The sequence below is a fragment of the Clostridium sp. D5 genome (assembly GCF_000190355.1).
In the GTDB taxonomy this organism is placed as follows: Bacteria; Bacillota; Clostridia; order Lachnospirales; family Lachnospiraceae; genus Faecalicatena; species Faecalicatena fissicatena_A.
Window position 1 is genome coordinate 39,024 of sequence record NZ_GL870810.1, and the last position, 50,965, is coordinate 89,988.

General features: G+C 46.7%; 37 protein-coding genes. 34 read left to right on the plus strand and 3 right to left on the minus strand.

Going from position 1 to position 50,965, the window contains the following annotated elements; translation table 11 throughout:
- The first annotated feature begins 442 nt into the window (after positions 1-442).
- Positions 443-886, plus strand: coding sequence for a MarR family transcriptional regulator (locus HMPREF0240_RS06650; RefSeq protein WP_009002673.1), 444 nt, complete (start codon positions 443-445; stop codon positions 884-886).
- Positions 886-1,659, plus strand: a complete 774-nt coding sequence (locus tag HMPREF0240_RS06655; RefSeq protein WP_035312608.1) for a sulfite exporter TauE/SafE family protein — start codon at positions 886-888, stop codon at positions 1,657-1,659. The genes HMPREF0240_RS06650 and HMPREF0240_RS06655 overlap by 1 nt, the downstream gene beginning before the upstream one ends.
- 34 nt (positions 1,660-1,693) lie before the next feature.
- On the opposite strand, the gene HMPREF0240_RS06660 is transcribed toward HMPREF0240_RS06655, so the two are convergent.
- The 3 genes from HMPREF0240_RS06660 to HMPREF0240_RS06670 form a co-directional block, all read right to left on the minus strand.
- A complete protein-coding gene (locus tag HMPREF0240_RS06660; RefSeq protein ID WP_009002675.1) occupies positions 1,694-2,866 on the minus strand; it encodes a glycerate kinase in 1,173 nt (390 codons plus the stop codon).
- Positions 2,867-3,072: 206 nt separating this feature from the next.
- Positions 3,073-4,131, minus strand: a complete 1,059-nt coding sequence (locus tag HMPREF0240_RS06665) for a sugar diacid recognition domain-containing protein (RefSeq protein ID WP_009002676.1) — start codon at positions 4,129-4,131, stop codon at positions 3,073-3,075.
- A gap of 164 nt (positions 4,132-4,295) precedes the next feature.
- On the minus strand, positions 4,296-5,129 hold the full coding sequence (locus HMPREF0240_RS06670; protein ID WP_035312609.1) for a prepilin-type N-terminal cleavage/methylation domain-containing protein: 834 nt from the start codon (positions 5,127-5,129) through the stop codon (positions 4,296-4,298).
- A 265-nt stretch (positions 5,130-5,394) separates the two neighbouring features.
- On the opposite strand from HMPREF0240_RS06670, the gene HMPREF0240_RS06675 reads away from it, so the two are divergent.
- The 32 genes from HMPREF0240_RS06675 (at position 5,395) to HMPREF0240_RS06840 (ending at position 50,621) form a co-directional block, all read left to right on the plus strand.
- Positions 5,395-6,255 (plus strand): NAD(P)-dependent oxidoreductase, encoded by an 861-nt coding sequence (locus HMPREF0240_RS06675; protein WP_009002678.1) that lies wholly within the window; start codon positions 5,395-5,397, stop codon positions 6,253-6,255.
- A gap of 79 nt (positions 6,256-6,334) precedes the next feature.
- The gene (locus HMPREF0240_RS06680) at positions 6,335-7,135 is read left to right on the plus strand and encodes an MBL fold metallo-hydrolase (protein WP_009002679.1); all 801 of its coding nucleotides are present in this window, start codon (positions 6,335-6,337) and stop codon (positions 7,133-7,135) included.
- Positions 7,136-7,450: 315 nt separating this feature from the next.
- On the plus strand, positions 7,451-7,921 hold the full coding sequence (locus tag HMPREF0240_RS06685) for a prepilin-type N-terminal cleavage/methylation domain-containing protein (protein WP_035312610.1): 471 nt from the start codon (positions 7,451-7,453) through the stop codon (positions 7,919-7,921).
- Between the two features lie 38 nt (positions 7,922-7,959).
- Positions 7,960-8,409: a hypothetical protein gene (locus tag HMPREF0240_RS06690; protein ID WP_009002682.1), complete on the plus strand. Its 450-nt coding sequence runs from the start codon at positions 7,960-7,962 to the stop codon at positions 8,407-8,409.
- A gap of 133 nt (positions 8,410-8,542) precedes the next feature.
- Positions 8,543-9,325: an A24 family peptidase gene (locus HMPREF0240_RS06695; protein ID WP_035312611.1), complete on the plus strand. Its 783-nt coding sequence runs from the start codon at positions 8,543-8,545 to the stop codon at positions 9,323-9,325.
- 42 nt (positions 9,326-9,367) lie between these two features.
- The gene (locus HMPREF0240_RS06700; protein WP_009002684.1) at positions 9,368-10,567 is read left to right on the plus strand and encodes a type II secretion system F family protein; all 1,200 of its coding nucleotides are present in this window, start codon (positions 9,368-9,370) and stop codon (positions 10,565-10,567) included.
- A 14-nt stretch (positions 10,568-10,581) separates the two neighbouring features.
- Complete coding sequence (locus HMPREF0240_RS06705) at positions 10,582-12,084, plus strand: hypothetical protein (RefSeq protein ID WP_009002685.1); 1,503 nt, start codon at positions 10,582-10,584, stop codon at positions 12,082-12,084.
- The gene (locus HMPREF0240_RS06710; RefSeq protein WP_009002686.1) at positions 12,056-12,769 is read left to right on the plus strand and encodes a hypothetical protein; all 714 of its coding nucleotides are present in this window, start codon (positions 12,056-12,058) and stop codon (positions 12,767-12,769) included. Before HMPREF0240_RS06705 ends, HMPREF0240_RS06710 begins: the two co-directional genes overlap by 29 nt.
- A 10-nt stretch (positions 12,770-12,779) precedes the next feature.
- On the plus strand, positions 12,780-14,471 hold the full coding sequence (locus HMPREF0240_RS06715) for a GspE/PulE family protein (RefSeq protein WP_009002687.1): 1,692 nt from the start codon (positions 12,780-12,782) through the stop codon (positions 14,469-14,471).
- A gap of 70 nt (positions 14,472-14,541) precedes the next feature.
- Complete coding sequence (locus HMPREF0240_RS06720; RefSeq protein WP_009002688.1) at positions 14,542-15,591, plus strand: type IV pilus twitching motility protein PilT; 1,050 nt, start codon at positions 14,542-14,544, stop codon at positions 15,589-15,591.
- A 140-nt stretch (positions 15,592-15,731) separates the two neighbouring features.
- Positions 15,732-28,235 (plus strand): prepilin-type N- cleavage/methylation domain protein, encoded by a 12,504-nt coding sequence (locus HMPREF0240_RS06725; protein WP_009002689.1) that lies wholly within the window; start codon positions 15,732-15,734, stop codon positions 28,233-28,235.
- 33 nt (positions 28,236-28,268) lie between these two features.
- The gene (locus tag HMPREF0240_RS06730; protein WP_009002690.1) at positions 28,269-28,973 is read left to right on the plus strand and encodes a hypothetical protein; all 705 of its coding nucleotides are present in this window, start codon (positions 28,269-28,271) and stop codon (positions 28,971-28,973) included.
- Position 28,974: 1 nt separating this feature from the next.
- Complete coding sequence (locus tag HMPREF0240_RS06735; protein WP_009002691.1) at positions 28,975-29,367, plus strand: hypothetical protein; 393 nt, start codon at positions 28,975-28,977, stop codon at positions 29,365-29,367.
- Between the two features lie 217 nt (positions 29,368-29,584).
- Positions 29,585-30,586: a hypothetical protein gene (locus HMPREF0240_RS06740; protein ID WP_242833304.1), complete on the plus strand. Its 1,002-nt coding sequence runs from the start codon at positions 29,585-29,587 to the stop codon at positions 30,584-30,586.
- 429 nt (positions 30,587-31,015) lie between these two features.
- Positions 31,016-31,717 (plus strand): ATP-binding cassette domain-containing protein, encoded by a 702-nt coding sequence (locus HMPREF0240_RS06745; protein ID WP_009002693.1) that lies wholly within the window; start codon positions 31,016-31,018, stop codon positions 31,715-31,717.
- 12 nt (positions 31,718-31,729) lie between these two features.
- Positions 31,730-32,386 carry an ABC-2 transporter permease gene (locus HMPREF0240_RS06750; protein WP_009002694.1) on the plus strand — a complete coding sequence of 219 codons (657 nt, stop codon included), beginning with the start codon at positions 31,730-31,732 and terminating at the stop codon, positions 32,384-32,386.
- Between the two features lie 105 nt (positions 32,387-32,491).
- Positions 32,492-33,202, plus strand: coding sequence for an ABC transporter ATP-binding protein (locus HMPREF0240_RS06755; RefSeq protein WP_009002695.1), 711 nt, complete (start codon positions 32,492-32,494; stop codon positions 33,200-33,202).
- Positions 33,203-34,780 carry a putative ABC exporter domain-containing protein gene (locus tag HMPREF0240_RS06760; protein WP_009002696.1) on the plus strand — a complete coding sequence of 526 codons (1,578 nt, stop codon included), beginning with the start codon at positions 33,203-33,205 and terminating at the stop codon, positions 34,778-34,780. It begins immediately after the preceding gene.
- A 209-nt stretch (positions 34,781-34,989) separates the two neighbouring features.
- Positions 34,990-35,466, plus strand: coding sequence for a methylglyoxal synthase (locus tag HMPREF0240_RS06765; protein ID WP_009002697.1), 477 nt, complete (start codon positions 34,990-34,992; stop codon positions 35,464-35,466).
- Between the two features lie 102 nt (positions 35,467-35,568).
- A complete protein-coding gene (locus HMPREF0240_RS06770) occupies positions 35,569-35,820 on the plus strand; it encodes a ferredoxin (protein WP_009002698.1) in 252 nt (83 codons plus the stop codon).
- A gap of 162 nt (positions 35,821-35,982) precedes the next feature.
- Positions 35,983-37,515, plus strand: coding sequence for a sodium/solute symporter (locus tag HMPREF0240_RS06775; protein ID WP_009002699.1), 1,533 nt, complete (start codon positions 35,983-35,985; stop codon positions 37,513-37,515).
- Positions 37,516-38,016: 501 nt separating this feature from the next.
- Positions 38,017-38,871: an AraC family transcriptional regulator gene (locus tag HMPREF0240_RS06785; protein WP_009002700.1), complete on the plus strand. Its 855-nt coding sequence runs from the start codon at positions 38,017-38,019 to the stop codon at positions 38,869-38,871.
- Positions 38,861-40,948: a 3'-5' exonuclease gene (locus tag HMPREF0240_RS06790; RefSeq protein WP_347462567.1), complete on the plus strand. Its 2,088-nt coding sequence runs from the start codon at positions 38,861-38,863 to the stop codon at positions 40,946-40,948. The genes HMPREF0240_RS06785 and HMPREF0240_RS06790 overlap by 11 nt, the downstream gene beginning before the upstream one ends.
- 488 nt (positions 40,949-41,436) lie before the next feature.
- Positions 41,437-41,766: a dCTP deaminase gene (gene dcd, locus HMPREF0240_RS06800; RefSeq protein ID WP_347462568.1), complete on the plus strand. Its 330-nt coding sequence runs from the start codon at positions 41,437-41,439 to the stop codon at positions 41,764-41,766.
- 34 nt (positions 41,767-41,800) lie between these two features.
- A complete protein-coding gene (locus HMPREF0240_RS06805) occupies positions 41,801-42,220 on the plus strand; it encodes an NUDIX domain-containing protein (RefSeq protein ID WP_009002704.1) in 420 nt (139 codons plus the stop codon).
- Between the two features lie 303 nt (positions 42,221-42,523).
- Entirely contained in the window at positions 42,524-43,501 is a 978-nt protein-coding gene (locus HMPREF0240_RS06810) for a LacI family DNA-binding transcriptional regulator (protein WP_035312615.1), read from the plus strand.
- A 304-nt stretch (positions 43,502-43,805) separates the two neighbouring features.
- On the plus strand, positions 43,806-44,825 hold the full coding sequence (locus HMPREF0240_RS06815) for a Gfo/Idh/MocA family oxidoreductase (protein WP_035312616.1): 1,020 nt from the start codon (positions 43,806-43,808) through the stop codon (positions 44,823-44,825).
- 3 nt (positions 44,826-44,828) lie between these two features.
- Positions 44,829-45,824, plus strand: coding sequence for a VOC family protein (locus HMPREF0240_RS24930; RefSeq protein WP_050794497.1), 996 nt, complete (start codon positions 44,829-44,831; stop codon positions 45,822-45,824).
- Positions 45,825-45,946: 122 nt separating this feature from the next.
- Positions 45,947-47,011, plus strand: a complete 1,065-nt coding sequence (locus HMPREF0240_RS06825; protein ID WP_035312617.1) for an autoinducer 2 ABC transporter substrate-binding protein — start codon at positions 45,947-45,949, stop codon at positions 47,009-47,011.
- A 131-nt stretch (positions 47,012-47,142) separates the two neighbouring features.
- The gene (locus tag HMPREF0240_RS06830; protein WP_009002710.1) at positions 47,143-48,639 is read left to right on the plus strand and encodes a sugar ABC transporter ATP-binding protein; all 1,497 of its coding nucleotides are present in this window, start codon (positions 47,143-47,145) and stop codon (positions 48,637-48,639) included.
- The gene (locus tag HMPREF0240_RS06835; RefSeq protein ID WP_009002711.1) at positions 48,636-49,634 is read left to right on the plus strand and encodes an ABC transporter permease; all 999 of its coding nucleotides are present in this window, start codon (positions 48,636-48,638) and stop codon (positions 49,632-49,634) included. The genes HMPREF0240_RS06830 and HMPREF0240_RS06835 overlap by 4 nt, the downstream gene beginning before the upstream one ends.
- 12 nt (positions 49,635-49,646) lie before the next feature.
- On the plus strand, positions 49,647-50,621 hold the full coding sequence (locus HMPREF0240_RS06840; RefSeq protein ID WP_009002712.1) for an ABC transporter permease: 975 nt from the start codon (positions 49,647-49,649) through the stop codon (positions 50,619-50,621).
- Positions 50,622-50,965: the final 344 nt, after the last annotated feature.

A 50,965-nucleotide genomic window follows, 5' to 3' on the forward strand; every position in this document is an offset into this window, starting at 1 on the left:
TTTGGCACCGCCATCCCCGGCTTTCCAACAAAACAAACATTAAGGCTAAGCTTTACACGGCAAACAGCCTTAATTATCCCCCAGACCCGGCCTTACATAATATAGCGCCTATATAGGGGTGGCATTTACTCTGGCAAAAAAACAGGTAAATCTCACTTCCGGCATAGTGCACCTATTTTTAAGGCTTTTCATGGTGGATTACTATTATTTTACACGAAATTCACATAAAAAACAGTCCTATTTCACATTTTTCACGAAATAGGACTGACCAGACTGCATTTACTTTGATAAAGTTGCATTAACCCTGAAACTCAACCTATTTTAAAATGAATTGACAAACTTCATTTTTATGCTAGAATAGTTCATTAGAGAACAGTTCTATAATGAACTTAATTTGATTCTGCAGGATACAATCTAACCGATCAAACAGGAGGATGGAAATATGCTTTCAACAGGTGAATTTTTATCGATTACGAACCTATTCAACAAGCTCTACAGCGGCAGCATCAATGTAGTTGCTGTTGAATTTGGGATGAGCAAAGTGGAAGTAGATGTACTTCTATTTCTTCATAACAATCCCCAGTATGATACTGCCAGAGATATAGTAGAATACCGCCATATTGCCAAGTCTTATGTATCAAAGGCCGTTGAGCTGCTGGTAAAAAGAGGGGCGCTTTCAATCAGGGAGGATGAGAAAGACAGGCGGATCAGCCATCTGGAAGTTACGAAGGAGGCGGCAGTGCCGCTTAAAAAGGCGCTGGAGGCACAGGCCGGGGTCATGGAGAAGATTTTCAGGGGGATCACGGAAGAAGAAAAGCAGATGTTTGAAAAGATTCTGTGCAGAATGTCAAGTAATTTAGAGACAATAAGACGGGGGGATGAATGATGATAGCGAAGATACTTGTCTGCCTGGCGGCAGGAATGGGAGCAGGGATCGGAACGGGACTGGCGGGACTTTCCGCGGCAGCGGTGATTTCGCCAATGCTGATCACATTTCTCGGATTTGATGCATATGAAGCGGTGGGAATATCACTTGCATCTGACGTGCTGGCATCGGCAGTCTCTGCATATACATATGGAAAGCACAAAAACCTGGATATAAAAAATGGGGTGGTAATGCTCTGCACGGTTCTGGTATTCACCCTGTTTGGCAGCTATATCGCTTCATTGGTCCCCAATACAACGATGGGAAGCTTTTCTGTCTTTATGACTCTGCTTCTGGGAATCAAATTTATCGTAAAACCGGTTATGACCACAAAGGAAAAGCAGGAGGAAAAAAGCACCAGAACAAAGGTGATCCAGTCGATACTGTGTGGTATCGTGATCGGATTTATCTGTGGATTTATTGGGGCAGGCGGCGGTATGATGATGCTTCTGATGCTGACGAGTATATTGGGATATGAGCTGAAGACCGCAGTGGGGACAAGCGTATTTATTATGGCATTTACTGCTTTTACAGGGGCCGTATCCCATTTTTCCATCAGTGGCGGACTGCCGGATATACAGGCCCTTGTATTATGCATCTTGTTTACGCTGATTGGGGCAAGAGTAGCAGCCAAATTTGCGAATAAGGCTCCGGCTAAGACTCTGAACCGGGCGACTGGAATAGTACTGTCTGTGCTGGGAATTGCTATGGTCGCAGTAAAATTTTTCCGATGACTATACTTATCGTTTGAAAGAACAGTCTGGAACGTCAATTTAATCCCTCTGTTTGTTTATATTTGTGATCTGACAGAACTTTTATGAGGCGGAAAACCTGTTCCGTACTATCAGTCAGGTTCCGGGCTGCATTTTCCGGGGTGAGGGCTTCTTCCAGAGTGGTGATTCCGCGGACTATGGGGAAGTAGGCGTCGATTCCGGCACCGTTGCAGGCACGGGCATCCGGGGTGACGCTTCCGGCGAATGCGAGTACTTTGGTGTTGTATTTTTGTGCAAGAGCGGCGACTCCGACAGGCGCTTTGCCCATAGCGGTCTGATGGTCGAGGCGGCCTTCACCGGTGATTACGATGTCTGCGGTTTTTAAATCTTCTTCCAGACGGACTGCGTCCAGAATCAGGTCTATCCCGGGTGTGAGGCGGGCGTTCAGGTAACTGAGAAGAGCGAAACCAAGACCTCCGGCAGCACCTGCACCGGGAGCCTGGACATGATCGGAGCCGAAGGTATCAGCGGTGATTCGGGCGAAGTGGGCCAGAGCGGCGTCCAGCCGGGGTTTCATTTCTTCGGTGACTCCTTTTTGCGGGCCGTATATGTATGTGGCGCCGTTTTCTCCGCAGAGTGGATTGGTTACGTCACAGGCAGCCTGGAATGTACATTCGGACAACCAGGGGTAAACATTGTCGGTACAGATCCTGCTGATTCCTGAGAGAGCCTGGGCACCCCGGCCTGTTTCATGGCCGTCTTCATCCAAAAAGACATATCCAAGGGCCTGGAGCATGCCGATACCGCCATCGTTGGTGGCGCTTCCGCCGATTCCTATAATAAAATTGCGGCATCCTTTTTCAGCTGCATCCGTTATCATTTCGCCCACACCATAGGTAGTGGCGGCAAGCGGGTTGCGCATATCTCCCGGAATCAGGGTGATGCCTGCGGCGGATGCCATTTCAATAATGGCGGTACCGGTTTCTTTCAGGTATCCATAACAGGCGGAAACAGGTTCGCCGAGAGGGCCGGTTACGGTGATTTCCATGCGCTCACCGCCCAGTCCCTCTATGAGGGCATCGGTTGTACCTTCTCCTCCGTCAGCCAATGGCCTGACAATTACGCTGGCATCGGGACATGCTTTCAGGATACCTTCGCGGACCGCATTCCCGGCCTCCATGGAACTTAAACTGCCTTTAAAAGAATCAACAGCAACGACTGCTTTCATAAACAATACCTCCGGATTTATAATTGTTATTTAAAAAGGGGTGCAGAATCAATGGTAATCTGTATGTATTAAGTATAGCAAATTGTTGATAAATAACTACGTTACAGATACTATAAAAAAGTGAAAATATAAGATATATTTGTTATAGGTACTAATGCACGGAATATAGGGATTGTCCAGAGGTACTGACCGATGAATGCATCCCTTTAAACATCCTGCCGGCAGAGCAGTGCGAACTGGAGAAGGAACGCATCCTGGAATACCCGGGGATTTAGTCCGGTTTTTTCGCCGATCTTATCCAACTGGTATTGCAGGGTGTTTTTGTGGATAAAAAGTGCCTCCGATGCGTCTTTTAAAGAAAGGCTGCAGGTGAAATAAGTTTTCAGTATGTGCAGCTCCTTCGGATTCAGTGAATTCAGGATATGATCTGCGTAAAGCTTCTGAATATTGCCGGGAAGGCTTTCCAGGATGAATTCTATGGAAATGTCTTCAATATTGCAGAAGACGGCGTTCAGCTGCAGTGCATGTTCCCTGGCAATCTGGGCGCTGTGGTAGGACTGATCCAGCTGATAGAGCGTACAAAACGGCCCCATTCCTGAATACACACGTCCCTTAAATTTGCTGGCAAATTCATCGGAAGAAAAACGGGCAAAGGTTTCCCTGTCAAATATTACGATCCATTCATTAGGGTACAGATAGAGGGAAAGACGGCAGCCCAGAGCGGCAAAATAAAAACGCAGCGAAGGCTCAAGGGAGGTGTCCGGCATTTTGATAGACATGGCGGCATACTCACTTGAAGGATCGATCTGATATTTCTCCAGGAGCAATTCCAGCTGCTTCTGGTTCTGGATGTTGTCATAAATAAGTGAAGTGATCAGATAATGCAGGGAGCGGTTTTCGGAGAGAAGCTCTTTGTTCAGCTGCTGCTCCTTGAGAAACACTTCCGTAATCTTAGTGATCAGGAAACCAAATTGTTTAAGCTCATTCGGATTTCCGGTGATGCCGATGGCGGCAACGGGATGCCCGTCCAGAAAAATCGGGTAATTAATCCCGTTCTGTGCGCCTTTGAATGTATGGCCGTTGTCTACAAAGATGGGAGTGCCTGTTTTGACAGCTTCACAGCCAGCTTCATGGAAAGTGCCGATGCGCCGGGGATTCGTGCTGCCAATGATGATGCCTGACGTGTTGATTAGATTGATGTCGTTTTCCACTACCTCGTAAACTGCATTGACTATTTGCGCCGCAAGCTGTTTCGAAAGTTCCATAGAGAGTCCTCCTGTCCGTATGATATGTATATTGTAATATATTTATGGTATGAATACTATAAAAATTATGCATATGTTAGAAGTATGTAGTTTGGAAAAAAATAAAACCACCTGCTATTCGGCTGAATCAGCCAGGTAACAGATGGTTTTTGCTATTGATAAAACTATTTTACTTCGGTGTATTTATTGTCTTCCAACCAGGTTTGCAAAGAATTATAGTCGTATACAGGTGAGTTTCCGGTTCCCCAGCCGGCAATGTTTATGTTGCTCTTATCGGGAGCCTGATAAACTTTTCCATCTACATAGATTAACTTAGCAGACCAGCCGCCATGTGTTTCAGCAGCGGTATTGGCAAACAGAACCATGGGGGGATTTTCCTGCCCAACGCTGCCTATATAATAAGGATGCCAGTATAAGTCATTTTTTTCGTAGGGAGTTCCCTTTTTCTGTCTCTCAGTTACTGACAAAAGACCACCATTTTTTGCAGCGTTTTCAATCAGTTTGAGACGGTCCAGAGAATTTAAGTTTGGATTATCTTTTTTTAGATCTGTAATATAATCAGATGCCTGTTTGATGAAGGTGTTCATCCGTGTAAGTGTAGCGCTTCCTTCTTCATCTACGTATATGCGTGGATCGTGGTTGATGTCATAAACTACATGAAGGTTGTTCCCGGACAAATATTCAAATGCCAATATTGTCGCGTCATCTTCCTCAAATTCGATCTCGGTATTAAATGAACCGCTTACATTCGCCTGTTGCAGAATAATGGGCCTGCTGTCATTCAATATCTGCGAGGTGAGTGTTCCTTCGGAGGCCAGATCAGCAGCAGTCCGGGCGGAAGCCTGAAGCACCTCGCTGCACTCGGAGATTGCAGATGCGTTTTTAGCCTTGGACACATATCTTAAAAGTGAAGGTACAAGGACGGCAGCAAGAACTAATATGATAACAATAACAACGATCAATTCTACCAGGGTGAATCCACCTTTCTTTCGCTTCATAAATACCTCCCCAGATATTCTCTTTAGTAAACTGTGGCTACAGTATAGCACTTTCATTTGGAGTTTTCAACGTAATTTATCAGTGTGCCGGATAGAAAGATAATTTTATCTATTGTAGCAGGTTTCCTGATATATTATAATAAAATAATGTTTCAGCATTATGGGTAAATCATATATGAATTTACGGAGCAGATACTGAAAGATATTAATTACGATCCGGAAAGAATGTAAGTGATTTCCGAAAAAAGAAGACGAGGGTGATAAAATGAAGAAGATAGGATTTATAGGAGTTGGTATCATGGGGAAATCCATGGTGCGTAATCTGATGAAAGCGGGATTTGAACTGCATATCTATGCAAGAGATAAAGCGAAAACAGAGGATTTGACTGCAGAAGGAGCGGTTTTCCACGATACCATAAAGAGCTGTGTGGCGGGCTGTGAGGCTGTCATTACGATTGTAGGATTCCCGAAGGATGTAGAAGAAGTATATTTTGATGCGGAAAATATACTGGATAGTGCAGATGAGGGCGCGTATCTGATTGATATGACAACTACCAGTCCGCAGATAGCAGAGAAAATATATACGGAGGGTAAAAAGAAAGGTTACCATGTAATAGATGCCCCTGTAACCGGTGGTGACAGGGGTGCGAAAGAGGGCACTCTCTCCATACTTGCAGGCGGGGACCGGGAGGACTACGAGGTATGTCTTCCTCTGTTTGAAGCTATGGGTACAAATATCAATTATCAGGGGAAGGCAGGCTGCGGCCAGCACTGTAAACTTGCAAACCAGATCATGATTGCCGGGGCACTGTCAGGTGTCTGTGAGGCGCTTGCTTATGCAAAGGCAAAGGAACTGAACCTGGAAACTGTACTGAAGTCCGTATCCACAGGGGCTGCGGGCAGCAGGCAGCTGGAGGCATTCGGTCCAAAGATACTGGCAGATGACTATGCACCGGGCTTTTTCATGAAGCATTTTATCAAAGACATGAAGCTGGCTTTGATTGAAGCAAATATGAGCGAACTGGATCTGGGGATGCTCAGCCAGGTGCTTGCAAACTGTGAAGAACTCGAGGCAGAGGGATACGGGGAACTGGGGACACAGGCACTTATGAAATACTATGAATAGACCGGTGACAGGCAGACGATGATGCGATACTGAGGGGATTACTTCAGGACCAGACAGGAAAAAAGTACAGGAGATAGTTATGAAATTGACAATATTGGGTACCGGGAACGCAACGGTGACAGAATGTTACAATACCTGCTTTGCTCTTTCGGAAGATCACAGGCATTTTCTGGTAGACGCAGGGGGTGGCAATCAGATACTGCGTATTCTGAAAGACACACAAATACCACTCGAAGAGATTCACGATATTTTTATAACACATGAGCACATAGATCATCTGCTGGGTCTGTTCTGGCTTATAAGAATGATCGGACAGAAGATGAATCAGGGGAAATATGAAGGTGATGTTCGGATTTACTGCCATAGCGGGCTGATTTCGACGATTACAACGATTGCGGAGCTGACTATAATGAAAAAGGTGACGCAGCATATCGGAGGGCGAATTCAGCTGATACCACTTGAAAGCGGCGATAAGAAACAAATACTGGACTGTGAGGTTACCTTTTTTGATATTGGTTCTACAAAGGCGAAACAGTTTGGCTTTTCGTTGAATACCAGGGATGGGAAAAAGCTGTCCTGCTGCGGGGATGAACCATATAATCCATGTGAAGCAGAGTATGTCAGGGACAGTGACTGGCTGATGCATGAGGCTTTCTGTCTCTATAGTGAAGCTGATAAATTCAAACCATATGAAAAGCACCACAGTACGGTGAGGGAAGCCTGTGAGCTGGCTGAAGAGCTGAAGGCTTCGAATCTGATTCTTTATCACACAGAAGACACTCGTTTGGGGGAGAGGAAGAAACTATATTCTGAAGAAGGAAAAAAATACTACAGTGGAAATCTATTTGTACCCGATGATCAGGAAGTGTTTTTGATTTAAAAAACGGTTCTGATAGAGGCTGAAAAAGCAGGCCTGCCTGCTCATATTATATGTTTTTTGAATGGCACGAGCAAAGAGAGCGTGAATGAAGCGCAAAGAAAGCGCAAATAATGGCATGAAATCTCATGAAAATTAAAAAGTAATAGGGCAAATAAGTCGCCACATATTGACAAAAACTGACAAACAGGGGTAAAATCAAAGCAGTATCAGTTTCATATGTCGTGATGCATGACATATGGTTCTTCCGTGGGTCACATATGTGATTCTAAACGGTGCAAGGGGAGGACGAAGATAATTATTCAGGAGGAAAATTATATGTTGAAAAATTTAAGGCAGAAAGCCAAAAATAAGAAAGGCTTTACGCTTGTAGAACTGATTGTTGTAATTGTAATCATTTTGATTCTTGCAGCAGTTCTCGTGCCAAGTTTATTAAGATATGTAGACAAAGCAAATAAGGCAAACTGTAAAGCAGATGCGGCTACAATCCTTTCACAGCTGCAGGCAGATTATGCTGCTGGGCAGGCTACAGATCAGACTGGGGTGGCTGGATTAACTGATACTTATACAGTTAATGGTATTGCAGTTAAGCCAGGAACTGCAGCACCCTCAGGGGAAGCAGCATACACGGTGGCAGCAATTACAGATAGTACGGCTGGAGCCCAAACTTATAAAGAGATTACTCAGTTTATCTATAATAATGGAAAATATACAGCAACTTGGGATATGGAAAAAACTGGAACTGGAGATACTGAAGTTGCAGCTGGTTGGAAAGTTACAAAGAACTAGCAGGTAATATTTACTAGGGGGGAGGTTCATAATTACATATGCCAAACAATAATTATGAATCCCTCACCTACAAAAACAAGTTCCTTAGAGCATGCAAAACAGCTCTGATCGTCCTGATAATCTCCCTAGTGGTTCTTGCACCGACCCTATGGATTTGGGACCAGTCAGTTCAGGAGCGGCAGGCTCTGCGCGAAGCAAAGAATGTTGTTCTGAACATGAATCTCCTCAGTTTAGAGTATTACGGCTCAGCCACCTCTATTATGGACAGCACCCGTTCAAGCGGGATGCTCAAATCTGCAGAAGAAGATATTGTCAGTTTCTCAGGAGCAGAGGGGGAGATACATTTAGTTTCATGGAATACCAGAAAGAACTGCGTAGATACCATGAGTTATCAGAAGGGAAGATTTTTGGTGCAGTATCAGTATGATTCAGCTGATGATACTGATACATGGGAAGTCTACCGGAAGATTCATCAATATGCTGATTAGATGAGAAGTGGGAATTTATTCGGTCAAAACCGGGTGAATTCCCCTTTTTATGAAAGGGAAAAAGTGGAAGCATGCACTTTTTTGTTTTCATAAGAGGAATTTTACTTCTGAAATTAAAATACGGAGAAATGATATGGGCTTAATGATATGTGAAGCGCTTCTGTGTATACTTGTATTTTTCGCAGGCGCCTGTGTGTTTTCGTTTTTAAATGTGATCGTCTATCGTGTCCCTAAGAAAATGTCTTTTATTAAGGGCCGTTCGGTCTGTCCGGCATGTTCCCATGACCTGGGGGCTGCGGATTTGATTCCCATATCCAGCTATATATTCCTGAAAGGGAAGTGCCGTTACTGCGGCGGAAAGATCGGGGTACGGGATACGCTTACGGAGGCGGCAGGCGGTGCGGCAGCCCTGTTCTGCGCCCTGTATTATGGATATTACGGTGGGGATTATGTGAAAGCGGTGCTGATATTTGCTTTCGCGGGGGTTCTGACAGTCGTTGCACTGATGGATATTGACACCATGGAGATCGCGGATGGCTGTTCAGTTGCCATCGTGGTTCTGGCTGTGGCGGGCATGTTTTTGATGAGGGAGATCACGATTGGGCAGAGGCTGATTGGCATGATATGCATCAGTGTGCCAATGCTGCTCCTGGCAATTGTTATTCCAGGGGCTTTTGGTGGTGGAGATATCAAGCTGATGGCAGCGGGCGGGCTGTTCCTTGGAGGGAGGATGGTTCTGGCATCCGCGGTTTTCGGCATCCTGCTGGGAGGTGGGTACGGGATCTATCTGCTGGCATCGAAAAAGAAAGGGCGCAAGGAACAGTTTGCGTTCGGGCCGTTTCTGTGTGCGGGCATGATATTGGGCCTGCTCTGGGGGAACCAGATGATTGACTGGTATTTGGGTATTCTGATATAATAAAATATTACCGAAACAGGGAAAATAAGGGAGGTACGTCTGATGGCACAATACAAGTATAAGGCTCAGACGATAGATGGAAAAAAGATATCGGGCACCATGAATGCGGGGGGCGAAGCGGAGCTGCAGCTCCGGCTTCACGACCAGGATGCTTTTCTGCTTTCGGCAAAGGAGGTACGCTCCGGGAAGAACCGGAAGCAGTTTAAGCCCAAGGTGCTGGCTGACTTTTCCCGGCAGCTGTCCACGTTGGTTGGGGCAGGAGTGACTCTGGTGAGGGCGCTTAATATCATTGCAAATGGAGAGGCGATCAAGCCGAATGAGCGTCAGGTTTATGAGGACATGGTCCGTCAGATCCGGCAGGGGATCTCACTCTCCGAAGCGATGGAGGCACAGAACGGTGCATTTCCTCCCCTGATGATTTATATGTACCGCTCTGCGGAGAGCAGCGGCAACCTGGAGCTGGTATCCATGCAGATGGCGCTGATGTTCGAAAAGGAGCACCGGCTGAACGGAAAGATATCCAGTTCCCTTGTGTACCCGAAGATACTGGGTGTGATGATTATTGGGGTTGTCATGGTTCTGACGAAGTTTGTTATGCCTCAGCTCCAGGAGCTTTTTGATACCATGGAGACTCTGCCGCTGCCTACCCGTATCCTCAATGGAATCAGTGATTTTATGCAGAGCTACTGGTTTCTTGCCATAGCGGCACTGCTGGGGATTTGGGTCGGATGGAAGGCACTGCTGAGGATCCCGGGGTTCCGGCGGAAGTGGCACAGGGTGCTTCTGCATATGCCAGTGTTCGGCAAGCTGCAGAAGATTATCTGTACCGCCCGGTTTGCAAGGACTCTAAGTTCCCTTTATTCGGCAGGAATTCCGATCGTGCCTGCACTGCAGATTGCAAGAAATACGGTGGGCAACGATTACATAGATATGCAGTTTGATGAAGTAATTCCCTATGTCCGGGCCGGAAACAACCTGAGCGATGGACTGGATATGGTGGATGGGTTTGTGAAAAAACTCTCCGATACAATCCGGGTAGGGGAAGAAACGGGAAGTCTTGACTCCATGCTGCTGGCAACGGCGGATGCCATGGAATTTGATGCAGATATTGCAATCAATAAGATGGTGTCATATGTGGAACCAATCATGCTGATAATCATGGGAATCGTAGTGGCATTTGTTATGGTGGCTGTGTTCAGCGCACTGTATGGTTCTTATGATGGTATCGCAGGTATGGAATAAGGAGGCAGCAGGATATGGTAGTTGTATATTTGTCCAACCGGTACATCCGCGTTGTGGACGGGGACGTTTCCGGCGGAAACATTCATGCAAAATCGCTTTATTACTCGATGGATAACAGGGGATGTATCCTGAACGGAACCATCACAGATGAGGAGGGGTTCAGGGATATCATCCGGAATCTGTGGGAGACCAACAATATCCCGAAGAAGAATGTATACCTGGTTATCGACAGTAATCAGTTCACCACGAAAGTGGTGGATGCACCGGCGATGAAGCCAAAACAAATGATGGAATATATCAGCCGTGAATTTACGGATGTGGAGAGGATATCCAATCCGGTTTACGGCTATTTTCCGTTATCTGAGGGGGATAAAAAGAAAAGTAAATTAAAACAGTTTTTTGCAGCTGTGGCACCGCGGGAACTTGTGCGCGGATATATGGAGAGCTTCGCAGGACTGGATATTACAATCAGCGGTGTGGAAAGTGCAGTGGGCGTGACCATGAGGCTGGCCAAAAGGCTTCCGCAGCTGAAAGGCTCAACCTGCATTATTCAGTTTGCAGATGATATGTCACTGATCAACCTGCTTCTGGTAGACGGAGAATATAAATATTCCAGCAGGAACCGAATGTTTTCCGAGTCCGGTACTCCGGAATTCGCTGCGGAGACAGCACGTACTGTCAGCACACTTCTGCAGTTTGCCAAGGCACAGGATCTGGCACAGAAGATTCCACAGGTATACATAGCAGGTTTGTCAGAGGATGAACTGCAGATATATAAAGACAGTATCGGGCAGATTGATGCAGAGATGGAAGCGGATGCACTGCAGCTGGAGCCGGTGGTGAAGCCCGGAAAAGCCGCCGGAGGCAGACAGGAGCTGACACACTTTGCGTTGACTGTGGGAGGGCTGATAAAGACAGATCCCAAGACTTCGATTCTGTCCCGGGTTGTGAAAGAACCGGAGAAGGAAGCGGGGAGGAAAAAACGGAGAAAAATGATGATTCCGCTGTTTGCGCTGGCTGCGGTTATGTTTTTACTTGTCGGTATTATGGGCGGTCGTGCGATGTATTATAACGTGCAGCTGAAGGAGCTGGAGGAGTATAACCAGAGGACGGATATTGTGGCATCATGTGACGAGTACGATCTGCTGAATGAAGAACTGCAGGCTGCATCTTCTCTGGGAAACAGTATGGTGAGCCTCAAAAGCAGCGTACTGGCCTATCCAAGAGTAGACAGTGAGACAGAGCGGGTAGTGGCTTCCTGTGCCTCGGGGCTGGTTACGGCAGAGATCAGCAGTTATGATGCCAAGAGCGGCCTGCTGAGCTTTGATGCAAAGGCCGGAAATGTAGACCAGATTAACCGGTTTATCGAACTTTTGAATAAGCAGGAGATATTTGCCACGGTAGATTATACAGGATATTCCCAGGGGTCAGATGACCAGTGGAGCGTAAAAGTGAACTGTATTATGGCGGCAAGACAGGAGGAAAGCGATGACACTGAAGCTGACAGAGAGGGATAAAAAGTTATTGGTTATACTGGCTGTATTCATCCTGATCGTCGGTATAGGCGCCGGTGTCCTGATGCCTCTGATGGATAAAGGCCAGGAGCTTCAGGAGAAAGCGGCAGATGCAAGAATTGAACAGCAGGAACGGGAACAGAAGGTCGTATCCCTCCCGGTGCTGAGAGACAGGGAATCTACAGTACTGAATAATATAGAAGAGATGAAGAAAGAGTTTTATCCGGTTATGAAAAGCATGGAGATCGATAAGATGCTGACGGAACTGGCTCTTTCTAAGGGACTGACCGTGAAGGATCTGGACATTAAGATGCCCTCCCAAGGGGAGTACAGTACGATAAAAAATTATACGGCTTTCACCGATGAGAGTGAGACGGAAACAGCAAATGACGGGGTAACATATAATGGCATTTATACGGCGGTGGTATCTATGACGCTGCAGGGAAGCAGAGGAGAGATCCAGTCGATGATGGATGACTGTGCTGCAAACGAGCCGGGGATGCGGATCACCGATTTTACATGGCAGAAGGCAAAAGAGTCTGAGGCCAGAACGCTTGGGATGACCCTGGAAATCTATATGTGCAGAGACACTGAGCAGTATATCATGGAACAGCAGGCGGCACAGGCAGCTGCCAAAGCGGCAGAACAGGCGGCACAGACAAATGCCGCAGAAGAAACAGAAGAATAGAGGCGGTTTTATGGAAACAGCAAGTATTAAGAACCTCAGAATCGGGGATATTTTAAAAGAATACAAGTATGTGACGGACGAGCAGATCAAGATGGCCATAGATTACCAGAAGGAACACAAAGGAGTCCGTATCGGCGGCGCCTTAATTGAGCTTGGCTGCATTACCGAAGCGCAGATGCTGGAGGCCCTGGGACAGCGGCTGGAAACACAGGTGGTAGAGATTTCCAATCTGGATGTGGATCCGGAAGTGGTTGAGAAGATCCCCAGACAGCTTGCGGAAAAGTACGAGATGCTGGCGGTAAATGAAAAGGACGGTCTGCTGAATCTTGTTCTGAATGACCCCATGAATTTCTATGGGATAGAGGATATCCGCCAGATCACCGGTATGCAGCTGAATATCAGTCTGAGCCCACGCGCGGAACTGCTTCGGGCGATTCATTACTATTACTCGGAAGTCGGTGCGAAGAAGGCGGCGCGTGTTGCAAATGAGAGCATCCGGGAAGAAGAAAGACTGGAAGAGATGGAGATCAGCGAAGATGATGACGATGATACGCCAATTATCAACCTTCTGAACCGTCTGATTAACCGGGCATACAGCACCAATGCTTCGGATATCCATATAGAGCCTTTTGAGGACAAGACCATGGTGCGGATGAGGATTGACGGTGCAATCGTAGAATATGTCTCTCTGCAGAAAAGTCTGCACGCATCTCTGATTGCGCGTATCAAGATTCTGGGCGGTATGGACATTGCGGAACGGAGAATCCCGCAGGACGGGCATTTCCGGATCAAAGTGGAGGGACTGCACATCAATATCCGTGTATCTGTCCTGCCGACGGTGTTTGGAGAAAAGGCTGTTTTGCGTCTGCTGGCAAGCAACTCTCCGATCGATTATCCGGATACTTTCGGAATGGAACAGAGTGATTATCAGAAAATCCAGAAAATGTTGTGTTCACCGAACGGTATCATCTATTTTACAGGGCCAACGGGATCGGGAAAGACAACAACACTGTATATGATACTGCAGGATATTGCCAAAAAGGCAGTCAATATCTCAACGATTGAAGATCCGGTGGAAAAGAACCTGCCGAAAGTGACTCAGACGCAGGTGAACAATCAGGCGGGACTTACGTTTGAGTCCGGACTTCGGGCGCTGCTCCGTCAGGACCCGGATGTTATCATGGTCGGTGAGACCCGTGACGTGGAGACAGCGACGATTTCAGTGCGGGCGGCAATTACCGGGCATCTGGTATTTTCCACGCTGCATACGAATGATGCGTCCTCCTCTATTATCCGTTTGGAGGACATGGGGCTGCAGCCGTACATGATTGCAAACTCACTGGTGGGAATCATTGCCCAGCGTCTGATGAGAAAAGTATGCCCCGATTGTGCGGAGGAATACGAGGCTCCGGAAGAGGAAAAGGATATGCTGGGGGTCAGCGGCCCTGTGCGTATCAGGCGTGCCAAAGGCTGCCCTCTCTGTAATTATACAGGATACCGCGGGCGGACAGCCATACATGAGATCCTGCTGATTGATAAGAATATACGCAGATTGATTACCACAGGAGTGACTTCGGAAGAAATCGAAGAGTATGCGGCAGAGCATCAGAACATGAGAACGCTGAAGCTGTGCGGGACGAAGATGGTCCTGGAAGGGGTCAGCACTATAGAAGAGCTTCAGAAGGTAGCATATTATGCATAGATCGTGTTTTAAAATAATAGAACAGTCCTCGGGCGGATACATGCGGGGTGGCTGACAGGAGGCAGAAGTTATGCAGGATATAAACAGTATTATATTAATGGCAAGAGAACTGGAGGTTTCGGATGTACATATGTCATCCGGTATGCCTCTGTTATTCCGGATTCACGGGCGCCTGACCCAGGCACCGCTGCAGCCGTCCAAAGAAGAGACGAATGCGATGCTGTATGGGATGCTGAATGAGAAGCAGAAGGAACAACTGAGTGAAGGATATGATATCGACTTTGCGCTTCAGACCTCCGATGGTAACCGGCAGAGGGTTAATGTATTCAGACAGCAGGGAGAGGCGGCAGCCACAATCCGTCTGCTGAACAGCCATATCCCCACCCTGGAAGAACTTCATATGCCAAAAAAACTGTACGAACTTGCAGAGGAGCCGAGAGGCCTGATCCTGGTGACAGGCCCGACCGGAAGCGGTAAGTCTACTACACTTGCGGCCATGATTGAACATATCAACCAGATGAAGCCGGTCCATATCATTACAATCGAGGATCCGGTGGAATATAAGTACGACAGCAAACAGGCACTGATCCATCAGAGAGAAACCGGAAAGGATGTCATCAGCTTTGCATCGGCTCTGAGAAGTGCCCTGCGTGAAGACCCTGATATTATTCTGGTGGGAGAGATGCGTGATTATGAGACCATATCGGCGGCAATGACGGCTGCTGAGACAGGGCATCTGGTCCTGTCAACACTGCATACGACCGGAGCAGCGCAGACCATCGACCGTGTGATTGATGCCTGCCCAAGCGGCAGTCAGAATCAGATTCGGACACAGCTGGCGGGGGTTTTAAAAAGTGTTGTCACCCAGTGTCTGATGCCGACGGCGGACGGACAGGGACGGATAGCGGCCACAGAGATGCTGTTGGGGACAGACGCGGTGTGCAACCTGATCAGGGAAAATAAAACCCATCAGATGGGCAGTGTTATGCAGGCGGGAAATGCAAGCGGCATGCATACGCTGAATATGGACCTGGTGCGTCTGGTATCACAGGGAAGGATTACCAGGGAAACGGCTTCGCAGTATACGAATGACAAGAGGGACCTGGAGCAGTACTGGTAAAGTAAAGATAAGATCAGCAGAGCAGTTTACAGATTCAGGAGCGGAAGCATATTGGGTTCTGGAACGGTTAAGTATCAGATAAACAATGACGGGAGTTGTATGGGAGCGGCGGAATAATTAATAGTAATGGAAGTGGGTATATGCAGGAACGAAGGAAGGCCGGGAATTGTAAAAAGGGATATACGACAGTGGAACTGGTTGTAGTAACGGTGATTATGCTGATACTTGCCGGTACCCTTGTCGTGAGCCTGGTGACATGGTATCGTAATGCGCAGTTCAGAAAACAAAATGAATATGCGCAGACGATTTTTTCTGCTGCCCAGAACCGGCTTTCCGAGTACAGCTATTCCGGCTATCTGAGCAAACTGGAGAGCCTGATGGAAGACAACGGGGCGAAGAGTATTGATGAAGAACTGGAAAATGGCGAGCTGATTGGAAACGATGGGAAAAAGTACAGGCTGGATGAAGTTTGGTACGAGTCGCAGGGAAAAGGAACAAAGGCAAAAAAATATCAGAGCACAATCTACTCACTGATTGGAACGCCGGATGACTACAAGGCATATAAGAGCGGCAGCTGGGCGGGAAGCTTAACAAAGGAACAGAAACTGACCAATGCGCTCTATCAGATGCTGGAAACATACATATATGATACATCGATATTCAGCGGCGGCACGGTCTGCGTAGAATTTTCTGCATCGGACGGACAGGTGTTTGCGGCTATGTACAGTGATAAGCAGAAAGATTTTGTGTACAAAACCCCGGATCCAAAGGCAGAGAAAACGATTGATATACGTGACCGTGAGTATTCCAGGAGAAAGGGCGTTATGCTGGGGTATTACGGCGTTGACACGATGGCGAAAGCAACCAGCCCCAATGCAGAGAAACCTGTTATAAGTGAAGTGCGCCTGAACAATGCAGATACGCTGAACCTGTCCTTCCGGCTGACAAAGGCGGAAGAGGCATGGAACCAGCTGACTTATCAGCTGGATATCTATAATGCTGCCTCCAACAATCTGGACCTTACGATTATGCTGAATGCGCAGGAGGGAGCGGAAAACGGAAAGTATATGTGGCCTGATGCCTATAATCAGAAAAAGCAGGTTCTGGGCACGGTCACAAGGTACTGGTATGATAAAAAGGGAAAAAGCACCGCTAAGACACTGGGTGAATATAAATTTTATCTATATGTAGAGGAAAATGGAACGGTACATCTTGTTCTGGATGCTGCTGACCTGGATGCAACAACACAGACCTATATTGAAAGCTATGACGGAAACGGGATTGGTACAGAATCTTACAGCAGGCCATCTTATCCCGGTATGGGCGGGGCAGCAGAAGAAATGAGTGACGGCTGCAGCTTCCACCGGTTTGGGCTGAGTGCGGAAAAGATCTACTGTAAGATAAAAGGAAGCGGCACAGGCTACAAACCTACTGCACTAAAGAAAAGCAATACGGCAGACGTCTATTATGGAGATGAAAGCACGTCGGTGACCAGGGAGGACGAGACAACCTGGCGCTATGAGATTGCCAATGCCCGCCATCTCTTTAACATGCGCTACATAGAGGATATCGACACCAAATATGCAGGATTGTTCAAAGGGAATGAACAGGAGCTGAAGGAATATGCTTATAATGTACCGGAGAAAATCACCTGGCTTCTGACTAAGGATATAGACTGGAAGACGCTGGCAAAGAGTAAGCTCCTGTTCCGCGGAGGTACGGTGGAGGAAACGAACACAGACTTCCCGTCCATCTGCAGTCTTCGGGAGGACTCCGTTTTTGAGACAAAGGGGTATACCTCTAAAAACTGGAGGCTGGAAAAGGATAACCATACAATCAAGGGGCTGACGGTTACCTCGCAGACAAATGACTCCTTAAAGTTAAAAGGTTCGGGAAAGGAAATTACTTCGACAGGATTGTTTCTTGAAAACCGGGGAGTTATCCGGGGGATCAGCCTGGATTCCATTGTTGTATCAGGAATCAGCAATGTAGGTGCATTCTGCGGAATTAACAGCGGCAGCCTGGAGAATCTTGCAGTGAAAAGTTCGTCGGACTCCAGTGGTATTTCAGGAAAGCAGAAGTTAGACAGCAGCAATTCCTATATTGGCGGGGAAAATGTGGGTGGAATCTTTGGAGCGCAGGACGGGAAAACTGCGGCGAAAAAGCAGGACTTCCAGAAACTGCTGAACCGTGCCAGCGTGACAGGTACCAGATTTGTCGGCGGAATTATGGGGCGTCTGACCGGAGATAAAAAATCAGAAATAACAGTGAGTGGCTGCCAGAATTATGGTGCTGTTTCAGGAAAAAGTGAGAGCGGGAACGTACAGCCCATGTTCATCGGAGGAATCGTTGGATATGCGGAGAACAAAACCGAAAATACGGATAATTTTGTGATCGAGGACTGCACAAGTTCTCCGCAGTATGAATCAGAAACTGTGGACGAGATTATTGCCGGCATCGAGAGTGAAGAGGGCAGATTAAAGGGAATCTATGTAGGCGGAATCGCAGGCTACAATCAGTGGTGTGACATCAAAAACTGTTCCACTGAGAATGAAAGCAGCCGCCGGCAGGGATATATTTTCGGTGATCAGTATGTGGGAGGAATTGTCGGATTTAACTCCGGCCCGGCCAGCGGGATTGAAGGCAGCAGCCGGGTCAATGAGGCCCATGTTGTCGGCAATACATATGTAGGCGGGATAGTAGGCTGCAATGCAGGGACGGTCAGAGACAGAGCCGGCAATTATGTAGATGCCGAAGGCATTGTGTTTGCGGATGTAGCCGATGGAATCCATGTGGTGGAACCCCGGAAAGAACGTTCTCTGGAGGTGAAAATCAGCGGCTGGATCAACAAAGGTATCATTGTGGCTACAGGAAACTATGCAGGCGGAATCACGGGATTTAATGCGGGCTGGATCTTCGGGTGCAACAGCGATGTGGCAAATCGTGCAGAGGAGGATTCCCTCAGTGAGGTAACCAACCTGAGCGGGGATTACGCAGGGGGAATTGCGGGGTACAATAACGGGATTATTGGAAACACAGAAAGAGGGTTGGACGGCAAAGCAACAGGTGCCAGTGGAGACGCTTTATCGGCGATTTGTTATATTTCCGGGCATAATTATGTAGGCGGAATTGTCGGGTATAATGATGTGAATGCGCTGGTGGAGGATTACGAGCTTGCCGGCGGTTATATCAATGCGTCCGGAAATTTTGCGGGCGGCTATGCCGGACTGAACGCTTCTGTCAGTCTGCTGCAATATACATATGATACGGCGACCGATACCCATGGGGCAGGCAGTGCAGGAAAGCTGGTATCAAAACCCAATGCGGTGGAAGGTACATACTTTGTGGGCGGGATCATCGGAGGCAATCTGGTGTGTGCGGATTCCACGATTCAGACCGTATTCCAGACCGATAATTTTCTGGGAAACATAGATGCAAAGGCTTATGCGGGAGGCTTTATCGGATACAATGCACTTCTTACTGCGGGCGGTGACCAGAAGGAGAAGGTGAGGGCATATCAGGAGGGCCTGAATACTAAGGCGGGCGAGAATGCTGATATAACATACAATTTTGCGGAAGCGGTATCTGGCGATTTTGCATACTATCCAGGTACAGGGCTGGTAATCTCCGGTTATGAAGAAGGCGTGACCAGCAGCAAATTCGGCGGAGTGAGCGCAGAAGTTTTTGTCGGCGGCGTGCTTGGTTACAGCAAAGAAATTAATATTCTGACGATTCAAAATGTAGAGAACCTGACACCTGTGACAGCAAGCGGAATCATTATGGAAAGTGTGGCACGGGAGCAGAACGGCCGGGAAGCGGCAGCAGATTTTGGGTATGCGTATGCCGGGGGAATTATCGGAAAAGTAGGAAGCAGAACAGAACTGATTAACTGCAGAAACCGTGATGTGGGTGATGTTACGGCAACGGGCGGGGCAACCTATACAGGTGCACTCTGTGAAATCAATATTGGTATTATCCAAAACTGTCAGGCAGCCAGTATCGGTGACAACAGCAAGGACATGGTCGGTGGAATCTGCGGGGTCAATCTGGGAGTTATAATCGATTGCGAGATTAACAACAGTACAGTTACCGGGCGTGATAATGTTGGAGGAATTGCAGCTGAAAACTTCGGCCTTATCCATAATACAAAACTGGGACCCGTCAGAATATTGTCCACAGGAAGGAATGCCGGGGCTATAGCAGGATATAACGGGCGGTTTTCCGGGCATGAGGGAAGAGTAGCAGTTGAGAAGACAGAATCACTTGATGGCGGTGCAGTAAACGTTTCCGGAAATATAAATGTGGGTGGACTGATTGGAAAAAATGAAGGCATGTTAACTGCGCCATCCTTCGGAAAAGCTGTGTTCAGGGGATTCGTAAACGGTACGGAAAACGTAGGCGGTATTGTGGGTGAAAACAGTGCTGATTTGTCTTCCTTTGACAACCGTTCTGTAATAGCCGCAGGTAATGGAAATGCCGGCGGAATTATCGGCAAAAATACAGGAAGTTATTCCGTATCTAATTGTGATAACTATGGAACAGTTACGGCTGTTTCAGGATATGCCGGTGGTATTGTGGCGGAGAACAGTGGTACGATTAAATTCTGTACAAACAGGGGAAACATTTCATCGTCAGCAGGAAGCGCAGGAGGTGTCACCGGAAATAATACAGGTAATATCGATACCTGTACAGTTACAGGCGGCCTTCGCGTCAGCATTACGGCGCTGAATAACGTGGGCGGAATCAGCGGATCAAACAGCGGGACAATTCAGGAGTGTACCATAGACCAGACATCTGTCACAAACACTTCCAAAAGCACGAAAGAGAGTCTTGCAGGAGGAATTGCGGGTAAAAACAGCGGTATCATTCTGCTTGCAGGAGGTAAGCTCCAAAACTCAGAAGTGATCACCTGTGCGAACGGCAGCAGTGCAGGCGGAGTCGTGGGAGAAAACTCCGGCGGTGGAAAAATATCAGGCCAGACAGGTCCGGAAACTTCGGTACAGATAAAAAATGTTGATCTGAAGACAGCGTCTGCTGTATCCTACTGCAGTCTCGGCGGCGTTGCGGGAAGGCAGTCGGGAACAGACAGTTTAATCGAACACTGTGAAGTCGTGGATGCAGAGATTGGCACCATAGCATTACTTGGCAGTACAGATATGGGTTATGGAGGAATTGCGGGAACGAATGAGGGAACTCTATCCGGCTGTTCCTTTGACGGAACCGTACAGGTTGGCGGAAATGGAAGCAATATTGCAAATGCAGGAGGTATTACCGGAAAGAATATGGCCGGCGGTTTGATTGAACATTGCTATATTGGTGTGGATAAAAATAAGAGTAATACCATTATCCGGTCAGGAGTAAGCAACAAAGAAAACCAGGTGTATACCGCATATCTCGGAGGGATTGCGGGCTGGAATTACGGGACGATCCGGGAGTGCGACAACGATGGTGAAACAGGAGCAAAGGAATCTACTGATTCAGTACTCATCAGCGGAAACGGCGGCATCGCAGGCGGTATTGCGGGCAGGAATGAAGCCGGAGCCGTAGTGACAGGCACCGGGGCAGAAAAGCTGTCCACTGGAAAAAACTGGTCTGTTCAGCACTATTATTATATTAATGACTCCGGTACCGGCGGCATCTGCGGATGGTCCGGCTCAGGAAGCAGCATGAGCTATGTGGAGAATCACGCAAGCGTAGCTAATCTGAGCGGAATAAAAGACAGTACTGCCGTAGGAGGAATGATTGGCCGTTTAGAAAATCAGGAAAACAACACTTTCACAATGGAGAATTGTCTGAATACAGGAAAGATTGATGGACCTTCTAATACCGGTGGATTTGTTGGAAGATGGAAATATAACGGCGGAACAATCAAAAACTCTTCTAATACAGGAAAGATTGGCACGGAATCCAGTTCTCTTGTTACGGGAGGAATCATAGGGTCTATTTATGACCTGACGGATTATGCTGGAATCACAGTCACAGGCTGTACCAATCAGGGAGAGATAAAAGGGCAGTATGCAGCAGGTCTTGTAGGAAGACCAGCAGTATGTAATACTTCAAATCAGGTTATATTCAGCGATTGTATCAATACGGGGAAGGTGACCGCGACCACAGCAGGAGCAGGAATTATGACCGGCAGCAGCAGTGAATTCACAAGGACCTCATTCTATCAGTGCAGAAATTACGGGTCAGGGACAAAGTTTTATGGAATAGTCAATTATAATAACGGACTGGTCAGAATGCAGGATTGCTTTGATGTTTCAGGGGCGGGACTGCTTCAGAAGACATCAGATTCCGATAAAGCCAGGATTGTGAATTCCTACTATTACACAAAAGAGATTGAGGCAGGCATGACTAAGGAAGAGGCTGAGGCGGCGGTTGAAGCGGCCAGGGCCAGGGTTGATGATGCGGAAAAATTGCAAAAGCCTGCTAAAGAAGCTGTTAATAGTATCAACAACGCAGGATATGGGGACGCAGTTTATTATAATTCTGATGCAGAAAAGAACTTTAGTAGTTTGGTGATAAAGGACAGCGGAGCTTTTACGGACATGTTTGACGGAAAGACAGGGAACGGAAATGGATGCCAGGTACGTCCTGAAAATGGCGGTGATATTAAAGTGGGCAATCCGCTGATCATGAAGTTTACTCTGGCAAAGACGGCACTTTCCTATGATGAAAATGAGGAAATAAAGGAACTGGAATATCCTTCCCTTAAGTCCTTTGGCGTCTGCTGGGGGGCGAACTCCAGCGGTTCATGGACCAGATACTATATTTATACAGTTTCCTATACGGCAGCGGATGGTACGACAAAATATCTGAAGGCAAAAGAATCAAATCAGGATAAGAACATTATAACAGCAGCATTTAACAATGGTACAACGGTTAAAGCCTATAAAAACTGGGGAGACAGTGTGTGCCAGGCAGAGACTACAGAAGATCCCGATAAGGCAACCAGATTTATTACATTTGGATTAAACTATAATAACTCCGGTGCGGCAGATAAATCATGTGGAAGATTTGAACTGGATACCAGAGATGTGATCAGTGATATTACATTCCAGGCAGACTATGTTGCTACATATCAGGGTGATGTATCTTCATTATATAAAGAAAATACAAACAGTATAAGCGGAACCGGATACAGTACAGCAGGCACAGTCTGCGAATTTGTGGCAAGCACTGTCCTGCCAGGGGAGGAGCTGACAGCATCAGACGGAAAAGTGCTGGATGTTTCCAAACCGGTTGATGCAGAGGCAAATGCGAAGTGGGAAGAGGCAACTTCCGCTTATGAAGCAGCAAAGAAAAACCTGGAATCTGCTGTTGAGGCTTGGGAACAGGCAAAGGCAGATCTTAAAACCATCAGTAATGGCGGCAGCATCGGGGATGAGGAACAGGCACCGGAGGATGACCCGGGCAAATCAGGATCTTCCATGTATGCATCAAAAACAGAGGAGACAGAGTACCAGCCGTCATACTATAATCTGAGGTCCGGGAGTACGGTTACTCCAAATTTCCTGGAAGCTGCAAAGATTCCTTCTTTAACGGCAAGAAATGCAGGGAGAAAGCTTGAAGCGGTCAATTATTCTGCACTGGATAAAAAGAAGGACGGCAGTGCCTACACTCTGGTGGAGCAGTATTATCTGGATGCATATAATCTGAAGATGGATGCAAAGGAACCGGAGTTTGCGGTAATCAATGCCGGCGGCAAGACAACGCTGAAGATAAAGGAGGTATCCGGAGCATATGGATACCAGGTCTGCTATCAGTCGAAAGGAAAAGACAATCTCAGTGCCCCTCTCTTTGTTCTGAATACAGTTACTTCACTGGAAAACGGACAGGGCTATGTAGAGTACGAGATACCACAGGATTCCGAGTGGTTTGGCCGCGAATATACATTCTACGTCAGGGCAGTCAACGGGACTGCGTATATGAAATACTATGATGCAGAAGAAAAATTTCAGGATACGGAAGGGCAGTACAGAGCGCCGAACGATTCCAATCCGGAGTTTGACGGTCAGTTCCAAGCTTCCAATGTTTCAAAATGGAACGGCAAAACGATGCTGCTGTCCAAACCGCAGAGTTCGCCGAAAGTGCATCTGGAACTGGTTTACCAGGAGGGCAGCAAGTCATTCGGCTGGAAAGCAGTATTAGAGAACCCGGAAGATTTTGAGCAGGGAACAGTGATTCCTGTTTACATGTCTGCCGTTCCAAAAGATCAGGTGGCATCGGATAGAAATAAGCAGGCAACTATCACGGTACAGGAGAACGGGATATACACGGTGGATACTATAATCACCAATTTTGAAAACACCAGAAGAGATAACATCAATTTTGCTGTAAAGGCGCTTGCAATAGAAGGCAGTGTATCTGAATCCGTTTTAGTCATGTATCAGTCAGCATTCTACGGAATCAATACGTTGATGGGCAGCAGTCTGTATACGGTGGCCTGGAATGGATTTTATGGAAATACACCCGACGGCCTGAACTATCAGATTGGAAAGAAGCCGGATGGATCAAGTGTGGATTTATACATAGAGTCGGATATGGTGGTGCAGGATTATCTGGAATATGGGGACGGCACTAAAATTGATGTTTCCGTTTCAAATGGACAGTCCCATATCACAACCACAGGAGGCGCAGCGAAGATCACTGCACTGGCGGATCTGCCTTCAGATCTTCTGGAGGAATACGGCCAGTATACGGTACAGACTTATCCATGGCAGAACCAATGGTACATCTGCCAGTATGGGCATATTGTGAAGCTTAACGGGAAACAGAACATCACAAAAGAAGAACTGCTCACGCTGAAAGATGCAGACAGAAACAATGAAGCGGTCATCAACAGCATGACAAAGAAGCTGAATCCCGGCTATATGGTGCGTCTGGAGAAAGATGGCACTTACACAGTCATTTACAGTGTGCTGCTGGCTCACAGTGATACTTATACGAATCAGGTGAAGCAAAACGTGCTAAAAGTTCATGAAAATGTGGACAATACACAGCGTGATTATATCAGTCAGTCCGCGAATACAGATAAGATTCCGATCCAGCCTAATCCGGTTATTTCCGTGGGTGATTATGGTGTGCAGCCGCTTGGTAATGGAGCTGCTTATACATTTAAATGGGATCAGGGAGCACTGCAGTCTGGTGCAGAGTATATTCTGCAGCTGTACGGACACACAGAGTCAGGGAACCGGACATTGCTGGCATCACAAAATATTGTGCAGGCAAATGAGTTCACCTTTAAAGACAGTGACGGAAGCTGGAATTATTCCAGGATGACGCTGCGGGTAACGCGGAAAGGCACGCCAACGGTGGATGCGGCCGCACGGTCGCAGAAACTTCCGTTCTACACGGAGCACACATTCGAAGTGAAGCTGGCACTGGAACAGATCGCCATGCCGACCGTACAGCTTTGTAAAACTGAAGCCGGTACGGCGGATAAGGACAACATGTATTATGATGTCAAGTGGACAGGAATTGCCGATGAGGGTGCAGTGAGTATCATGGAACATCTGTCAGGTTATGCCGTTACAATAGAACGCAGCCGGGACGATCAGGTCTGCAGTAAGTACAGCAGTGACGATGTGGAAGCTATAAAAAAGGATTTAACAGAAGACGGCTATGCAGAGTCTGTCGATGAGGCAGCGGGTACGGTCATATACAGCAGGAAAATAGAGAATTCAGACGAGGATATCTATCGCGATGCCTCCAGCGTGGAAAAGACGGTAGTCGTGTCAGAGATTGGGGATGGTTCCTATGATGTAACACGCAGAGAGATCTGGACATTTTTATCTCTGAGCGAGGCGGAAAAAGTTTCCTCTGCCGCATTGGAGCGCAGTGTGGACCTGAGTGAATTTACAGGCGGCATGACAATCAATGTCTCTGTAAAAGCGCTGGCGGAAAAAGATTCTGTCATGTACAAAGACGGTCCGGCCGGTGTCGTGCGTGAGATGAAACTGCCGGTAAGACTGGCTGTGCCGGGGGTTAAGGATCTTACTATGACAGAAGCATACAGCACCGAAGAGTATATGACCATAGATGACATGAATGAAGACGGGCTGCGTCTCAAGATGGATGGAAGCGGCTATGGCGCGGTAAACGGCAGGTATGAACTGAGACTGTTATTCTACGAGGCCGGCGCAGTTGGCACAGACGGGGTACTGATACAGGGTGCAGAACCGAAATATGAGATGAAAGATACGATCACTATGGGCGGCAGCCTGGCGGAAGGAACATATAACCTGCATGGTACAGAGATAGATGTTACGGATGCCAGTGGAGAGAACGTTAAAATCAAGCTTTCCGACTGTGCCGGAATGTATATGGCGGCAGCAGTCCGCGCAGTTTCCGACAGCCAGATCAGTTCCTGGTGGTCTTACGAAGACAGACACAGTAAGAGCTATATCCAGTTCAGGATACCCCGTGTACAGAATGATGTTCCTGAACTTACAATGTCCAAAACAAGTGTCATATATTCGGAAGAAGACCATGCGGAGGGCATTACTGCTGGACCGGATGACAACAGAGCAGAACAGACAACACTGACCTGCACTGTGGAGGAATATGCAGAGCATTATCTGCTGCAGATCATACATAATTCCCAGAACAGCAGACTGGCAGCAGGATATGATACACTGCTGGAGATGGACTGGATCTATGCAGTCAGGGATGGAGAAAAGTTCCATATTTATGTGTTGTCCTCAGACGCAGGTGAGATGGAGGGACTTGGAGAGAAGCCGGCGGATTCTTATCTGCCGGATGCAAACCTGGCCAATGCAAGATATTTGGGCGACCTGCCGGTTGACGGCGGCAGCCTGGATCTGCCGTATACGCTGCAGGTCAAAACAACAGAGGGAACTGTATTTACCGCAGTGTCCTACCTGAAATGCCGGACATCCGCAGAAGGAAAACAGGAATTCATTCTTGTGCTGGCAGACCCTGTAACAGTAAACGGTGCGGCAGCCGCCGAAGAAACCAGGACATCACAGGTGATGGCAAAGGGAGTTTCAGGAAATACAGAGCGGCATGAAGACTCCAACTTTAGAAGCTGGTACCGCAGGACAGATGAAGTTACAGAGATTGCAGACACAACGGGTCCGGTTGAGGGCCAGGATGCGGCAGCCTCTTTGTCGGCAAGAGATAAGGCGGGCCTGGAAGTAAATAGCAGTGATGCCCGGATGAGGCATTTTATTTACAAGCTGACAGACGAAGCCGGTGAAATACGGTATATCAGTGCATATGCCAAGTCAGAAGGAAATACAACAAATTCACTGCTGCTGCCTGAAAACGGGCAGTACCAGATTGCAGACGGAAAGCTGACCAATACAGAGGTCATGGCGATTGAGCCGGATGGTAAGGGGATCAGTGACTGGACTGCGGTTGATGTTTCAGTAAATGAAGTATCAAAACTCAAACATAATGTCATTGCACAGGATGGTAAAAATATCAGCGTGGAAGCGGAGCATCCGCAAATCAGGATGAATACCTGGCCAGATGCGGCTGATTACACGGCGGAGATCGCAGGAACATCCCGGGCGGCGCAGATCTATATGCTGCAGTTTACAAAAGGAAAAGAAGTTTATTATCATGTATTTTATAAGGATACGTCGGGCGCGGATCTTTCGGCCGGCTATCCGCTCCAGGGTTCCGAAAAGGGAGATGACAAATATGCAGAGGTGGATCATACTATGATCATCCCGGCAGCCGCAGGAGAATACTACCCGTCATGCGGCGCTTACGATGAAAATGTCTACTATCTGGGAGATATTGGAGAAGGAAAGACTATCGGACTGCCCTGGAAGCTGGAAACGGTGGATAACGGCAGTACACTGGATACTTATGGTCAGCTGACACAAAGCGGAACCACATTGATCCTGACGCTTCCGGATATGGACAGAATCATATCTGACAATTTTGCACAAAACGGGGATACCAGGCAGATTACATTCCTGGCCTGCGATGCAGAAACCGGTGAGGGCGGAGCAAGTATGTCCAGCTGGTACCGCGGCGATTCAGGAAATATGCTGAAGCAGAGTTACAGGAATCAGAAGTCATGCAGTGCATCATGGCAGGAATCTGATTCCGGCATTCATATTCAATACAGAAATACCGATGACGGTTTTGAATATACTGCAGATTTCGCGGCGGTGTGGAATGCAGAAGAAAAGAAGTACACGGTGAATGAGACGGGGGCCATCGAAAATTATGGAATCCTGTTCCGGTTTGAATATGAAGATGGCAGTGTGCAGCTGAAATATGCTTCTGATGAGGCGAAGAGCTTTACACTGGCGGATCCTGAAAATGTGAAATCCGTCAAAATCAAAGTGGCGGACTGGTCTGGAAATGGATGGACAGACTGGGCAGATCCTGTAAACCTCAGTCTGACATCCGACGAAGTACAGCATGCGGAGGAAGCATCAGAAGATGACACCAATGCTGCCAAAAATGAGAACAGAACCGGCCATCAGGACCAGAACATTCCGGAGGAAAACGGGAATGAAGATGCCGGACAGAAGACAGGGCAGGATGCGGAAAATGCAGGAAATACCGGAACTACAGGAAACTCAGAGAGTCAGGGGAAACCGGACAACAGCCAGACAGAAACAGATAAAGAAGCAGCAGAAAGCGTGCAGATCCCATGATAGGCAGCATGAAAAGAAAGGAGGCGCAAAAAGATGAAGAAGAAAAAATATAACCAGGGCTCGGCAATGGTATATGTGCTGGCGGTTATGGCGGTCATCGTCGTTTTGTGCCTCTCTCTGCTGCTGTTATCCTACTCCCTTTTTGCCTCATCTCTGAACTACGAAGACCAGGAACAATGCCAGATTCTGGCGACTTCGCTGAGCAATGAACTGCAGGATGAGCTGGAGAACGGCGGCAGGTCATGGCGCATTCCCTATGATGGAGAATGGGTGGATAAGGGACAGAAAATATACTCTTTTGATGAAAAGAATAACAAGGTTGAAGATACAGAAGCTACAGGCCTGGTAACGTTCATAACACAGAATATATGGACAGAAGGCTGGCCATATTACAGTGAAGATGAGGATGACAAAAAACATAATAAAAAGAATGCCACGCGGCAGCTTCAATTTGACAGCGGCAAAATAGAAAATGAAAAATTCCGGCAAATGGCAGCAGGTCTTACGATCGAAATGTACTGGTATAATGATGCCGGTGATTATGACAGCGGGGAAGCGAAAAAGAAAAATTACACGGCTCTGATAATTACAGTAAATTGTGATAATGGGAAGAATTCCAGTACAATTACCAGGGCATACGAACTAAACTATAACGAAAGTCTGAGCAAACCGGATCAGGGGTATGAGATATGGAGCTGGTCCTTAACAGATACCGGAGAAGAGGTGGGAGGACAATAAGATGCAGAATCAGATAAAGAAAAGCAAAACAGGTCACCCCTTTGATCCGCAAAATAAGCAGAAGGGTTCTACAATGGTAGAGCTTGTAGTGGGATTTGTAATCCTGGTGCTGCTTGTCGGTACATTTACAAAAGTAATATCACAGTCTTACAAACTGCTTGCCCGTTCCCAGAGTATGCGGGAGAATACAGAAGCTGTCTTATCGTCATATTACAAACAGAAACATGGCGCAAAGGAGAGCGGGCCGGCAGCTTTGAATAAAACAGAGGAGAAGGCGGCTCTGCAGCTGGTATTTGATGGTGAGAAGTTGGATCTCAAAAATCAGAAGATAGGGATCACAAAGGGAAACGGCATTACAATTTACGAATTTGTAACGGATGATGCACAGGATTAAAACAGTGGCGATGGTGGAGAAGCAGATGGAAAAATGGATTGCAGGGATTCGTAAAAATTTAAAATCCAATAAAGGGTTTACCATGGTTGAAATGGTAGTGACGATTATCTTGACTGGTATACTCTTTACTATGGCCTGCAGTATGCTGATCTCCTGGGTAAAGGTTTATGATGAGCTGAAAACGGTAGAGCAGGCCGAGCAGCTGGCAGATACGCTAATGAATAAAATATCAGGAGAAGTGGCCGGGGCACAGACCGGAAATATCTTAGATGCAGATGGGACAAGCACAGGAGTAAATGCTGAGAAATCAATCATTATAAGCTCTGATAATCAGTCCATTGAATTATACGACAGAACCGGAAGCCATATAATAATCAGCACAGTAGAGCGAAAAGCGGAAGATGGCGGTGGACGTGAGCTTAACATCCATTATGAGGCAGTAAAAAATCCTGATCCTAAAATCCTAGAAAACATATATGATGAAATAGACTGGAAGTATTCCAAAAATATGTATATGAAATACAGCATAGAATCACTGAAATTCGAGACGGTCCAGAGTGCATCAAACGAGATACTTCCCCTTGTCGATATAACGTTGAAAATCAAAAACGGCAAGTATGGTAATGCATGTACAATAACAAAAACAGTGGAATGCTACAATTCACCAAAGATTACAGGCCCTTCCTCAGGAGAAACCACAGACCCGGACAAGCCTCCGGTAGACCCGGAAGATCCAACACCACCGGAGAACAACGGTGGAGGATATATTGAGGTAAACGGCAATACCCTGACATATCATAAGGGCGAGACAACCTTTGAAGATTTAAAAGAGCAGGCCGATGCGATGAAACCGCCGAATGACACAGGATTAATAAAAGTACCGCAAGGCATTTACTATGACGAAAGTACTAAAAAATATTATTTTGTCACAGAGGACACGGTCACTCAGAAATATAATTGTGGAAATATGTCACAGATTAAAAACTACACGGGTAACTGGACGAAAGTATTGGCATTAAACGAACAGCTGATCACAGAATCAGATATAATAGGCGGAGACCACTTTAACAACAAACTTCAGGAAGGCAGCATATATAGTTATGGAGATAAATATTATATATGTGTCAGTCCCAGCGGGGGATGGCCTGGAGTAAATCCTGAAAATAATAACAATTGGAAGGAGATTGATAAATCGTACTTTAAGAGGGGCGCTAAGTAAGAGGCAATCCTGGACGGAGACAGCGGATTTTTATTGGATACGCGTATGTTCACGGCCCTTTATAGTTGATAGAAGGATCTTTCGTATAATTATTTTGCTGATAACAATTCAATATGTGTCCAATGGAGGGATAAACAAAGTTTATAAGCAGTAATACTTACAATACTTTTAATTCCCGCATACCCAGCCCAATCCGCAGCCCCCGTCAGATGCCCCCAAAAAGTTTTATTTTATTTCCGCCGGATGAACGCAGCCTGCCGAAAGAGGGAGTTGTGCCCCTCCCCCAAATAAACTCCCCCAAGCATCCCCTCTTGACAAGTGATGACATTCCTTGTATGATTGTACTAAACGAGTAATACAAAGTTTGATTACATACCAGCTGCAAATAAATATAGGATCAATCAGCTTTTCTGCGAGGGGGTATGACTGATGCTGGAAGTTTCTAATTTGAGTAAGAACTACAAATCCTTTTCTCTGGAACGCGTTTCCTTTACCGTCAGAGAGGGGCACATTACAGGTTTTATCGGCAACAACGGAGCCGGCAAAACAACAACGCTGAAATGTATTTTAGGCCTGGTTCCCTATGATTCCGGGCATATACTTCTTGGCGGAAAGACGATGTATCATGATGAACGGGCTTATAAAGAGACGATAGGCGTGGTTTTTGATGACGGATACTTTTATGATAAATTTACGATGTCTGCTATGAAAAATATTGTGGCAGGAGCTTACTCTGCCTGGGATAATTCGGAATATCACAAGTATATGGATAAGTTCGGACTTCAGGAGACACAGAAGATTGATACACTTTCTAAGGGCATGAAGATGAAATTTGCGCTTGCCCTGGCGCTTTCCCATCATGCGGAGATCCTGATACTGGATGAGCCGTCCAGTGGGCTGGATCCTAAGACCCGCCAGTTATTCTGCGAGGAATTGTCGGAACAGAAAAAGAAAGGGAAGACCATCTTTTTTTCCACCCATATTACCTCCGATTTAGATAAGATCGGTGATGATATCATACTGATCAATGAGGGACGCATTTTAATTGAGGCGCCAAAAGAAGATTTTCTGAAAAAATCAGGGCTGCAGAGTCCGACGATTGAAGAGGCAATGTTAAAGATGATTGGGTGAGGGGGCGTTTTGATGAAGGTTTTAAATCTTATAAAAAAAGATATTTTACTGGCAGGAATGTATTCTGTTTTCTCGATCATGGTACTGATTGCAATTCCGGTTTTTTTAAGCAATCAGGGGTCCCTTAATATGAGCAGCGTGTATATACTGTTTATGTCCGTCAGTTTTTCGTGTTATTTCCTTTTCAGCAATATCTTTTTAATGGAAGATAAGTATAAGGGAAACTTATATCTGATGGCGGTTCCATATAAGAAGAGCATGATCGTTGCGGTAAAATATGTCCTGGGTCTGCTTATGGTGGCATTGGAAGTGGTTTTCTATTCCATCTTATCCCGGATTCCGTTCCATAACAGTTTTTTGGTGAAACCGGCCTTAACATTTGCAGCGGTTTCGGTTACTTTTTTGGCAATTGCTGTAGTTTTGAGTATATTTTTACCCCTCTATTTTCGATTTTCATATACGAAAATAAAATTTGCGCTGATCGTGGTAATGGTCTTGGTGCCTACGTGGGGGATGGTTGCACTGTTTTCACTGATAGGCAAAAATCTTATTTCCGAGGCAATTGTATTGAATATGGGTATATCCGTGCTGCTGATACTGGCGGGGATAGCCATTATGGTATTATCGGCAGGGATTTCTGTTAGATTTCTGGAAAAAAGAAATTTTTGACAGTGATACACCCAAAGGGCATCCCGTAATACATGCCCTTCGGGCGAGTCTGCGGCTAAGCCGCAGATTAAAGTATAAATTTTATAAACATGAGGAGGAAAAGTTATGCTGGAGATACAGGAGTTGAGTAAATCATATGGGAAACACCTTGCCGTGGATAATGTAAGTTTTTTTATCCCGGACGGGCAGGTGGGGATTCTTCTTGGCCCGAACGGTGCGGGAAAATCTACGATTATTAAGAGTATTGCAGGGCTGCTGCGGTACAAGGGGAGGATCGGTATACAGGGCATGCCGGCCAAGCAGATGGAGGCAAAAAAGCAGTTTGCCTATGTGCCGGAGATTCCTTCCATGTTCGAGGCGCTGACCGTAAGAGAGCATATTGAATATGTGCGTATGGCCTATGGCTGCAGCATTACGGATGAGGAGGTTACGGCGCTGCTGAAGCGGTTTGAGCTGGATGATAAGCAGGATAAGCTGGGAAATGAGCTGTCAAAAGGTATGATGCAGAAGGTCAGTATCTGTTGTGCCCTTGCCATCAAGCCGAAGGTGATTCTTCTGGATGAGCCGATGGTAGGGCTGGATCCCAGGGCAATCAAAGAGCTGAAAGAAGTGGTCCTTGAGCTGAGGGATCAGGGGGCTACTGTGCTGATCAGTACACATATGCTTGAGATGGTAGAGGAACTGTGGGATGTGATGTTTGTGATGGAGAAGAGCCACATAATCGGTTCTTATCAGAAGTCAGAGGTCGGGGAAAAGGATCTGGACGCATTGTTCTTCGAGATGACCGGCAACTGGGAGACAGGTGGTGAAGCGTAAATGAAAGCACTGTTATATCTTACAAGACGAAGCTTTATCAATAATCTGAAAAAGGCAGTGAAAAAGCCGGCATCTCTGCTGGTTATCATCATTTGTATCGTTTATGCCATATTCGTGGCTGTTATGCTGGGGCAGCTGGTAACTAAGGTACACTTCAGCTCTGCGAAGGGTTTAACCATAATTATTACACTGTGGACTCTGTATATTTTTCTGAGTAATTTTGCAAGCTACGCGTCCAAAAAAGGCGTTCTTTTTAAACCCTCGCATGCTCACTTTGTATTTACGGCACCGATCAGTCCGAAGAAGATCCTGCTGCACAGCGCCTGGATGAATTATCTGCTTACCATTGTAGTGAGCATTTTATTCCTGATTGCCGGTCTGACTGTATTTGGTATTCCCCCCTGGAAGATGATTCTGTTTTTCCTGGTGGAATGCGTGGTGGAAACTGTATTCGAGGTCAGTGTCATGATCTTTTTGTACACCAACGATAAAATTCCTGCAAAAGTAATGAAAGGGGTAAGCACAGGGATCAAGGTGTTTCTTGTAGCGGTTGCTGTTGTTATTGTAGTATATTTTAAAAAGCAGGGGATTAGTCTGGAGACCGCGGCTGCATTCTTTGACTGGCCGGGACTGCAGATGATACCGGTTGTGGGTTGGAATATCGCTGCCTACCGTCTGATCCTTCTCGGGCCGGATATGCTGAACGTAATCTGTACCGTATTATATCTGCTTACCGTAGCCGGTATGATCCTGGCAGCCATCCGAATGAAATGTGATGGTGACTACTACGAGGATGCAGCAAAATTTGCCGATGATTATGCGGAAATGAGAAAGCGTAAAGTAAACGGCGAGATGGTCATGGGCATCGGGGAGAAGAAAAAGCGTTTCCGCCGGGTGAATGATACGTTCAAGGGAACCGGTGCAAAAGCGATTTTCTACAGACAGCTGCTGGAATATAAAAAGGAAAAGTATTTTATTTTTTCAAAAATGACTCTGCTGTGTCTGGCTATCGCTGTCCTGCTTTCCCGAGTGATGAAAGATAGTGCAATGAAATCCGGAATGCCTGAGATGTATATGCTGGGCATTATTATGTACATGACACTCATTTTGACTGGATACCTTGGAAAATGGGAAAATGAACTGAAAACCCCTTATTTGTTTCTTATTCCTGACAGTCCCGTCAGAAAATTGTGGTATGCAACATTAATGGAGCATATCAAGGCGCTTGTGGACGGGTGTATTTTCTGTATTCCGCTTAGCGTGGCATGGGGGATCGGCCCGGTTCAGACTATTCTGGCAATCCTGACGTATGCGGTGCTTCAGGCCAACCGACTGTATACCAAAGTCATAGCGCAGTGCCTGCTGGGAGATACGATGGGCAAAACGGGCCAGGATTTCGTGAGGGCGATTATTCAGATGACGGTTCTGGGAATCGGGATTGCGATTGCCGTGGCAGCTGGATTCATGGTGAATATAGATTTAGTCTTTCCAATTATTTTCATTTATAGTATGATAATAACAGTAGTCATCGGTTTACTGGCCTCTATCCGTTTTTACTCCATGGAGCAGCTGGCATAACACAGACGATATTACAGTTCACAGGCAAGCCTGTAAACAGTAATGCCGCCTGCCCATTTAAAGTCGCCTTCAGCGAGGGCAGGCTATTGGCTGTTTTACGTTGTGGTTCCGGTGCTGTGCAGTGAATGCACAGCACGGTCTGTACAGTAACGATATGATTACAAATGCTTCAAAAAGAGATCCGACACAATAATTGGGAGGTATTACTTATGTTAGAAGACAGTTATGTAACTCTGGAAATTGGAAAAGCAAAACACATAGCACTGGTAGCCCATGACGGAAAGAAAAAAGAGCTGGTGGACTGGTGTGACAGAAATAAAGACATCTTAAAGGGCCATTTCTTATGCGGAACAGGAACCACAGCTAAATTGATTTCAGAAAAGACAGGGCTTCCTGTGAGAGGCTACTGCAGCGGCCCGCTGGGCGGTGATCAGCAGATCGGAGCCAAGATCGTTGAGGGACAGATTGATTTTATGATCTTTCTCTGGGATCCACTGGAGGCACAGCCGCATGATCCGGATGTGAAGGCATTGCTTAGAATCGCAGTGGTTTATGATATCCCGATTGCAAATAACCTGGCAACTGCAGACTTTATGCTGAATTCCAAGTTTATGAATGAACTTTACTGCAGACAGGTCGAGAACTTTAATAAGACAATCCAGGATAGAGTTGAGAAGATGAAATAGGGGCGGAGGGGGCGCTGAGAAAGCGGCGGGTATGGCTTCCTGGAAAGCTGTACATGCCGTTTCAGAACCCGCGCCACTTGCTAAGAAGCAGTAACAGAGAAAATGTGGGGAATAGAGGTACTTGCCGCAGTTGGTCCAAATGCCGATGCATTTGGGCCGCCGGCGGCAACAGGATTTGATTTTGTGAATCAATTCCTGCCCTCTATTCCCCACATTTTCTCTGTAACTGCTTCTAAGCGCGTTTTGAGGGCTCTGAAACGGCATGTACAGCTTTCCAGGAAGCCATACCCGCCGCTTTCTCAGCTTGGTGCATCCGGGCGGGAGGAATGTGTGGGATGGGGATTGATGGAATAGAACGTGTTTTTAAACATGTTTTCTGGTGGGTTTTATGTTGACAGATGGGAGGAGGGTGTGATAATATAGGCCCATGATGCTTTAATGCTTTAAAGCGTAACGCAGCGAAGCGTTGCGCGATAAAGTAGATGAGCAATGTAAGATGAGAGATGAGGTTGAGACATGGGTGTTAAGTTGATTTTGCTTGTAGTGTTTTTTGTAGTTATGGTTGGGGTTGGTATTTATTCGAGGAGACATACGCGCAGTGTGGATGGGTTTGTGCTGGGGGGACGGTCTGTGGGGCCCTGGCTGACGGCTTTTGCTTATGGGACTTCTTATTTTTCGGCAGTTGTTTTTGTCGGGTATGCGGGGCAGTTCGGGTGGAAATATGGGATTGCTTCTACCTGGATTGGGATTGGCAATGCGGTGATCGGAAGTCTGCTGGCCTGGGTTGTGCTTGGGCGGAGGACTAAGGTTATGTCGCAGCATCTGCGTTCTAAGACGATGCCGGATTTTTTTGGAGAACGCTATGGCAGCAGGGCTTTGAAGATTACGGCTTCTGTGATTGTGTTTGTTTTTCTGATTCCTTATACGGCTTCCGTGTATAACGGACTGTCCAGGTTGTTTGGGATGGCGTTTGATATTCCTTATTCATATTGTGTGATTACAATGGCGGTGTTTACTGCGATCTATGTGATTCTTGGGGGATACATGGCAACCGCTATCAATGATTTTATACAGGGTATTATTATGCTGATTGGTATTGTGGTGGTAATCGGAGCAGTGCTGAGCGGTAAGGGCGGATTCATGGCGGCGATTCAGACGATGGCGCAGATTCCAAGTGATGTGGCTGTGACGCAGGGACAGCCTGGGGCATTTACCTCTTTCTTCGGACCGGATCCGCTGAACCTTCTCGGAGTTGTGATTCTGACCTCTCTGGGAACCTGGGGACTTCCTCAGATGATTAATAAATTTTATGCAATTAAAGATGAAAAGTCAATCAATACAGGAACGGTTATCTCTACGCTGTTTGCCGTAGTAGTGGCAGGGGGGTCCTATTTCCTGGGCGGATTCGGCAGGCTGTTTGATGATCCTTCTATCTATGACGGGACAACGGGAGCGGTGATTTATGACAGCATTATACCCTTTATGCTTTCCACACTGCCGGATATCCTGATCGGAGTCGTGGTGGTACTGGTATTGTCCGCTTCCATGTCCACGCTGTCATCACTGGTTCTGACATCCAGTTCCACGATGACACTGGATTTATTAAAAGACAATATTCTGAAGAATATGAGTGAGAAAAAACAGGTGATCACCATGCAGCTGCTGATCGTATTTTTTATTGTGATATCCGTAGTGATTGCACTGAATCCGCCCACATTTATTGCCCAGCTCATGGGAATCTCCTGGGGCGCGCTGGCTGGGGCATTTCTGGCTCCGTTCTTATACGGTCTGTACTGGAAAGGCGTTACACGGGCGGCAGTCTGGGCAAGCTTTATTGCGGGCGTGGGAATCACCGTGTCAAATATGTTCATTGGTTACATAGAATCATCCATTAACGCCGGGGCGATTGCACTGATAGCGGGGCTGCTCATTGTTCCTGTCGTGAGCTGGGTGACACCTAAAATATCGAAGGAAAAAGTAAACCAAATCTTCACATGTTATGATGAGAAAGTCACAATCACAAAGAAGCGCTCTCTAAATGCGGAGTGATTGGGGGAGGGGACGCTTTGCGGACTAGAAGACGGGATGTGCCGGTGAGGCCTGTACTGTTTTGATTGACGACCCGCAGGCTTACCAGCAGTAGGAGGAAACGCAAAGGAATGCAGAGGATCGCAGACATTCACCGCCTAAGCCTGATGCTTAGGCGGCTCAGGTCTGCTTGGAAATTGCTTTGGAGAGCAATTTCCACCTCTGCATTCCTTTGCGTTTCCTCCAACTGCTGGTAGGCCTGCTCTACGTCTATCAAAACAGTACAGGCCTCACCGGCACATCCCGTCTTCTAGTCCGCAAAGCTGGGCTTCATCAGTTGGGGAATGAAGCGGGGGAAGCGGATGGGACTGGGAGGGTGGGGAAATATATAAATGTAACGGCTGAGAAAATTAAATATTGTACTTTAATATAGTGGAGCGGGAATTTAAAAAGAGCAAGAATGGGCAAAACAAAGGTGCTATAATTTGATAGAATAGGGAACTGTGAAAGGGGAGAGGGCTTATGGGCGAGAAGAGGATTGCTACAGTTTCGGCGGCGGTTGAGTTTATTGAAGGGCATTTGACGGAGAAGCTGGATCTGGATTGTGTGGCGGATGCGGTCCATTATTCGAAATATTATTTGCACAGGGTTTTTAACAGTACTGTGGGGATGACGATTCATGATTATGTGCAGCGCAGGCAGCTGACCGAGGCGGCAAAGTTATTGGTTTTTTCGGCGAAGCCTATTATTGAGGTTGCGGCGGCTGCGGGGTATGAGAGCCAGCAGGCGTTTTCAAATATCTTTAAAGCGATGTATAAGCAGACACCGAATCAGTACCGAAAGAATGAAAAGTTTTATCCGCTGCAGTTAAAGTTTAGAATGGAAGGGGATTATGAGATGCTTTATGGTAACGAGGTACAGGAATGGAGCATTGAGTTTGCGGGGGAGGAGGATATTTCCTGCTGGATGGAGCTGGTGAGGCTTGTTATTGATGGGTTTCCGCATTTGTATGAAGAAGAATATACGGAAGAACTGGTGCGGAGGATAAAACGGAAACAGGCGCTGATTTTGAAGGACGGTTCTATTGCGGTGGGGATTATGCTTTTTTCACATGAGACGGGGAGCATTGATTTTATGGGGACCCACCCGCTCTACCGCAGCAAAGGGATACCGAAAGCATTTCTTGATAAGGTAATGAACGAACTGGTGCATGGGAACGAAATCAGTGTTACTACATTCAGAGAGGGGGATAAGGCGGATACCGGACAGCGCAGGGAGATACAGGGGCTGGGATTTTCGGAAGCGGAACTGCTTGTTGAATTTGGGTATCCGACACAGCGATTTATTTTGTCAAAGGAGGATGTACATGATGAATGAACAGGGCGGCCGCTATGAGGAAAAAGAATCTGCAGTGATTGATTCCGGACACTTTCCCGATGAGGCGAACCACCTTAAAATGATTAATAACAAGCTGGATGCTGCCGTGCATGAGGCGCAATCCAATGTGGAACGGATGGATAAGGAGTACATGGATGCGAAGCGGTACATGGCAGACTACCGCGGAGAACTCGATCCTCATGAAATGTTCCAGAATGAACTGGCACTGAAACAAATAGATCACACAGGAGCTTTTGCAGCAGGTGTATGGGAGAGGCTTGTCAAACTGAAAGAGTCCCCTTATTTTGCCCGAATTGACTTTCAGGCAGAGGATAAAAAAGCAGCCGAAATGCACTACATTGGCCGCTTTACATTCAATTATGAGAATGAACTTCTGATCTTTGACTGGCGCTCACCGATCGCAGGCATGTTTTATGACTGCGAGGTTGGTCCCGCAGGATATGATGCTCCCATAGGCAGAATTGAAGGGAATCTGACACGCAAACGCCAGTTTAAGATAAAAAACGGAGTACTGGAATACACGCTGGAAAGCGCGGTAAATATACAGGACGATGTATTGCAGCGGGAGCTTTCCCACACTTCGGATGAAAAGATGAAATCCATTATCTCCACGATTCAGAAGGAGCAGAACCAGATTATCCGAAACGAAAAATCCGGTACGCTCATTATTCAGGGAGCTGCCGGTTCCGGGAAAACATCGATTGCACTGCACCGGATCGCCTTTTTGTTATATCGCTTTAAGGATAGGCTGACAGCAAAAAACGTTACGATTATCTCACCCAATAAAGTATTCGGTGATTACATATCCACTGTTCTGCCGGAATTGGGAGAAGAACCTATCTACGGCTTGAGTTTTGAGGATATTGCAGCAGTACAGCTGGAAGAGATCGTTTCTTTTGAATCAGACAAAGACCCCTTAGAAACCGATGATGCGAAATGGGCAGAGCGGGTGCGTTTCAAATCCACCTTAGATTTTGTGAAACAGATGGATGACTTCTTACAGCAGCTTCCTGATATCATCTTTCTTCCAGAAGACTACACCTTCGGACATTTTAACGTTTCGGCGGACTTCATACAAGACCGTTTCCATGCCTATGCGGCCTATCCGTTCAAAAAAAGACTGCAGCTGATTGCCGAAGATATCCATGACCGTTTTGATTCAGACAACTTCCTGGGAGATGACATACCACGTCCGGGAAACATTTTAAAGAGCCTGAAGAAAATGCTGAAAATAAAAAACAGCCTGGCCCTGTACAAAGAATTTTACAAACACCTGGGCCGCCCGGATATGCTCGTCTTCCCCGCAAGACAGACTCTGGAGTGGGCGGATGTATACCCCTTTCTATATCTCCAGGCAGCCTTCCAGGGCCTCCAGGAAAGCAGGCTGATCAAACATGTGGTAATCGACGAAATGCAGGACTATACCCCCATACAATATGCCGTCATCAACCGTCTGTTCCCCTGCCCCAAAACCATACTGGGAGACTTCGGCCAGTTTATCAACCCCAACCATCAAAACACCCTGGAGGACATGAAGCGGCAATATAGCGGATCAAGTCTGGTAAAGCTGACAAAAAGCTACCGTTCCACTTACGAAATTATCACATATGCAAAGAAAATCCTCCAGACAGACCAATTAGACCCCATAGAACGCCACGGCCCGCCCCCAATGCTAATCCCCTGTCAGGACACCCGGGAAGAAATAAACGAAATCAAAAAAATCCTAAAAGCCTTTCCAAAAAGCAGATACACCACCCTCGGAATCATCCTGAAAACAAACCAATCCGCAGCCACATTATACAACCAGCTTTCCAAAGATTACGAAATCCATCTCATCACCCCTGAAAGCACCTCATTCACCGTCGGAATATCCCTAACGTCCATCCAAATGTCAAAAGGCCTAGAATTCGACCAGGTAATCATTATAGACGCAGACAACAATAACTACAAAACCCGGCACGAAAAAGGCCTCCTCTACATAGCCGCCACAAGAGCCATGCACCAGCTGACAATCCTGTACACAGGACTCCCGTCCCCACACCTCCCGAACCCATAACATATAACCACAGTTTTATGAAGCTAGAGTACAATTAATTCTGCTGGAGCTTTTGCTCGATTTGATGCAAAACCATGGCAAGGTATCGGAACCTTCTAAAAGAACTTCAGAATCTTCAGGAGAGCGTATGGTGAATCAGGTAATTGAATACATGCAGAAAAATTATGTACATCCCATCTCCACGGAAGATGTTTGTCAATATTTAAGATTTGACAAGTCTTATATCTGTAACAAATTTAAGCAGATTACCGGCACAACGATGATAAGTTTTCTTAATATGATACGCTGCGAACACGCCCGGGAACTTCTGCTGCTTGGAAAATTAAGTGTTTCTGAGTACGCTAAACAAAAGAACAAAAAATTATGCTCACGGTGCTAAAATTATGTTCCCCCAATCATGAAAATTGATTTTATAATAAAATCAGAATAAAGAAGAGTAGGAAAGAATCTATGAAAAGTTTCTATTCGAAACGAGCTAAACTGGTATTTTGCTTCCCAATCTATTTATTCTTGCCACAACGATGGAGTATTTTGAACTTCCAAATAATTTAACCGCATTTGTAGAAGGCAGAAGTTCGCTAGGGAGTATGGGGCTGTTTATTCAAAATGCAGGTTGGGTTGACCCCGGCTTTAAAGGAGAAATAACGCTTGAATTATATAATGCCAATCGTTGCGCCATAGAGTTAAAAACTGGTCGAAGAGTCGGGCAGCTTGTTTTTGCTCAACTAGATGATGTCGCATTAAATTCTTATAGCGGTAAGTATCAGTATCAAAAAGGAGCAACAGGGTCAAAGGTGTTTTTGGATAATGAAAGATAATAGAATATATTTTTAGAGAAAGTAGGTAGCTTTTATGGTAACAGTAAATTTCTATAAGGATGTTGAGGATAGGCTGTTGAAGTTTGCGGTCATTATTTCCAAATATAACGGCAAATGGGTGTTTTGCAAACATAAAAAACGGACTACATATGAATGTCCAGGAGGACACCGGGAAAATGGTGAAACCATTGAAGCTACAGCGAAAAGAGAATTGTGGGAGGAAACGGGAGCCAAAACATTTGCTTTAACCCCCGTTTGTGTTTATTCCGTAATCAAGGACGGACAAGAATCTTTCGGTATGCTTTACTTTGCAAAGATTGATTCCTTAGGCGAACTACCGCCTTTGGAAATCGAACGAATTGAATTTTTTGATTCGTTACCCAGCCTCTGGACTTACCCTGATATACAGCCAGTTTTATTTCAAAAGGTATCTGATACTATCCTTACCCAATAGACAAACGGTACGGGGAGGAAGTAGCAGAGCAAGCCGCCCTTGTCAACGATGAAATGAACGGCTACGCCGTCGTTGACAAGCCCGTCTGCCCCTGCTCGCCGGAAATCAAGAGATCGAAAGTAAGAATACATATCTGTTCCGCTCAGCCAGCCCGCTTCCCTCAGGCATCCCCATACCCGCGCCCCTTCATTCCCCCAACTTCGCATCTTGTGTATTCATGTGGTTTGTGTTATGTTTAATCATAATGTTACGAAATGAAAACAGCAAAAAGTGAAAGTTGTAAATACAAGGAGGTATCTCAGTATGGCTACCATTAAGGATGTGGCAAAGCGTGCGAATGTGGGGATTGCAACGGTATCGCGCATGATTAACGGAACCGGTTATGTTTCAGAAAGTTCCAGAAAGCGGATCGAGGAAGCGATTCGGGAGCTTAATTTTATTCCAAACGAACGCGCACGGAATCTGTCCAGGAAAAAATCAGGGATTATCGGAGTGATTATACCGGATTTCCAGACGCCGTTCTATGCATCTTTTATCCGTCAGGTGGAGATTGAGCTGTACAGATACGGGTATAAGACCATGGTCTGTAATACGGTTAAAACGAGTGACCGGGAGCAGGAGTATATTGATATGCTGGACCGGAATATTGTGGACGGTATTATTACCTGTGCTTTGTCGGTGGAAGACACGGTGTACCAGCAGATTGACAAGCCGATTGTCAGTATGGATCACGATCTGGGTCCGAAGATACCGCTGATCCACTCGGACCACCGCAAAGGGGGACGCATTCTGGCGGAATATCTGGTAGAACAGGGGTGCAGGAGAGTGATCCAGATCGGCGGATTTTTCCGTGTGAATACACCCTCAAATGACAGATATCTGGAATTTGAAAAGGTGATGAACAAATACCATATTTCTGTCCGTACGCTGGAAATGGATTGGAACCGGATGGACTATTCCTATTATGTAGAACTGCTGAAAAATTATGAGGATGAGGTGAGACAGGCGGATGGTATATTTGCCTCTGACATGGGTGCAATTGCACTGTATCATTTTGTGACGGATATGGGAATCAAGGTTCCCCGGGAGTTAAAAATAGTCGGATATGACGGGACCGACTTTACACGTATGGTAACTCCTGTGGTGACGGCTCTCTGTCAGGATATCCCGCTGCTGGCTAAAAAATGTGTGGACACTATTATGAAACTGATTCAGGGAGATCAGGATATTGAATACCATCAGATCACAGATGTCTGGCTTCAGAAGGGTGGAACCGCCTGAAAAAACGAATTGTTAAAAATGACTAAAATAAGAATAATTACTATTTTATGGAAACGTTTCCTTTGTGCATTATGCTACTGTGGAAACGTTTTTATAATGTTTATTAGTCACAAATAAATAAAAGTTGCCGAAAACACATTGACAACAGTGGTAAAAATGCACATAATAGAGCTATAAACAACGCATGCAAAAAGAAAAATCCAGACTGGAGTTCAGGGTGAAATAATTTTAGAAGAAAGGAAAAAATGCAGGCACACCGATCACCCTTTGTGTTTGCATCTTTCAACTACAAGCAGGCTTGTGCTTGAAAGACTTGGTACAAAATATGAAACAGGTAAAATGGGCAGTCGTTGGCACAGGCTATATTGCCAATGAATTTGCAAAAGGGATGCAGGAAGTTGAGGACGCCGTACTTACGGCGGTTGTTTCAAGAAGTATCGTAAGCGGAAGGGCATTTGCACAGAAGTACGACTGCGATAAGGTATATACAGATTTTGAAGGTATGCTGGCGCAGGAAGAGGTTGATGTAGTTTACATAGCAATTCCGAATGACTGCCACTTTTCATACATTATGACGGCGCTTGACAGGGGAATCCCTGTTTTAAGTGAAAAACCGATGGTTGATAATCAGCGTCAGCTGAACGCGGTACTCAAAAAGGCGGAAGAGAAACAGGTATTCCTGATGGAAGGCATGTGGACAAGATGTTTCCCGGCAGTCATAGAAGCCAGGAACTGGATGGAAAAAGGCAGGATCGGGAAACCGATGGCCGTACATGCATCTTTTGATATCAAACCGGCGATTGATGAGTGGCAGCCGTGGAAGGGCGGCGTGCAGCATGCCGCAGGGGCACTCCGGGATGTGGGAATCTACTCTCTGGCAATGGCTTACCTGGCTTTCCCTGAGGGACCGGTGCAGGTACATTCCACAATGAAATCGAACGGGGAAGTGGACGAAAGTTTCCACATGCTGCTGGAGTATGAAGACGGCAGGGCCGCATTTGTGGGAGGAGCATTTAACCAGATCAGCACACCGGAGACAGAGATTGTCGGAGAAGAAGGCCGGATCATCATCGGACCTGAATTCTGGCATCCGACCACAGCGACACTGATCATGAATGACGGCACGAAGGAAAAGTATATGGAGACATATCCGGCATCCGGATTCCAGTTTGAGATCCGTGAGGTACAGGAGTGCCTCAGAAGCGGAAAACTGGAAAGCCCGCATTTTACCTGGGAAGAAACGAGAAAGATCGCTGCTTTAATCGAAGAGACAAGAAAAGAATGGGACATCTATTACAAGGCAGACACGGAAGGAGAAGTTTAGAACATGAAAGGCGCAATCAAACAGATATGTATCCTGGTAGAGGATCTGGATACAGCAATGAAAAACTACTGGGAGAAGTTTGGAATAGGACCATGGGATATCCGCCATTTCACACCGGAAACGGTCAGAGATTTTTATGTACATGACGAGCACATTGAAGAAGGCTTTGATTTCATCTGTGCAGTGACCTGGGAGGGAGATGTGGAGTATGAGCTGATCCAGCCGGTTAAGGGGCCGAACATTTACTGGGATTATCTGAAAAAATACGGAAGCGGCCTGCATCACTTTAAAATCGTGATTCCGGATGACGATGAGCTGAAGACATATATCAGGGAACTGGAAGAAAAGGGACTCAAAGTCATACAGACAGGCTGGATCGACAACGACGTCCACTACTATGTGGATTCCCACGAGCAGCTGGGATTGACGCTTGAACTTGGAAACGGCGGCAAGATCGGTGAGGCCAGAGAAGTATATCCAGCAAAAGGTACAAAGAGGCCTGTGGTTCACAGACAGAATATCAGGCAGATTGCAATCGTTGTAGATGACGCAGAAAAATATATGAAGAATTACGCTTATTATCTTGGAATTGACGGATGGGATGTCAGACATTTCACACCGGAGAAGTTAAGGGATTTCAAGGTGAACGGCGAACACATTACGGAAGGTTTTGATTTCATCTGTGCAGTGAAGTGGGTTGGAGATATGGAGATTGAGATCATACAGCCTGTCGAAGGAGATAATATTTACTGGGATTTCCTCGAAAAGCACGGCCCCGGATTCCATCACATCAAGGATGTATATCCGGATGAGGAGATCAAAGAGGAGTGCCGGAGGCTTGGGGATTATGGTGTAAAGGTTATGCAGACAGGCTGGATTGACGGAGACAGCCACTACTACATGAGTACAGGCGAGCTGCTTCACATGATCGTAGAGTTCGGCAACGGCGGCAAGATTGAAGCGCCGGATTATGTATACTACGCAGAAAACGAAAAATAAAAATACGAAGGGGTCAGACCCCTTTTAATACGGTGATACGTTATAACGGTAGAATGGGGGCGACAATACGCCCGGCAGATAAAATCGATTGAGAAAAGAAAAAGAACAGGAGCGGAAAAAATATGAAAAAGAAAATAGTTAGTCTGGTTTTAAGTATTGTAATGACGACAGCACTTTTGGCAGGATGCGGCAGCGTCGAGGATTCCGGCAAGGACTCCGGCAGTAAGACAGAAAGCAGCCAGACAGAGGATAAAGCGGATAAAAAGAATGATGGAGATTATACAATCGCAGTTGTACCAAAGCTGACGGCGCTGGCATGGTATGAGAGAATGGAAGAAGGCGTAGATGAGTATGCAAAGGATACAGGCGTAGATGCTTTCTTTACAGGACCGTCCGAAGCCGACGGAGCTTTGCAGGCACAGTGCATTGAAGACCTGATTTCCCAGGGCGTGGATGCGATCTGTGTTGTACCGTTCTCCACAGAGTCACTGGAGCCGGTATTAAAGAAGGCAAGAGACCAGGGCATTGTTGTCATCACACATGAGGCGCCGGGCATGACCAATGTGGATTATGATATTGAGGCTTTCAACAACGATGAATACGGCAATCACCTGATGGAAGCACTTGGCGATGCGTGCGGAGGAAAAGGCGAGTATGTACAGACGGTAGGGGCTCTTACAAGTGCATCTCACATGGAATGGGTAGCAGCAGCGGAGACACTGCAGAAAGACAAATATCCGGACATGAAGAAATACGGCGACCTCATCGAGACATCCGATGACCAGGATACCGCATACAACAAAATAAAAGAAGCGCTGACTGCAAATCCGAATATCGTAGGAATCCAGGGCTCCGCAATGCCTGATGTTGCAGGTGCTGCACTGGCGGTAGAAGAGATGGGAATGTCAGGAAAGATTAAGATTGTGGGAACTGCTCTTGTATCCAATGCAGGAGAGTATGTAAAGAATGGAACCATTGATATGATCAGTTTTTGGGATCCGGCGCTGGCAGGCAAAGCAATGGTAGAGACAGCAGTAAAACTTCTCAAAGGTGAGACAATCGAAGACGGTGTTGATCTGGGCGTAGAAGGTTACAATGAAATGACACTGGACGGCAATATACTGATTGGAAACGCGTGGATTGATGTGACAAAAGACAATGTAGATGACCCGGCATACGATTTCTGATTCACTGATTTCAAAGAAAAGGGGTGGGAGGCTCTCAGAGGAGCTGCATCCCACCCATTATTCTGTATGGATACTGAAACGTCACGTATTACGATACCCTGATGGGATTATAAAAGAAGTGGAAGATGATTATGGATAAAATATTTCTGAAATTGGAGAACATTAAGAAAACATTCGGCGGCGTCCAGGCACTCAAAAGTGTGGGCCTGGAAATCAGAGCCGGTGAGATCCACTGTCTGGCAGGCGAAAACGGATGCGGAAAATCAACGCTGATCAAAGTGATTTCCGGCGCCCATGACCCTACAGCAGGATCAATATATATTGAAGGCGAAAAGATCGAAAAACTGACACCGATTGATTCTATCCGGAAGGGCATCCAGGTGATTTATCAGGACTTTGCAGTTTTTCCAAATCTGACAGTAGCGGAGAACATCGCCATGAACCATGCCCTGCTTACGGGGACGAAAGCTATGAACTGGAAAAAGTCCAGAGAGCTCGCCATCCAGGCAATGGAACAGATCGGTGCCCATATGGATCCGGATGTCCTGGTGGAGAGGCTCTCTATAGCCAACAAGCAGATGGTGGCAATCTGCCGTGCAATTATAAATGATGCAAAACTGCTGATTCTGGACGAGCCGACGACGGCACTGACCCAGAAAGAGGTCAGCATGCTCAATACAATCATAAGAAACCTGAAAGATAAAGGCATGGCAATCGTAATTGTAAACCACAAGCTGGATGAAATATATGAAATCGCGGACCGTCTGACCATTCTGAGAAACGGAGAAAATGTGGCTACGGGACCGATCGGAGAGTTTGACAGGAAACGGTTCATTAAATGTATGACAGGGCGTGATGTGGAAGAAGTGTATTACCGTCCCGAGGACAGCAGGGAAGTGATTCTGAAGGTCGAAAATCTTACGAGAAAAGGATCCTTTGAACAGGTCAGCTTTGACCTGAAAAAGGGAGAGGTGCTCGGCATCACCGGACTTCTCGGTTCCGGGCGCGGAGAGCTGGGAGACGCACTGTTCGGCATTGCTCCGGCCGGTGAGGGAAAGATCACACTAAACGGCAAAGAGGTAACCATAAGGTCCATCGAGGATGCCATGAAGGCCAGGATTGCATATGTGCCTGAGGACAGGCTCACTCAGGGGCTTTTCCTGGACTGTTCGATTCAGGAGAACACCGTGGCGGCATCAATTCAGAAATATTTAAAAAAGGGCAGGCTGAATTATAAGGAAATGTATGAGGCAACCCAAAACTGGATTCAGAAGATCGGCTGTAACGCGAAATCGCCGAAACCACTGATCCGGACGCTTTCCGGTGGAAATGCACAGAAGATGGTCATTGCCAAATGGCTGAATACAAATCCGGCGCTGCTGGTACTCAACGGCCCCACTGTCGGTGTGGATATTGGATCCAAGGCGGATATCCATAAGATACTGAGAGAACTGGCTGAGCAGGGCGTCGGAATCATCGTGATATCAGATGATGTCAGCGAACTGATCCAGAACTGCAGCAAGATTCTGATCATGAAGAATGGAAAGACCGCCGGCAGCATCAGTTCACGGGAACTGGATGAGACAAAGCTTTCCAGGCTGCTTACAAGTGAGGAGGAAACAGTATGAAAGACAGAATAAAAAGAGGGCTTGCTACAAACGAAATGATTGTAGTGTACATTATACTGGCCCTGTGTATTCTTATAGGGATTGTCAATCCGGCATTTGCAAGTGCATCCACCGTGGTTTCGCTTCTGCGTTCCATGCTGGTAACCCTGATTTTCGCGGCGTTTGAAATGATGGTGATCATTTCCGGCGGAATCGATGTTTCTTTTCCTGCCGTTGCCAGCTTTGCAATGTATGCAACTGCGATGATCATGAATGGGGCAGGGCTGAACAGTATCGTGCTGGCATTTATCATAGCGATTGTGATCGGAATGCTGTTTGGTTTTCTCAACTCAGTACTTGTAGCCCGTCTGGGAATTCCTCCTCTGATCGCAACGCTCGGAGTGAGCAGTGTGGCCAACGGTGCAACTCTGGCATTCCTGGGTTCCAAGGAGATCAACAAACTCCCGGAGAGCTTCGGAAATCTCTCCAAAGTATTTATTTATGAGTATGTAGGAGAAAGCGGCATCACTTATCAGCTTACCGCCCTGATCCTGATTCCGGTCGTGATCTATATCGGTCTCTGGATCCTGCTGAAATATACCATGCTCGGCCGCGGAATCTATGCGGTGGGGGGCGATAAAAATGCAGCCAGAATCGCAGGCTTCCGTGTTGTATTTATCCAGTCCTTCGTGTACATACTGGCAGGGGCACTGGCAGGTGTCGGTGGTGTGACTTATATGATCCTGATGCGTCAGGCGCACCCGCAGGTGCTGATGGGCACCGAAATGATGGTGATCGCTGCTGTCGTCATGGGCGGCACGCGAATCACAGGCGGACATGGCTCCATATCGGGGACGATACTGGGCGTAACACTGATTGCACTGATCCAGAACAATCTGATCATGCTTGGTGTTCCCACCTATGCACAGACATTTGTGGTAGGCCTTCTGATCGTAGTTGGTACGTCTATCACTTCGCTGAGAACCAAAAAAATACAAAATAGTGTAAAAATATAGGAAGGTGGCACTATGGAAAATATAAAAAGCAGACTGAAAAGTTCAGATAAAAACAGCATGATGCTATTTCTGATTGCTGTACTTATTTTTGGAGTCATGGCAGTCCTGGCGCCGTCATCCTTTCTGGGAATCAAGAATATCCAGGGAATGTGCACACAGTTTCCGGAATTCGGCCTCATCTCATTTGGAATGATGCTGGCTATGATATCAGGCGGAATCGACCTGTCCCTGGTTGGAATCGCCAATTTTTCCGGGATTGTAGCGGCATACATCATGGTAAAAATGGGCGGAAGCCCTGCTTCCATACTCCTTGGATGCATCGCAGCAGTATTAGTGGGAGCGCTCTGCGGATGCTTTAACGGATTTATGATCGGATACCTTCAGATCCCGCCCATGCTGGTCACCCTGTGCGGCCTGCAGCTGTATACCGGCTGCGGCCTGATGATCACAAAGGGCCCGGCAATCACGGGACTGCCGGAAGGCTACAGCGTGCTGGGAAATGGGACAGTGGCAGGAATCCCGCTTGCATTTATCATCTTTATCCTGGGCGCCCTGCTGGTTTCCTTCCTGCTGCGCTCAACCGTATACGGCCAGCACGTGCGGTACATGGGAACCAACTCCATGGCATCCCGCTACAGCGGAATCAACAACCTGGCGGTCACTATCAAGACCTATGCGGTGTCGGGGGTCCTGGGAAGCCTGGCCGGCCTGATCATGGTATCCAGATACAACTCCGCAAAAACAGATTACGGCAGTTCCTACACACTGCTTTCCCTGCTGATCGTCGTACTGGGCGGCACAAACCCGGACGGAGGCAAAGGCAGCGCATCAGGAGTCCTGCTGTCCGTAATCGTACTGCAGCTCGTGTCCAGCGCGTTCAATATCATGCGCGTAGATTCGTCTCTAAAAACATTCGTCTGGGGAGTCATACTGATCCTCGTAATCGTAATCGGACAATTCGGCAGACGGGAGCAGGGAACGAACTAGTGAGTGAACGGATGGGGGGACGCTCTATGCCAGGCTTGCCGGGAAGGTTTTGGAGCTGTATATGTCCTTTCGGGATGCACCCGCGCTGCTAACTGATTCTAGGATAAAATACTGCCGGGAATGTGGGCACGGGATGACACAGCATGGGAAAATTGATATTTTCCCATGCTGGTCATCCGGAAACATGATTCGGAATCATGTTTCCTCCCACATTCCCGGCAGTATTTTATCCAAGAAGCAGTAAGCGCACTCTAGCATTCCGAAAGGACATATACAGCTCCAAAAACCTTCCCGGCAAGCCTGGCATAGGGCTGGTGCATCAGTGCGGAAGACAAAGATTCTTT

Bases quoted from the DNA above. Each gene is read 5' to 3' on its own strand.
- HMPREF0240_RS06675 (WP_009002678.1), top strand. From the start codon at position 5,395: ATGAAGAAGATAGGATTTATAGGAGTTGGTATCATGGGGAAATCCATG.
- HMPREF0240_RS06740 (WP_242833304.1), top strand. From the start codon at position 29,585: ATGAATAAAATATCAGGAGAAGTGGCCGGGGCACAGACCGGAAATATC.
- HMPREF0240_RS06725 (WP_009002689.1), top strand. From the start codon at position 15,732: ATGCAGGAACGAAGGAAGGCCGGGAATTGTAAAAAGGGATATACGACA.
- HMPREF0240_RS06660 (WP_009002675.1), bottom strand. From the start codon at position 2,866: ATGAAAGCAGTCGTTGCTGTTGATTCTTTTAAAGGCAGTTTAAGTTCC.
- HMPREF0240_RS06745 (WP_009002693.1), top strand. From the start codon at position 31,016: ATGCTGGAAGTTTCTAATTTGAGTAAGAACTACAAATCCTTTTCTCTG.
- HMPREF0240_RS06785 (WP_009002700.1), top strand. From the start codon at position 38,017: ATGGGCGAGAAGAGGATTGCTACAGTTTCGGCGGCGGTTGAGTTTATT.
- HMPREF0240_RS06750 (WP_009002694.1), top strand. From the start codon at position 31,730: ATGAAGGTTTTAAATCTTATAAAAAAAGATATTTTACTGGCAGGAATG.
- HMPREF0240_RS06705 (WP_009002685.1), top strand. From the start codon at position 10,582: ATGGTAGTTGTATATTTGTCCAACCGGTACATCCGCGTTGTGGACGGG.
- HMPREF0240_RS06840 (WP_009002712.1), top strand. From the start codon at position 49,647: ATGGAAAATATAAAAAGCAGACTGAAAAGTTCAGATAAAAACAGCATG.
- HMPREF0240_RS06805 (WP_009002704.1), top strand. From the start codon at position 41,801: ATGGTAACAGTAAATTTCTATAAGGATGTTGAGGATAGGCTGTTGAAG.
- HMPREF0240_RS24930 (WP_050794497.1), top strand. From the start codon at position 44,829: ATGAAAGGCGCAATCAAACAGATATGTATCCTGGTAGAGGATCTGGAT.
- HMPREF0240_RS06765 (WP_009002697.1), top strand. From the start codon at position 34,990: ATGTTAGAAGACAGTTATGTAACTCTGGAAATTGGAAAAGCAAAACAC.
- HMPREF0240_RS06685 (WP_035312610.1), top strand. From the start codon at position 7,451: ATGTTGAAAAATTTAAGGCAGAAAGCCAAAAATAAGAAAGGCTTTACG.
- HMPREF0240_RS06835 (WP_009002711.1), top strand. From the start codon at position 48,636: ATGAAAGACAGAATAAAAAGAGGGCTTGCTACAAACGAAATGATTGTA.
- HMPREF0240_RS06690 (WP_009002682.1), top strand. From the start codon at position 7,960: ATGCCAAACAATAATTATGAATCCCTCACCTACAAAAACAAGTTCCTT.
- HMPREF0240_RS06730 (WP_009002690.1), top strand. From the start codon at position 28,269: ATGAAGAAGAAAAAATATAACCAGGGCTCGGCAATGGTATATGTGCTG.
- HMPREF0240_RS06715 (WP_009002687.1), top strand. From the start codon at position 12,780: ATGGAAACAGCAAGTATTAAGAACCTCAGAATCGGGGATATTTTAAAA.
- HMPREF0240_RS06825 (WP_035312617.1), top strand. From the start codon at position 45,947: ATGAAAAAGAAAATAGTTAGTCTGGTTTTAAGTATTGTAATGACGACA.
- HMPREF0240_RS06775 (WP_009002699.1), top strand. From the start codon at position 35,983: ATGGGTGTTAAGTTGATTTTGCTTGTAGTGTTTTTTGTAGTTATGGTT.
- HMPREF0240_RS06735 (WP_009002691.1), top strand. From the start codon at position 28,975: ATGCAGAATCAGATAAAGAAAAGCAAAACAGGTCACCCCTTTGATCCG.
- HMPREF0240_RS06670 (WP_035312609.1), bottom strand. From the start codon at position 5,129: ATGAAGCGAAAGAAAGGTGGATTCACCCTGGTAGAATTGATCGTTGTT.
- HMPREF0240_RS06680 (WP_009002679.1), top strand. From the start codon at position 6,335: ATGAAATTGACAATATTGGGTACCGGGAACGCAACGGTGACAGAATGT.
- HMPREF0240_RS06695 (WP_035312611.1), top strand. From the start codon at position 8,543: ATGGGCTTAATGATATGTGAAGCGCTTCTGTGTATACTTGTATTTTTC.
- HMPREF0240_RS06655 (WP_035312608.1), top strand. From the start codon at position 886: ATGATAGCGAAGATACTTGTCTGCCTGGCGGCAGGAATGGGAGCAGGG.
- HMPREF0240_RS06720 (WP_009002688.1), top strand. From the start codon at position 14,542: ATGCAGGATATAAACAGTATTATATTAATGGCAAGAGAACTGGAGGTT.
- HMPREF0240_RS06755 (WP_009002695.1), top strand. From the start codon at position 32,492: ATGCTGGAGATACAGGAGTTGAGTAAATCATATGGGAAACACCTTGCC.
- HMPREF0240_RS06770 (WP_009002698.1), top strand. From the start codon at position 35,569: ATGTGGGGAATAGAGGTACTTGCCGCAGTTGGTCCAAATGCCGATGCA.
- HMPREF0240_RS06700 (WP_009002684.1), top strand. From the start codon at position 9,368: ATGGCACAATACAAGTATAAGGCTCAGACGATAGATGGAAAAAAGATA.
- HMPREF0240_RS06810 (WP_035312615.1), top strand. From the start codon at position 42,524: ATGGCTACCATTAAGGATGTGGCAAAGCGTGCGAATGTGGGGATTGCA.
- HMPREF0240_RS06710 (WP_009002686.1), top strand. From the start codon at position 12,056: ATGACACTGAAGCTGACAGAGAGGGATAAAAAGTTATTGGTTATACTG.
- HMPREF0240_RS06760 (WP_009002696.1), top strand. From the start codon at position 33,203: ATGAAAGCACTGTTATATCTTACAAGACGAAGCTTTATCAATAATCTG.
- HMPREF0240_RS06790 (WP_347462567.1), top strand. From the start codon at position 38,861: ATGATGAATGAACAGGGCGGCCGCTATGAGGAAAAAGAATCTGCAGTG.
- HMPREF0240_RS06665 (WP_009002676.1), bottom strand. From the start codon at position 4,131: ATGGAACTTTCGAAACAGCTTGCGGCGCAAATAGTCAATGCAGTTTAC.
- HMPREF0240_RS06830 (WP_009002710.1), top strand. From the start codon at position 47,143: ATGGATAAAATATTTCTGAAATTGGAGAACATTAAGAAAACATTCGGC.
- HMPREF0240_RS06650 (WP_009002673.1), top strand. From the start codon at position 443: ATGCTTTCAACAGGTGAATTTTTATCGATTACGAACCTATTCAACAAG.